Here is a 56073-nt window from a genome sequence, read left to right on the forward strand (position 1 = left end):
CGGTGCTGTTCGGAGCGGTGCTGGGGCTGCAGAGCGTGCTGGCCCAGAACGCTGACACGCTGGCGATGAAAACGGGCAAGTTCCTCATAAGCAGCAGCATCCCGGTAGTGGGAAGCGTGGCCTCCGACGCCATGGGCAGCGTGCTCAGCGGGCTCCGAGTACTCAAAGGCTCGCTGGGGTTTGCGGCCATTGCGGTGCTGGCCATCGACTTTTTGCCCGTTCTGGTCTACAGCGCCTTTTGCTATGGAGCGTATCAGCTGGGCGGCGCCGCGTTCAAGGCCTTCGGGCTGAACAGGGCAGGGCGCGTGCTGGAAGGCATGGGCCATGCGGTGGGCATCTGCGTTTCGTTTCTGGTGTTTTTCTTTATGTTGGTGGTGCTGTCCACCGCATTGATGATCACCATGGGGGGAGGGGGATAAGCCGTGAAACTCTGGGCGCTGAACGTCTGCGTGGCCTGTATCCTCGCCGGGGCGCTGGACTTGTTTTTGCCCCGGCAGGGCAGTTTCAAAAGCATAAAAACCGTGCTGGCGCTGTATATTTTAGTGTCGGTGGTCAGCCCGGCCGCCGGGGCGGACTGGGCGGGACTTGCCGACCTGTCCTTTGAAAGCACGGTACAGCCCGCGGACTATTCCGATTATGTCTCGGGTTACGCCTGCCAGAGCCTTGCCCGGCAGATTGAAGAACGTCTGGCCGCCGAGGGCATCGAAGCGGAAGTGGACATTGAGCCGGGAGGGGAAAATGCGCTCCCCGCGGCAACGATATGCACCGACCGGCCCGACGAGGCGCTGGAACTTGCAAAGGAACTTCTGGGAGAAACGGCGTGCAGTTGGCAGACCGCGCCGCCGAACATGTGAGGAAAGAAAATGAACTTGGAACGAATCGGAGCACTGCTGCCCAAACGCCTTTCCGGCCGCGGGAGCCTGGTGTTCTTTGCGGGCGTACTGGGGGTGTTCCTGCTCATCGCGGGCGGGCTGCCCTTTAGCAATGAAACAAAATCGCAGGAGGCGTCCGCCGCCGCCCAGACTGCCCAGCAGCGCAGCGAAGCTTATGTCCGCCAGCTGGAGACGACCCTCACCGAACTCATCGGCTCCATCGAGGGAGCGGGAAGGACCAAAGTGGCGGTCACGCTGGATGCCAGTGCCGAGACCGTCTACGCCCTGGACGAGACCGACGGCGGCGAGAACGGTCAGCGACAGTTCGAGCACATTCTGGTGGATACCCACAAGGGGCAGGACGCGCTGGTGGAGATGACCTGGGAACCTGTTATCCGCGGCATCGCCGTTGTGTGCGAGGGCGCGGACGACGTGACGGTGAACACCCAGATCACACAGGCGGTCTCGGTGCTCACCGGGGTGTCCACAAACCGGATCAGCATATCAAAAATGAGTTAAGTTGGAGGTATCGTGATGCGAAGCAAAAAACTGAACCAGAAGATGACCCTGCTCACCCTTGTGGTCGCCCTGGGCGTGGCGGTCTACCTGAATTGGGAGTACGCCAAGAGCACCGATCTTGCGCTGGACGCCGCCGAGGCGAACGCTCCGGTGACCACCGGTGTGGTGACCGACGCGCTGGCCGTGGACGGAGAGGTGGAGACCGGCAACAAGAATTACGGCGAGGCTCAGCTGGTCAGCGTGGGGGAGCCCACCGGCGAAGAATTCTTTGAGCAGGCTCGTCTCACCCGCACCAAGTCCCGGGACGAGGCGCTGGATACCTTGCAGAAAAGCCTGAAGAGCGCAAAGCTTTCCGACGAGGAAAAGGAGAAGCTTACCGCCGAGCTCACAGCCACCATCGACCATATCACCGCCGAGAGCGACATTGAGAACCTCGTGAAAGCCAAAGGCTTTGTGGACTGTGTTGCCTTCATCGACGGCGACGCGGTGGATGTGACGGTGATGACCACCAGCGACGGCCTCACCAAGGAAGAGGTGGCCCAGATCCGTGACATCGTGCTGAGCAAGTGCCAGGTGACCGCCCAGAACATCACTATCGTGGAGGTAAAATAACAGTTGTAGAATGGGCCGGAAGATGGTATAATAACATGGAAAGTTCCCATGCCTTCGCATGGACGCAAAATTGCAAGTTTTGGGAGGACCGGGTATGGACGTTTCGAATACCTGCGTTGTGAATGGCAGCCTGCAGATTTCCACCGAAGTGATCGCGAAGATCGCCCGCATGGCCGCGCTGGAGATCGAGGGCGTCAAGGAAGTCAGCCCCGCCACCGCCGGTGTGAAGGGCCTGCTCTCCAAATCCAAAAGCGTGGCTGTGAGCCTGAATGACGATGTGGCCGAGCTCACTCTGCAGGTCGTTGTGTTCTACGGCGCCAAGATCCCCGCGGTGTGCGAGAAGGTGCAGAAGAACGTGAAGGCCGCTGTGCAGAACATGACCAGCATCACCGTTTCCCGCGTGAACGTGATCGTGGCCGGCGTTCAGGTCCGGCCCGAGGCCACCGAAGAATAATCCGACCCACCAACGATAAGCCAGGGGCCCTCCCGCGCCATGCAGGGGGGCCGCTCGCTGTGAAAGGAACAACGATGGAGAAATTATCCCGCCGCGCCGCGCGCGAAAACGCCTTTTTGGCTGCCTTTGCCGCCACTTTTGACGATATGCCCCTGGCCGATGTGATCGAGCGTGCCAACGAGGCCGGAGACTACCCTCTGGACGACTTCGCCCAGGCGCTTCTCGCTGCTTACTACGAGCATTCTGCCGAGATCAACGACCTCATCCGCGCCAATCTGAAAGGCTGGACCCTGGAGCGCATCCCCCGGGTCAACCTCACTGTGCTGCGCCTGGCCATCGCCGAAGCGGCCTACGGCCCGGAAAAACTGCCCGGCGTTGCCATCAACGAGGCGGTGGAACTGACCAAGAAATATGCCGATGAAACCGATTATCAGTTCGTCAATGGGCTGCTGGGCAATGTGGTGCGCCAGCTTGGCCTTGAGAGCGGCGAACCTGCCCAGGTGTGAGCCATGCTGACGCTTGGGTTTGATACGAGCAACTATGCAACCTCTTTGGCGGTGTACGACACCTGCTCCAAAGAGGTTGTTTGTGATAAAAAGAAGTTTTTGCCGGTGCGTCCCGGCCAGCTGGGCCTGCGCCAGAGCGACGCGCTGTTCCACCACACGGCGGCGCTTCCGGGCCTGCTGGAGGAGCTTGCCGCCGACGTGGACCTGACGAAAGTGGAGGCGGTGGGCGTCTCCGCCCGGCCCCGCCCGGTGGAAGGCTCCTATATGCCCTGCTTCCTTGCGGGCATCTCCGCCGCAACGGCGTTCAGCAAGGCGAGGGGGATCCCCCTCGTCCAGACTACACACCAGCAGGGCCACATCGCGGCGGCGCTGTACGCCAGCAAAGACGAGAGCCTGTTTGACCGGCAGGCTCTGGTCTTTCATGTCTCCGGCGGCACCACCGACCTGCTGCTCTGCCACGGTGCGGACCGGGTGGAGTGCATCGGCACCAGCACCGACCTCTATGCGGGCCAGGCCGTGGACCGGGTGGGCGTTCGGTTGGGCTTCAGGTTTCCCGCGGGGGTGCAGGTGAGCGAGCTTGCCGCCCAATGCACCGAGCGCATCCGCCCCAAGGCCAGCGTGAAAGGCACGCAATGCAGCCTGTCCGGTCTGGAGAACCAGTGCAATCAGCTGCTGGCCGCCGGGAAAAGCGAGGCTTATGTCTGCCGGTATTGCCTTTTGTGCATCGCCGAGACGGCCTATAAAATGGTCAAGGCGGCCCTTGAAATGCATCCTGGGCTGCCGGTGGTGTTCGCCGGCGGCGTGATGAGCAGTGACATCATTCAGAAGGAGCTCTCCGCGCGTCTGCCGGGCGCTCACTTCGTGCCCGGCCGTTTTTCCAGCGACAACGCCATCGGCGTCGCGGTACTGACGGCGCGGGAGGTGGCTCATGACTGACGTGATCGGCGTCGGCGCGCTGAATCGCTATGTGAAGTCGGTACTGGACAGTGACGGTTTTCTCTCAGACCTGGCTCTGCGGGGCGAGGTCAGCGGCTTTGTGAACCATGTAAAAAGCGGCCACTGGTATTTTACCCTCAAGGACGAAAAGGCCAGCGTCAAAGCGGTGATGTTCCGTCAGGAAGCGCGCCGGCTGGGGTTTGTGCCCCAGGACGGCATGCGGGTGATCGTGCGCTGCCGGGTCAGCCTTTACGAAGCCACCGGCTCTTTTCAGGTCTATGTGCAGGACCTTTTTCCCGACGGATTGGGCGCGGCACAACTGGCGTTTGACCAGCTGAAAGCCCGGCTGGAGCAGGAAGGTCTGTTCGGCCCCGAGCACAAAAAGCCGCTGCCTGCTTATCCGCGCTGCATCGGCGTGGTCACCAGTGCTACCGGCGCTGCGCTGCAGGACATCCGCAACGTGCTCGGCCGCCGCTGGCCGCTGGCCACACTGTTGCTGGCGGGAGTGAACGTGCAGGGGCTGGGCGCGGCCGAAGAGATCAGCAGCGCTATTACAACGCTGGACCGGAGCGGCCTTGCCGACGTCATCATTGTCGCCCGGGGCGGCGGTTCCCGGGAGGACCTCTGGGTGTTCAACGACGAGGGTATCGCCCGGGTGGCCTATGCCTGCAAAACGCCGCTCATCAGCGCAGTGGGGCACGAGATCGACGTGTCCATTCTGGATTATGTGGCAGACCTGCGCGCTCCCACGCCCAGTGCGGCGGCGGAGCTGGCCGTCCCCGACCGGGAGGCCGAACGGAAAAAAATATGCACAACTTTGTCAAATATTCATGAATATATGCATTCCAGGCTGAATTTGTGCTATAATGAGCTTGCTGCGGCCCGGAATGTCGCCGGGCAGCTCAACAGCGAAACGCTCTGCCGCCCCCAAAGGGACAAGCTGCTGGAACTGTGCGCAGAGCTTCGCAAAACGCAGAGCCGGCTGCTGACGGAAAAGAGAAGGGAACTGGTCTCGGCCTGCGCGCTGGCGCATTCTCTGAGCCCCTATGCGGTGCTGGGCAGGGGATACGCCATCCTGCGCGATGAAGCAGGAGCGTGTGTGCCCGTTGCGGCGCTGCGACCGGATCAGATCATCCGCCTGCAAGGGCAGGGCGCGAGCGCGCTCTGCCGGGTGGAACAGGTCATCCCGACCCAGGAGGATACCAATGAAAAATCCCAAAAGCTTTGAGGAGGGCATGGCCCGCCTGCAGGACCTGCTGGACCGCTTGTCCAGCCCGGACACTCCGCTGGAGGAAGCCATCTCCCTTTACACCGAGACCGCCGCGCTGGCGGAGTACTGCACCAACGCGCTGGACAAGGCTCAGCTGAAGATGCAGACCATCGACGAGCGCATCGCGCAGCTTGCAAAACCGCAGGAGGGGAGCGACGAAGTATGAATTACCGGCAGCGCTACGAAGCGTATCTGGAGCTGTTCAACGCGCAGCTCACAGCCTGCTGTGACGAATATCTTCCCCTGGGCAGCCAGGTGAACGAGGCTGCCCGATACAGCCTTCTGGCCGGCGGCAAGCGGGTGCGGGCGGTGCTGTGCATGGCGACCTGCGAACTGTTGGGCGGCCAGGCGCAGCAGGCGGCGCAGCTGGCCTGTGCGGTGGAGATGCTCCATTGCTACTCGCTCATTCACGACGACTTGCCCTGTATGGATAACGACGATTTCCGCCGGGGCAAGCCTTCCTGCCACAAAGCCTATGGCGAAGCCACGGCGCTGCTGGCGGGCGATCTTCTGCTCACCGAGGCTTTCGAGGTCATCGCAAACGCTCCTGTGGACGATCGTGCCCGGGTCGACGCCTGTGCGGCGCTGGCTCACGGCGCGGGCAGCGCGGGAATGGTGCTGGGTCAGGAGCTGGATCTGAAATATGAGAACCAGCCGGTGGAGGAAGAGACCCTGCGCCTTGTGCACCGCAATAAAACCGGTGCGCTCATCAATGCGGCGATGCAGATGGGCGCGTCCGCTGCCGGCGGCAATGCGGAGGACTGCCAGCGTCTGGAGCAGTTTGCCTACGATCTGGGGCTGGTGTTCCAGATCGTGGACGATGTGCTGGACGTGACCAGCACCAGCGAAGAGCTGGGCAAACCCATCGGCAGCGACGCCGAAAACAACAAGACCACCTTTGCCACGCTCTATGGCCCGCAGGGGGCCATGGAACTGGCGAAAAAGATCAATGCGGAGGCCTGCGGCCGGCTGAGCCGGGCGTACGGTGAACGATCGGAGTTTTTGACAGCGCTGGCCGAGAACCTGCTTTGCCGGCGCAGCTGAAAGGGAGTATCGCTTTTGGAACTGTTCAAACAAGTCTACGGGTTCAACTATCTTCTGTCGATCTCGCTGACCGGCTGGCTGGTGGCACAGGTCCTCAAGACCTTGCTCAACGGCCTTCTGCTGGGCAAATTTTCTCTGGAACGCATGTGGGGCTCGGGCGGTATGCCCAGCTCTCACTCCGCTACAGTCTGCTCTCTTGTGGTTGCGGCTGCCCGGCTCTACGGCCCCGATTCCGCCATCTTTGGCCTCGCGTTCATCATGGCCATCATCGTTATGTACGATGCCATGGGGGTGCGGCGGGAGACCGGCGAACAGGCGAAGATCCTGAACCGTATGCTCACCGACTGGATGGAGGCGGAAAGCGCCAACAGCCCCTTCCTGGGCGACAAAAAGCTCAAGGAAATGGTGGGCCACACTCCCTTCGAGGTGCTGGGCGGCGCCATCGTCGGCGTGGCCGTGGGCTGGATCATCCCGATCATCTGAAGAAAGGGCGGGTGACATGGGTTACCCTTTGTTGCAGCAGGTGAACGACCCGCAGCAGCTCAAAGCGCTGCCGGCCGACCGCCTGGAGCCGTTGTGCGAAGAAATACGGCAGTTTCTGATTGAAAATGTGTCCAAGACGGGCGGGCACCTGTCCTCCAATCTGGGCACCATCGAGCTTACCGTGGCCCTGCACCGGGCGTTCAGTACCCCGCAGGACAAGTTTGTCTTTGACGTTGGGCATCAGTGCTATACCCATAAGATCCTTACCGGGCGGCGCGAGCAGTTCGGCGGGCTTCGTCAGCTGGGCGGCATTTCCGGTTTTCCCAACCCCGGCGAGAGCGTCCACGACGCCTTTGTGGCCGGCCATGGCAACACCGCCATCTCGGTGGCCATCGGCATGGCCCAGGCGAAAAAAATCAAGGGCGAGCCGGGCAAGGTGATCGCTCTGGTGGGTGACGGTGCGTTCACCGGCGGCATGGTGTATGAGGGAATGAACAACATCGACACCCTCAACAACCTGATCGTCATTCTGAACGACAACAAGATGTCCATTTCCAAAAACGTGGGCTCGCTGGCGCGCTACCTTACCCAGCTGCGCACCAACCCCGAGTATTCCAAGGCGAAGGCCAGCCTGGAGAACGTTTTGGGCGCCATTCCGGGCGTGGGCGCGCCGGTGGTGCGTGCGCTGCAGGCGGGCAAAGCGCTGCTTCGCCGCGGCATCTACCACTCCACTATGTTCGAGGAAATGGGATTCCAGTACCTCGGCCCGGTGGACGGACACGATGTGCAGCGGCTGACCGAGCTGTTCACCAATCTGCACACTCAGTATGCCCCGGTGTTTGTTCATGCCATCACTGTAAAGGGAAAGGGCTTTAAGCCTGCAGAAGAGAATCCGGGCGAGTTCCACGGTGTTTCTTCCTTTGATCCGGCCCACATCACCGACCCGGATGTCTCGCCGGACGCTTCTTTTTCCACTCAGTTCGGCAACGACCTGGTGGAGCTGGCAAAAACGCGGCAGAACATCTGCACCATCACTGCGGCAATGAAATACGGCACCGGGCTTCAGTTCTTCTATCGCCGCTTCCCGGAACGCTTTTTCGATGTGGGCATGGCGGAACAGCACGCTGTGACCTTTGCGGCGGGCCTTGCCAGTCAGGGCATGCTGCCGGTGGTGGCCATCTATTCCACCTTCCTGCAGCGCGCTTACGACCAGCTGATCCACGACGTGAAGCTGATGAACAACAACGTGGTGCTGGCCATTGACCGCGCGGGCCTCGTGCCTGGCGACGGCGAGACCCATCAGGGCATCTACGACACCGCCTTTCTGAGCCAGATCGGCATTCCGCTTTTTGCGCCCTGCAACTATGCGGAGCTGGACCACTGGCTGACCTATGTGGTGGACAAGCTCAGCGGTCCGCGGGCCATTCGCTATCCCAGAGGCGGGCAAAGCTCCACGCTGGAGGCGCTTTGCTGCACCGGAGAACCCTTCGATTGCTGCCTGGCGCAGCGGGAGGCCACCGTTGCGCTGGTGAGCTACGGCAGCATGACCGAAGAAACGCTGGCCGCCGCGAAAGCCCTGGAAGAGAAGGGCATCCGGGCGGATGTGTACAAGCTGGTACAGCTCTACCCGCTGCCCCAGGGGTTGCGGGAGGCATTGCTGAACTATCCCGTGGTTTTGTTCGCGGAGGACAGTATTGCCGCCGGCGGCATTGGCGAACACCTTGCCCGCCAGCTGGCAGCGATCAATTATCAGGGCCGTTTCATCCATAAGGGGATCACGGCCCGCCAAAAACTGCCCCACGCCACTGTGCCGCAGATCCGGAAAGTCCTGGGTCTGGACGGCGCCAGCCTGGCGGAGGCCGTCTGTGAGGAATAACGCTTTGAAAATTCGTTTGGATCAATACCTGTGCCAGAACGGGCTTGTCTCCAGCCGGGAGCGGGCCAAAGCGCTCATCATGTCCGGCATCGTGTTCGTGGACCAGCAGAAAGCGGACAAGGCCGGCCAGATGATCGCGGAGGACGCGCAGGTGGAAGTGCGGGGTCACGACATCGGTTATGTGAGCCGGGGCGGCCTTAAGCTGGAAAAGGCAATGAAGGCGTTTCCGCTCACCCCCGAAGGAAAAGTCTGCATGGACATCGGTGCCTCCACCGGCGGTTTTACCGACTGCATGCTGCAGAACGGCGCGGTGAAGGTCTACGCGGTGGACGTGGGTTACGGCCAGATGGCCTGGAAACTGCGCACCGACGCGCGCGTGGTGAACATGGAGCGCACCAACATCCGCAACGTCACGCCGGAGATGCTGGAGGAGCCGGTGGAATTTTTCAGCGTAGACGTTTCGTTTATATCGCTCAAACACATTTTTCCCGTGGCGCAGGCAGTCACCACGCCGGACGCCGCCGGCGTGTGCCTGGTGAAGCCCCAGTTTGAGGCGGGCCGGGAAAAAGTAGGCAAAAAAGGCGTTGTGCGGGAGGCCGAGACCCATCGGGAGGTCATCCTGCAGGCCGCGGAATATGCGGTTCAGAACGGGTTTACCGTGGGCGGACTTGAGTATTCGCCCATCAAGGGCCCGGAGGGCAACATTGAGTTTTTGATGTTCGTGAAAAAAAGCGAAGAACCCGCGCCGCTGGACCCGGCGCTGGCCGACGCGGTGGTGGCCGCTGCCCACGCCGCGCTGTGACCGAACCAAAGGGGAGTGCCGTCCATGAGGATCTGCCTGACAGGCTACAATGCAAAACCGGAGACAGCCCGTGTCCTTGACCGGGCGGCGGAAATTCTGCGCTGTCAAGGTGCGGAGACATTTATCGTTCCGCAGAGCGGTTTTGATGCGCCTCATGGTGCGGCAAACGCCCTTGACGCACAGACGCTGGACGGAGCGGACGCGGTGGTGACTGTGGGCGGCGACGGGACCATGCTCCACGCAGCCAAGGAATGTGCCCGCCTGGGGCTTCCGGTCCTGGGCGTCAATTTGGGGCGCACCGGCTTTCTGGCCACCTGTGAGCTGGACGAGATGGAGACAAAACTGAGCAGGCTGGCGAAAGGGGATTTTTCGGTGGAGCACCGGGCCCTTCTGCAGGCGGAATGCACCGGGGCGAAGGCTCCGCTCATCGCTCTGAACGACCTGGTCATCTACAGCGGAGAGCGGCGGCAGACTGTCGAACTGGACGTGCTTTGTGACGGGATGCCGGTGAGCAACTGCCGGGGCGACGGAGTGATTCTTGCCACTCCCACCGGCTCCACCGCCTATTCTCTCTCCGCGGGAGGCCCCATTCTGGACGCGCGTATCCGCGGGCTGGTGGTCACCAGCATCTGTGCCCACAGTCTGCAGCGTCCGGCCATCGTTTTTGCGGCGGACCGGCGCATCACGGTGCGGCCGGGCCCCGACCAGCGCGGACCCATCCTCATCAGCTCCGACGGGGAGCAGGAGATACCGTTGCCTGCGGACGGCGAGCTGAGGGCAGGCCTCTCGGAAAAGAGCGTAAAGTTGATAACCTTTAATGGCACGGATCAGTTCGATGCCATTGACAAAAAACTTCGTGGCAGGTGATTCAAATGAAAAATGACCGACATGCAAAAATTCTGGAACTGATCGAGCAGTACCCCATCGACCGGCAGGAGGATCTGCTGGCGCATCTGAACGAGGCCGGGTTCTCTGTGACCCAGGCCACCGTTTCCCGGGACATCCGGCAGCTGCACCTCATCAAGGCGTCTGTGGGCGACGGCAAATACCGCTATGTTTCCAGCGTTTCCGCCAAGGGCCCCCGTCACTCCCAGGGCCGGTTCGAAACGATTTTCCGCGAGTCTGTTCTGAAGGCGGACTGGGCCGGCCACACCCTTCTGGTGATGTGCTATCCCGGCATGGCCAGCGCTGCCTGCGAGCTGTTTGACTCCATGCAGTGGGATTTTGACGTTGTCGGCACGATCTCCGGCGACGATACCTTCATGGCTCTGATGCGCACCGAGCAGGACGCCGAGGCCATCTGCCACGAACTGCAGCAATACATCACCCGTCACTGACCGGCCCGGCCGCAAAGACGAAAAAGGGGGCCGAAGGGCTTTGCTGAAAAATCTGAAAATCGAGAATGTGGCGGTCATCGAAAAGGCCGAAGCAGAGTTCTCGCCCGGCCTGAACGTTCTCACCGGCGAGACCGGTGCGGGCAAAAGCATTCTGATCGACTCCATCAACGCCATCCTGGGCAACCGCACCAGCCGCGAACTGGTGCGCACCGGCGCGCCCAAGGCCTGTATCTGGGCCACTTTCACCGACCTGCCCGAGGCTGTGCGCGGCCAACTGGAGCAGGCCGGTTACGAAGCAGGGGACGAACTGCTGCTCTACCGTGAAATCAGCGCCGAGGGCAAAAGCAACTTCCGGGTCAACGGTATGCCCGCCACGGCGGCCATGCTGCGGGATCTGTCCGCGGGCCTCATCAATATCCATGGCCAGCACGATAACCAGAACCTGACCAATCCCGCCCGCCATCTGACGTTGCTGGATCTCTACGCCCAGAACGAAAAGCAGTACAATGAGTACCGCCAGGTGTATCGTCAGCTCATCGCGGTCAAGCGCCAGGCGGATGCTTTGCAGATGGACGAAGCGGAAAAGCAGCGGCGCATGGAGCTGTTGCGCTTCCAGGTGGACGAGATCGAATCCGCCGCGCTGCAGCCGGAAGAAGAGGAGCAGCTGACGGCCCGCCGGCAGGTGCTCAGCCACGCCCAGACCATTCTGGAGCAGGTGAGCGCCGCTCATAGCGCTCTTGCCGGCGGCGACGACTTTGGCGGCGCGGCCGACCTGTTGGGCGATGCCGCCGGCCGGCTGGAAAGCGCGGCGCAGCTGGATGAATCGCTGCAAAGCGCCTGCGAGCGGCTGAACGACCTTTACTATACCGCTCGGGAGCTGGCCACTGACCTGGCCGACCGGTTGGATAGTTACGGCATGGATCCCGCGGAACTGGACCGGGTGGAGACCCGGCTGGATGAGATCTATCGTCTGAAGCAGAAATACGGCGGCTCGGTGGAGAAGGTGCTGGAGCACGGGCAGGCTGCAAGGGAAGAACTGGAGAGCATCGAGCAGTCGGACGAGACGCTGGCCAAACTGAACGCCGAAAAACAGGCGCTTTATCGCCAGGCCAAGGAAAAGGCCGAAGCACTCACCCAAACGCGCCTGAACGCCTTCAGTGACCTGGAAAAGAAACTGGTGGAAGCCTGCACCTTCCTGAACATGCCGGGCGTACGCTTTGCGCTGCAGCACACCCGCGGGCCGCTGGCCGGGGCAGGGCAGGACACACTGGAATTCTATATCTCGCCCAACCCCGGTGAGGCTCCGAAGCCCTTGGCCAAAATCGCCAGCGGCGGCGAGCTGAGCCGCATCATGCTGGCGCTCAAGAGCGCGCTGGCGGAAAAAGACGCCATCCACACCGTCATCTATGACGAGATCGACACCGGCGTGTCCGGTTCGGCGGCGGGGCGCATCGGCCAGATGCTCAAACAGACCTCCACCGGCCGGCAGGTCATCTGCATCACCCACACCGCCCAGATCGCGGCCCTTGCCGACCGCCATTTGCTCATCCGGAAAAACGTGGAGGATGACCGCACCTATACCAAGCTCTATCCGCTGGACGGCGAAGGCCGGGTGGCGGAACTGGCCCGCATCATCTCCGGCGACCAGATCACCCCCATCGCCTTGGCCAATGCCCGGGAAATGCTGGGCCTGGACCCTTGACAAAGGGATAGGGTGCGGGTATACTGTACAGTATCAAATGCGAAGAAGGGAACCAGTACCCCTTGAAAGCGCGGCACAGAGAAGCCCTGGTTTGGTGAAAAGGGCAGCGTGCGCAAGGGCGAATACATCCCGGAGCAGCAGGCTGAACAGCGCGTTTTGCGCCCGGTAGGCCGCGCCGTGCTGCGCACGTTACAGCGCAAGGGTGTCTGTGTGCACCCGCCGAGGCTGTCTTCCGCGAGGAGGGCGGCGAACAGAGGTGGTACCGCGAAGTTTCGCCCTCTGCCAATTCATTTTGGCAGGGGGCTTTTTCTATGCCCTTTGCCCGCAAAACAAGGAGGAGACTGGAAAATGACGATTTACGACGAGCTGGTCGCCCGCGGGCTGATCGCCCAGGTGACCGATGAGGAAGAGATCAAAGACCTCATCAACAACGGCAAAGCCACCTTCTACATCGGCTTTGACCCCACGGCCGACTCTCTGCATGTGGGCCACTTCATGGCTCTGATGCTCATGCGCCGGCTGCAGAAGGCGGGCAACCGCCCCATCGCTCTGATCGGCGGCGGCACCGGCATGGTGGGCGACCCCAGCGGCCGCACCGATATGCGCTCCATGATGACTGTGGAGACCATCCAGCACAACTGCGAGTGCTTTAAAAAGCAGATGAGCAAGTTCATTGATTTCTCCGAGGGCAAGGCCCTGATGGTGAACAATGCCGATTGGCTGATGAAGCTGAACTACATCGAGCTGCTGCGGGAAGTGGGCGCTTGCTTCTCGGTGAACAACATGCTCCGTGCCGAGTGCTACAAGCAGCGGATGGAGAAGGGCTTGTCCTTCCTGGAGTTCAACTACATGATCATGCAGTCCTACGACTTCTACCACATGTTCCAGACCATCGGCTGCAACCTGCAGTGCGGCGGCGACGATCAGTGGTCCAACATGCTGGGCGGCACGGAACTCATCCGCCGCAAACTGGGCAAGGACGCCTACGCCATGACCATCACCCTGCTGCTCACCAGCGAGGGCAAGAAGATGGGCAAGACCCAGAAGGGCGCCGTCTGGCTCGACCCCGAAAAGACTTCCCCCTATGAGTTCTACCAGTACTGGCGCAACGTGGACGACGCCGATGTGCTGAAGTGCCTGCGGATGCTCACCGACCTGCCCCTGGAGCAGATCGACGAGATGGATCACTGGCAGGGCGGCGAGCTGAACAAGGCCAAGGAGATCCTGGCCTTTGAGCTCACCAAGTTGGTCCACAGCGAGGAGGAGGCCCTCAAGGCGCAGGAGACTGCCCGCGGCCTGTTCAGCGGTTCTGCGGATGCGGCGAACATGCCCTCCACCACCCTCACCGCCGACCAGCTCACCGACGGCAAGATCGGTATTCTGGACATGATGCTGGCCGCGAAGCTGGTGCCCAGCAAGCGTGAGGCCCGCCAGCTCATCCAGCAGGGCGGCGTTCTGCTGGACGGCGAAAAGGTTACCGACCCCACCCTGACCGTGAGTGCCGAGGCTCTGACCGCTGGCGTGGTCATCAAGAAGGGCAAGAAGGTCTACCACAAGGTGCAGCTGTAAAACGCACATAAAAAAGGAGCACTGCCGAAGCGGCAGTGCTCCTTTTTTGTAACGCTCAAAGGCTGAAGGCTTCGCGCAGCGCATTCAGCGCGGTGTCCTCATCCTCGGCAGCCACCAGCAGGGAAATGTCCACAGAGCTGGTGGTGATGAGATGGATGGGCACCTTGACCTCCGCCATCACTTCCATCACCCGGGAGGCAACGCCGCAGAGATTCGGCATCTCCTGCCCGAACAGGGTCAGCTTGGTGTAGCCGCCGCTGATGAGCGGGGCGGGGCCGCTTTTGCCCGCCGTGACCTGGGGCAGGGTGCGCATCACGATGGACCAGTTGTCGTAGCTGGTGGTGAAGCTCATGGAAGCGGAATCGCCCTGGGGCAGGCCCTGGCAAATCATGTCCATGTTCACGCCGGCCGCCGCAAAGGGAGCCAGATACCCTGCGGGTCCACCTTCGCTCTGACGGACCGCAGGGAAGGCGACCACCATAATGTTCTATTCGCTGGAAAGCTCAGAGATACCGTGCATTTTTGCTTCTCCTCCGTTATCACAAATCGAGGAATGTATTGTCGATGTTGTCCCGCAGCACCGACTCTATGTAGTTGCGGTTGAAATTCGGGAAATTCTCCCGCACGCCGTGGCTTTGGGCCAGTTCGTCAGTGTAATCCTTATAAAGATACATGCGGACCTGGGAGTAATTGGCCCCGTAATGGTTCACGGTGGGGTGGAGCATCGGGTTCTTCAAGACCGTTTCGCTGCTCCCGTCCGGCTGGGTGGTTTTTTCCAGTGTGAAACTCAGCACCACGCCGATCATCGTGTCTGCCGTGGACTGGGCGTTCAGAAAATTGCCCAGGGAATAGGCCGCAAACACCTGGCGGCCGTCCGCGGCGGTGAGCCACTGGGCGTCCTGCACCACATGGGGATGGGTACCGACGACCACGCCAGCGCCCCAGTCCGTCATCTGCTGGGCCAGCGCCCGCTGGGCGTCGGTCACCTTATGGCTGCCCTCAACGCCCCAGTGTACGCCAACCACCACGAAATCCGCCTGCTGGCGGGCCAGCTCGATTTGACGCTGTATCACGTCGGTCTGGCTGGTATAGATGAGGTTCGCTTCTGCGCCGGAGGGCGTGGGGATTCCGTTGGTGAATTCGGTATAGGAAAGATAAGCGATGCGGATGCCGTTCGTTTCGCGGATCACGATGTTCTCGTAATCCTCTTCGCCGGCATACAGCCCGCAGGTGACGGCATCCTCGGGCAGGCTTGCCCAGAAGCGCCTTGTAGCGGCAATGCCCTCGGCGCCTTTGTCATAAGTGTGGTTGTTGGCAAGGCTGAATACCCGGAACCCCACGTCATAAAGCTCCCGGCCCATGTCTCCGGGCGTGGAGAAGCAGGGATAGCTGCTGGGCTCCAGTTCGTCGTTGACCAGCGTCTCCTGGTTGATCCAGTTCACGTCAAAGCCGGCATAAAAATCCCGCACGGCATCGTAGCAGAAAGAAAAATCATATCCTTCTTCTCCGGCAGCCTGCGCCCTGCGCGCTGCCTGATTGTAGATTCCGTTGTGGATCAGATTGTCGCCCGTGGCGGAAAAGCGCACCGTCGAAACGGCGGGCGTGGGCTGAGGCGTCGGCGTGGGAGCGGGGGAAGGGGAGGGGGTAGGGATCGCTTGCTGTGCCGCCTGCTGGACCGAGGAGAAAGCGCTGCTTGCAAGCGGCACGATCATCAACAGCGCCAGTACGGCAAGCGCAAGAACGAGCAGTCGTTTTTTCATCGCGTCTCCTTACAATAGCTCTTTCATCAGGTCCTTCATAGTGTAAAGCCCAGGGCCTTTATTGGCGAGAAATACCGCAGCGTTCACCGCGCCATTGGCAAACACGCGCCTGGAACCGGCGCTGTGACCCAGGGTGATGACCTCGTCCGGGCCGCAGAACAGAATTTCGTGCTCGCCCACGATGCTGCCGCCCCGCACCGAGTGCAGGCCGATCTCCCGGGGGGAACGCTTCTGACGCACATTGTGGCGGTCGTACACATACTCATAGGGCTGGTCGGCCACCTTGTTGATCTCATCGGCCAGCAGCAGCGCGGTGCCGCTGGGGGCGTCCAGCTTGTTGTGGTGGTGCTTTTCGATGATCTCGATGTCGTAGTCCATCCCCAGAGCCGCGGCGGCCTGCTGCGCCAGCTGGGCCAGCAGGTTGATGCCCATGGACATATTCGCGCTCTTGAACACCGCGCAGCGGGCACTGGCTTCGTTCAGAAGCCTTTCCGCCTCCTCATCCAGACCTGTGGTGCAGATGACGCTGGGAAGAGCATTCTTCGCGCAAAAGCGCAGCGCGTTTTTGGTAGCGGAAGGGCAGGAAAAATCAATGAGCACATCGGCTTCCACGTTCAGCTCTTCCAGACTTGCCGCCACAGGAATAGCGCCGCTTTGGGGCGTGACGTCCACGCCGCCCACCACGCGGCAGTCCTCGCGCTGGTCGATCAGTTCGCACAGGACCTTGCCCATGCGGCCGTTGATGCCCTGAATGATAATGCGGGTCATGGTTTTATCTCCTGTTCTTTTTACAAAAGGCCCGACGCGGCGATCGCGCGGGCCTTTTGCGATTCCTTTTTTAGAGCAGTCCGGCGTTCTGCAGCTCCCGGCGCACCTGCTCTGCGTGGTCGTCGCTCAGCGGCACCAGCGGCAGACGGCAGGGACCGGCCGGCAGACCCATCATACCCAGTGCTGCCTTCACGGGGATGGGGTTCACCTCACAGAACATCGCCTTGCACAGGCCCATCAGCTGCAGCTGCAGGTCACGGCTCTCTTCCACTTTACCCTCGAACCACAGCTGGCACATGCGGTGCATCGGTTCGGGAGCCACGTTGGAGACCACAGAGATAACGCCTTTGCCGCCCAGCGCCAGAATGGGCACCACCTGGTCGTCGTTGCCGGAATAGAGGGGCAGCTCATCGCCGCATAGTGCGGCGGTCATGGCGATCTGGCTGATGTTGCCGCTGGCCTCCTTGATGCCGCAGATCAGCGGATTCTTGGCCAGTTCCTTCGCGGTGGCGGACTCGATGTTCACACCGGTGCGGGAGGGAACGTTGTAAAGGATGGCCGGCAGGCCGGCGGCGTCCACAATAGTGTTGAAGCTGGCCACGAGGCCCCGCTGGGTGGTCTTGTTATAATAAGGAGTCACCAGCAGCAGCGCATCCGCGCCCCGGGCCTTGGCCTCCTTGGACATCTCCACCGCGTGCTCCGTGTAGTTGGAGCCGGTGCCCGCAATGACGGGAACGCGTCCTGCGGCAGTCTCCACCGCCACGCGGATGCATTCAAGGTGCTCGTCGTCCTTCAGAGTGGCAGACTCGCCGGTGGTGCCGCAGATCACGATGGCGTCGGTACCGCCTTTGATCTGGAACTCGACCAGGTCGGCCAGGCCTTTATAGTCCACGCTGCCGTCCGGCAGCATGGGGGTGATGATGGCCACAGCGGCCCCGGTGAAGATCGGCGTTTTCATTGCGCTCAGCTCCTTTGTCAGTCAAAATAGCCCTTGGCGGCCAGAAGCTCCGCCAGCAGAACGCCGCCGCCCGCAGCGCCCCGCAGGGTGTTGTGGGAGAGGCAGACGAACTTGTAGTCATACTGGGTGTCCGGACGCAGACGGCCGATGGAGACCGCCATACCGTTTTCCAGGTTGCGGTCCAGCTTGGTCTGCGGACGGTCATTCTCTTCGAAATAGTGCAGGAAGTGCTTGGGAGCGCTGGGCAGCGCCAGACGCTGCGCCTCGCCCTCAAAGTTTGCCCAGCGGTCCAGGATCTCTTCCTTGCTGGGCTTTTTTTCAAAGCTCATGAACACGGCGGCCATGTGTCCGTCGGTCACAGGAATGCGCAGGCACTGGGCGGTGATGGAAGGGGAGGTGGTGGGCACAATGACACCGTCCTCTACTTTGCCCCACAGCTTCAGAGGTTCCTGCTCACTCTTTTCCTCTTCGCCGCCGATGTAGGGGATGCAGTTGTCCACCATTTCCGGCCAGGTGGCGAAGGTCTTGCCGGCGCCGGAGATGGCCTGGTAGGTGCACACCAGCACCTTGGAAAGGCCGAATTCATCCTTCAGCGGATGCAGCGCGGGCACATAGCTCTGCAGCGAGCAGTTGGACTTGACCGCCACAAAGCCCTTTTTGGTGCCCAGACGCGCGCGCTGGGCGGCGATGACGTCCAGATGCTCGGGGTTGATCTCGGGCACCACCATGGGCACGTCAGGGGTGAAACGATGAGCGCCGTTGTTGGAGACCACCGGGCACTCCGCCTTGGCGTAGCTCTCTTCCAGCGCGCGGATCTCCTCTTTTTTCATATCCACGGCACAGAACACAAAGTCCACCTTGGAGGCAACTTCCTCCACGTGGGAAGCGTCCAGCACCACCATGTTTTTGACCTGTTCCGGCATGGGATCGGGCATGGCCCAGCGGCTGCCCACGGCTTCCTCGTAGGTCTTGCCTGCCGAACGGGGGGAGGCCGCAACAACGGCCAGATGGAACCAGGGATGCTGCGCCAGCAGAGACACGAAACGCTGGCCGACCATGCCTGTGGCGCCCACGACGCCCACTTGATACTGTTTCATTGTACACTCGTTCCTTTCCGCAAAGCCCTCTTTCGTTCGCCGGTGTGGGCGTATAAAAAAAACCGGCTTGAAAACCGGCAATGTATGCAATATAATAAATTAGATTGCATAGCGTGCACAGCGCACCAACACCTTAAAACATGTCTTTACTATAGCATTGCCGTGAAGCAATGTCAATTATCAAGAAAGGCAATCCCCATGCTGAAAAAAGATTTTTGGTTTGATCTTCCCCAGGAACTGATCGCCCAGGAGCCGGCCGATCCGCGGGATTCTGCCCGCCTGCTGTGTGCCCAGCGAGGCAGCGATGAACTTCGGCACAAGATTTTTTCCGATCTGCCTGACCTATTAAATGCGGGCGACCTTCTGGTTGTGAACGATTCCAAGGTTTTGCCCGCCCGTTTGGTGGGTGAAAAAGCCGGAACCGGCGCCGTGAGCGAAATTCTACTGCTGCGGCAGGTAAAGGGTGACGTCTGGGAGTGCCTGGCAAAGCCCGGCAAGCGGCTGAAGGCCGGCACAGAGGTGATCTTTGGTGACGGCAGCTTGCGGGCGGTCATCCGGGAGACGATGGATGACGGCAACAAGCTGGTGGAGTTTTTCTACGACACCCAGACCCTCTACGAAAAGCTGGACGAGTTCGGCAAAATGCCTTTGCCGCCCTACATTACCCGCCAGCTGGAGGATCAGAGCCAGTATCAGACCGTCTACGCCAAGGAGCTGGGCAGCGCCGCCGCCCCCACCGCCGGCCTGCATTTCACGCCGGAGCTGATGGATCGCCTGCGCGCAATGGGCGTGGATTTTGCCGAGGTGACGCTCCATGTGGGCCTTGGCACCTTCCGTCCGGTGAAGGAAGAAGACATCGCAGACCATCAGATGCACTCCGAGTGGTATTCCGTCAGCGAGGAGACCGCCCGCAAGATCAACGAGACCAAGGCCCGGGGCGGCCGGGTGATCTGCGTAGGCACCACCAGCTGCCGCACACTGGAGTCTGTGGCGGCTAAATACGGCGAGATCCGCGCCTGCAGCGGCGACACCGACATTTTCCTGTATCCCGGCTGCGAGATCCGCTGCATGGACGGCCTCATCACCAACTTCCACCTGCCGGAGAGCACGCTCATCATGCTGGTCAGCGCTTTTTACGGCTATGAGCGTACCATGGCTGCCTACAAAGAGGCTGTGGCGCAGAAATACCGCTTTTTCAGCTTCGGGGACGCGATGCTTATTCTGTAAACGAAAGGGACTTTACACATGCCTTATCGCTTGATCAAAACTGAACACGCCGCCCGACGGGGCGAGTTTGAAACGGTGCACGGCACGGTGCAGACGCCCGCGTTCATGAACGTGGCCACCGCCGCCGCCATCAAGGGTGGTCTGTCTGCCTTTGACTTGAAAGACATCGGCTGCCAGGTGATGTTGTGCAACACCTATCACCTGCACCTGCGTCCGGGGGACAAGCTGGTGGCTGAACTGGGCGGCCTGCATAAGTTCACCCGCTGGGACGGCCCCATCCTCACCGACAGCGGCGGATTCCAGGTGTTCAGCCTGGCCAAGCTGCGCAACATCACCGAGGAGGGCGTGACCTTCCACTCCCATCTGGACGGCCACAAGATTTTCATGGGCCCGGAAGAAAGCATGCAGATCCAGGCTAATCTCGGTTCCACCATCGCCATGGCATTCGATGAGTGCGTGGAGAATCCCGCCCAGTACGACTATGCAAAGGCCAGCTGTGAGCGCACCGTGCGCTGGCTGGCCCGGTGCCAGAAGGAGATGGCCCGGCTGAAGGCCGAGGGCCTCGCCACCAACCCGCACCAGCTGCTCTTCGGCATCAACCAGGGCTGCACCTTCGATGACCTGCGTGTGGAGCACATGAAAACCATCGCGGACATGGATCTGGACGGCTATGCCATCGGCGGTCTGGCTGTGGGCGAGCCGGCGGAGGAGATGTACCGAATCATCACCGCTTTGGAGCCCTTCGCGCCGAAGGACAAAATTCGTTATTTGATGGGCGTGGGCACGCCCGGCAACATCATCGAGGCCGTATGGCGCGGTGTGGACCTGTTCGACTGCGTTATGCCCAGCCGCAACGCCCGCCACGGCCATCTGAACACTTGGGGCGGCATCATCAACATCAAGAACCTCAAGTACGAGAAGGACGAGCGCCCCATCGACCCGGAGTGCGATTGCCCGGTGTGCCGCAATTTCAGCCGCGCGTATCTGCGGCACCTGTTCAAGGCCGACGAGATGCTGGGGATGCGCCTTGCCGTGATGCACAACCTCTATTTCTACAATCATCTCATGGAGCGCATCCGCGCCGAACTGGACGCCGGAACCTTTGAATCCTTCCATGACCGCTATGTGAAGCTGCTGGACACCCGCATTTGAGCAGGGTTTTGCTTGCAAAATACGCTTTTATCCGCTATAATGGATTCAATATCCCGGATTTCGAGAGGAGATAAACAAAACGATGAACATTCAGTTTCTGAGCAGCATGGACCCCAACACCATGAGCAACATCAGCATGATCGCGATGCTGGTGATCATGTTTGCGGTGATGTACTTTTTGCTGTATCGTCCCCAGAAGAAGCAGCAGAAGAAGGACGCCGAGATGCGCAACTCTCTGGAGATCGGCGATGAGGTGACCACCATCGGCGGCATCGTCGGCCGCGTGATCGCCCTCAAAGAGGACACCTTCGTGCTGGAGACCGGCAGCGACCGCACCAAGATCCGCTTCCGCCGCGCCGCCGTGCAGGCCGTGACTAAGCTGGACATGGAGACTCCTGCCCAGAAGTAAGACCGGACTAAATCGACGCCTCCCTGCATACTATTAGTGTGCAGGGAGGTGCTTTTTTATGCCAAAACAGCCGAAGTCGAACCGAAAGCCCGGCCAAAGCGCCGGCGCAGGTCCGCTGAAGAAAATTCTGATCGCGGGCGTTGCCGGCGTTGCGGTGACGTTCCTTGTGCTGCTTTTGTGCAGCTGGCTCTATACGAAAACACAGCTGCCGCTCTGGGCGGCCGTTCCCATGGCGACCTGCGCTGTGTGCATCGGCTGTTTTGTCTGCGGCTTGGCATTGGCACGCAGTTTCAAGAAGAACGGCTTGTTCTGCGGCCTTTGCACAGGCGTTGCGTTCTATCTGCTGTATCTCGCCGCCGCGCTGCTGAACGGTCAGCTGGACTTCACGGCCATGGCCGGCATCAAGCTGGTGTGCTATATTCTTTCGGGATGTTTCGGGGGGTACCTGGGCATTCTGCTGTGCGAACGAAAAAGGACCCGCCGCCCGGCTTGACAAAAAGGCTCCGCAGCAATGCGGAGCCTTTTTCATAGATGAGATTTAAGACGCATATAGTGTGGTATCATTGCAAAAAGAGGTACAAGCTATGTGGACGTATCGACCGACCGACAGTGCACCGTACGAAAAAGAACCTCGGACCACTATGCCTAAGGCAACTGCATCCAGCCTCCGGCAGTCGGAACCTGATTTCCGGCGTCAGAGCGAAGGTCCCCGTCTGCAGCCCGCAAGAACGGAACGATCTCAAACCGATACTGGCGCAGGGCTGCCTCAGAAAGAAGCAGCGCAGCAGCCTGTTTGGGATATGCCCGGCAAGCAGAGCGACGCATCGCGCCTGCGTGCCGCGTATCGTCCCAAATCCCGCCGGACATTTCACAGCGCCTGTGTGATGGGGGCTCTTTATCTCGCAGGTCTTACGGCCGGTTCTCTGTGTACGCAAGCGCTGCGCGAGCCCTTGCTGACCTATGCCCGCTATTTTGCGTCCATCGATTTGGGCTTGCGCACCACAGGCAATGGGGCCATGGTATTCAGTGTAGGGTTTCTGTCGCTGTTCTGCCAGCTGACCCTGCTGTTCATTGCCGGGTTCTGCGTCCTCGGCGTGGGGCTCATCCCGATCACAATGTTGCTGAAAGGTGCAGGGGCCGGTATTTTTACCGCCCTTTTATATCAGCAGCTGGGGCCTGCCAAGGGGCTTTTGCTGCAGGGGCTGGTTTTCTGGCTGCCGGAGACGCTGGGAACCCTCCTTGTAATTGCGTTAAGCGTGTCGGCCTTACAGGTCTCCTGCGGGCTGCTGCGATGCTGCCTTGGGCAGGGGGGAGCGGGACTTGGCGCAGCCTCCCGCCGGCTCCTACGCCGCTATCTGACCATCAACCTTGTCTCTATGTTGGTGTGCGGGCTGTCAGTCGTTTTGACCTTGGTCTTCGGCGGCCTCTTCTGATGTCGCTTCGGGCCTTTCTGGCTCGATATATGAGATTTTGGACAGGGGAGTGGACTTTGCTGCTTTTCGCAGTTTGTCAGTGTTGATGTGGGTGTAGATTTCGGTTGTGGATACATGGGCGTGCCCCAGGATTTCCTTGAGTTCCAGCATGTCCACGTTGCCATGACGGTACATCAGCGTAGCCGCAGTGTGACGGAGCTTGTGGGGTGAATATCCTTTGCCGGAGAGCCCCGCAGCCTGCAGGCAGCGTTCCACGATCTGCTGCACACGCCGCGCACTCAGCCGTTTACCGGTCCTGCGGGATACGAAAAGCGCCTGTGGATCCTGCAGGTTGCCAAGGGCGGCTCGGGCGGTGCGATAGTGCTTCAATGCATCCAGACAGGCCGCGTTGAGATAGACCAGCCGTTCTTTATTTCCTTTGCCCACGATGCGGATGGTGTCTTCCTGGAAATCCTTCAAATCAATGGCCACAAGTTCGCTCAAACGCATGCCGCAGTTCAAAAACATGGTAAGAATACAGTAGTCTCTCTCGTAAAAATCACTTTGTATATTTTTTAACAAATCGATGCTTTCTTCCAAAGAGAGATATTTGGGCAGAGCCTTTTTGAGGCTGGGAATGGAGATGTCCTTGGCAGGATCTTCCGACAGACGATTGGATTTGACGGTCATGAAGCGATAGAAGCTTTTGATGCTGGTGAGCTTTCGGGCCCGGGCCGCCGGTTCGTTTTCGCGCTCGTTCTTTAAAAAGTACAGATACTCATAGATCTCCGCCTGCGTCACACTGGCGATCGTGGCCGTATCCATGCCGCGAATGTCGATGTCATCAAACGCAGAGTCCGCAGGAACAGCGCCGCGTTCACGCAAAAGAAATTTGAAGAACAGGCGGAGGTCGATGTAATAAGCGTTGACTGTGCGAGGCGAACGATTCAAAATCGCGCCGAGGTAGTTCAGAAAATCCCGGACGTCCCGCGGAATGTCATCATAAGGCGCATGGCGCTCGGGATGCATGGTATCGATGTAGGTGCTCATAAGATATATTATGGCGGATGCTGGCCTTCTGCACTCCCCTCTATTTCGCTAAATTTTTATTTAGCGAAATAGCATCCGTTGAAAAGAGTATACCTTCCCCGATGAGATTTGTCAAGACGATGGCCGCGAACGGGCGCTTCAGTGCTCACGCGGAATCATTGGCTGTTCGAACAGATCCCTCGCGTATGAAAAGCACCGGCACGCAGAACCCCCGCGCACCGGTGCTATTAAAATTATTTGATGGCCTGAATGGCATCCCGCAGATAACTCACGCCCACCAGTTCGATGTCTGCGAAATCGTTTGGATCCAGCTGCTTCAGGCTGTGACGCGGAACGATAGCACGCGTGAATCCGATGCGCTGCGCTTCGCGCAGACGAAGCTCCAGAAAGGTCACATTGCGCACTTCCCCGCCGAGGCCCACTTCCCCGATGGCGACCGTCTTGTCGTCGATGGGTTTATCCATCATGGAGGAAACCATCGCCAGGCACACCGCAAGATCGCAGGCTGTTTCGTCCAGCTCCAAGCCGCCTACGATGTTCAGATAGACGTCCAGGCTGCCGAAAAAAAAGCCTGCCCGTTTTTCCAGCACGGCCACCAGCAGGTTGGCGCGATTGAAGTCGAAGCCGCTGGCGGTGCGCCGCGGCACGTTGAAGCTGCTCTTTGTCACCAGAGCCTGCACCTCGCTCAGGATGGGCCGTGTGCCCTCCATGGTGCAAGCCACACAGTTGCCGCTGGTGCCCAGAGGGCGGCCTTCCAGCAGCACTTGGGAGGGATTTTCAATCTCGGTCAGACCGCGACCGGTCATGTCGAACATGCCGATCTCGTTGGTGGAGCCGTAACGGTTTTTGACCGCGCGCAGCACCCGGTAAGGCAAGGTCTTGTCTCCTTCAAAATAGAGCACTGTATCCACGATGTGCTCCATGACCTTGGGGCCTGCAATGGCGCCGTCCTTGTTTACGTGGCCCACGATGAACGTAGGGATCTCGCAGTTTTTAGCCACTGTCAGAAGCCGCGCAGAGCACTCCTTGACCTGAGAAACGCTGCCGGCAGAGCTGGACACGTCGTTGCAGTGCATGGTCTGGATGGAGTCGATGACCACCAAGTCCGGCTTTGTCTGCTCGATGAGGCCGCAGATGTCATCAATGTCGGTCTCGGCGGCGAGATGAATGTTCTGCTGGGGTACCTGAAGCCGATCTGCCCGCAGTTTGATCTGGCGCACCGATTCCTCGCCGGTGATATAAAGCACCTGACAGCGGTCGCTGATGGCGCCGCACAGCTGCAGAAGCAAGGTGGATTTGCCCGCGCCGGGCTCGCCGCCCAGCAGCACCACACTGCCCAGCACCACACCGCCGCCCAGCACCCGGTCCAGCTCGGAGATGCCGGTGACGATGCGGCTTTTTTCTTCCGTGGTGCTCACTTCCGAAAGACGGCGCGCGGTGATGCTGGTCACACCGGCGGGACGGGCGGCTGTGCCGCGGGGCGCGGTTTTGGGCTCCGGGACCACCACGTCCTCCACCATCGTGTTCCAAGCCCCGCAGCTGGAGCAGCGGCCCATCCAGCGGGGGCTGCTCTCGCCGCAGTTGGAGCAGACAAAAATCGTTTTCAGCTTGTTATCCTTCAAAATACAGACCGCCTTTGCCCTCAGTATCCGAACACGCCCTCAAGCGACTCATCGTTGTCGATCCAGTCCTGAACACGGACCATACGGTATTCATTCCTTGTATCCCGGATATACACCTTTTCGATGCCCGCATTGATGACCATGCGCTTGCACATGGAGCAGCTGCTGGCATTTTTGACATAGTCACCGGTGGCCATATCGATCCCCACCAGATACAGCGAACTGCCCAGCATCTTGTCGCGGGAGGCGCTGATGATGGCGTTTGCCTCCGCGTGGACACTGCGGCACAGTTCATAGCGCTCACCCCGGGGAATCTTCAGCTTTTCGCGGATGCAGACCTTCATGTCATCGCAGTTTTTGCGGCCGCGGGGCGCGCCCACATAGCCCGTGGAGATCACCTCGTCGTTTTTTACGATCACCGCGCCGTAATGCCGGCGCATGCAGGTGCCGCGCTGAGAAACGCTTTCTGCCAGGTCCAGATAATAGTTTACTTTGTCCCGACGTTCCATTGGTTATGCTGCTCCCCTTTCTGATGTCGAGGTTATCAGAATTTCAGTATAGCACAGTCGACCCGCTGCGGGCAACAAAAAACACCGCAAACTGTTACGTTTGCGGTGTGGTTGGAGGTGCCGACCGGATTTGAACCGGTGAATGAAGGTTTTGCAGACCTTTGCCTTACCACTTGGCCACGGCACCAGATAAGAACCGAGGAGAAGTCGGTTCTGTTTTTGGAGCGGCTTACGAGGCTCGAACTCGCTACCTCCACCGTGGCAAGGTGGCGCTCTACCAGATGAGCTAAAGCCGCAGAAAATGGTGCCTCCGATCGGAATCGAACCAATGACACGGGGATTTTCAGTCCCCTGCTCTACCAACTGAGCTACAGAGGCAAAAAATGGCGACCCGGATGAGGCTCGAACTCACGACCTCTAGCGTGACAGGCTAGCGTTCTAACCGACTGAACTACCGGGCCACAATGGTGGAAGTTAACGGGCTCGAACCGCTGACCCTCTGCTTGTAAGGCAGATGCTCTCCCAGCTGAGCTAAACTTCCAAAAAAATGGAGCGGCTTACGAGGCTCGAACTCGCTACCTCCACCTTGGCAAGGTGGCGCTCTACCAGATGAGCTAAAGCCGCAAATCCATTGGTTTGCACCGCCAATCTCTTTTGGCGACGGTGTTTATTTTACCGCATCTTTCCTGCTTTGTCAAGACTATTTCTCAACTTTATTTTAGTTTCTCCAAAGATGTGCAAACCATATGGTTTTATCAGGATTTTACAGGGATTTCAGAAGCTTTGCAATGTCTACATTATAGGTCTTGACGCAGAACTGGCAGTTCACTTCCACACTTTTTTCTTCCTGCGCAAGGCTCTCCAGCTCCTGGCGGCCCATGCTCAGCAGCGCGCGCTCCACCCGCTGGCGGCTGCAGTCACATTTATAAGCCACATCGTATTCGTCCAGCACCTGCGGGTCGAACCCCTGCAGGACCAGATCCATGATCTCTTTGGGGCCCATCCCCTGCTGCAGAAGTTTTGTGACGCTGGGAGCCTTTGAGACGTTCTGCTCCAGCATGGAGATCTCCTGCTCGGTAGCACCGGGCAGAAGCTGGATCATATAGCCGCCCGCACACTGGATGGACAGATCAGGGTTGACCAGAACGCCCAGCGCGCACACGGTAGGGGTCTGCTCGCTGGTGGCGTAATAGGCGGTGATGTCCTCGGCCACTTCCCCGCTCACCAGCGGGATCTGCCCTACATAGGGCTCTTTGAGGCCCAGATCGCGCACGACGCTCAGAGTGCCGTCCTTGCCCACAGCGCGGCCCACGTCCAGTTTGCCGTCGCCGCGCAGAGGCAGCTCCATCACCGGGTTCTGCACGTATCCCTTGACGCAGCCCGCGCCGTCGGCTACAGCCAGTACGGTGCCGGCAGGTCCGCCGCCGTTGAGCCGGAGGGTCAGGGAATCTTTCTCACTTTTCAAAGTGATGCCCATCATGGAGGCAGCGGTGAGAAGCCGCCCAAGCGCGGCGCTGGTCACAGCGCTGGTCTTGTGGATGCGCTCGGCCTCGGCCACGATGTTGGTGGAATCCACGCCGTAGAACACCACGCCGCCGTTGTCGGAAATACCGCGAATCATGTTAGCCATTGTGTGTCTTCTCCAGTTGTGTGTATTGTTTGATCGCCGTAAAAATGTAACGCTGACTGTCCGGCTGCAGCGGCCCAAAGGTCTCGCCGTCCCGCAGTTCCGCCAGCGCAAAACCGTTTTCTTCCAGCACTTGTTTTACATAGTCCGCCTCATAGGTGTACTCCGCAAACTGTTCCCGGAACACTTCGCCTGTGTCGAGATACTCGATTTGGATGGAAATGTCCACCCTGTCCCCTTCCGGCGAACAGGCGTTGCGCCAGCGGCAGACGGCGTCCGGGCCTTCCAGCACGAACTCGTTGTCCGCCAGCACCTGCCGGTGCTTATAGGGGGTGTTAAGGTCGAAAATGAACACGCCGCCCTCTTCCATGAAAAAGGCAGCCCGGGCCACGGCCTGCTCAAAGCGGGGCGCAGGGCCGATGTGATTGTAGGTGTCAAAGGTGGACACGGCGCCGCGGATGGTGCCGAACAGGTCGAGGCTGAGGATATCCTGGCGCAGCAGGAGCAGACGCTGGGAGATGCCCAATTCGTCCGCCTTTTCCCGCAGCACGGCCAACATCTCTTCCGACTGATCCACCCCGATCATGTCATAGCCCGCCTGGGTGAGCATCAGCGTCAAATCGCCGGTGCCGCATCCAAGGTCAGCCACGATGCCGTCAGTGATACCGTGGGCCTGCAGCTGCTCCGTAACATAAGTATACAGTGCATCGTAGTCCGCTTCGCCGTTCAGCTCGTCATAAAAATAGGCAAATTCATTGTAAGCCATATCGACTTTACACCTCTTCGGAGAGCAGACTTTCGAAAATCGAGCGCAGCTCATCCACGCCGAAGCCTGTCTCGCTGCTGGTAAGCACGATCTGCCGGCAGCCGAACTCCTCGGTCAGGAAGGCGAACTCTTCCCTCTTTTTGGCGATCTCGCTTTTTTTCAGTTTGTCCGCTTTGGTGAGCGCGGCCACGAAGGGAATCTTTCGGTAACGCAGGTACTCCAGCATCTGCATATCGTCGGCGGAAGGCGCATGGCGACTGTCCAGCAGCTGGACCAGCAGCACGCAGTTGCGCGCCGCGTCAAAATAGCTGTTGATCAGCTGATCCCAGCGCTGCCGGTCCGCAGCGGAGACCTTTGCGTAGCCGTAGCCCGGCAGGTCAACAAAATAGGCGCCGTCCACCGTATAAAAGTTGATGGTAGCCGTTTTGCCCGGCGTGGCGCTGACGCGCGCGAGATTTTTGCGGTTGCAGAGTTTATTGATAAGGCTGGACTTGCCCACGTTGGACCGGCCGGAAAAAACGAACTCCGGCCGGTCGCTTTCGGGAAGCTGGCTGGAAAGACCATAGGAAGCCTGAAAGTCAGCTTTCTGGTAGTTCATAACGGGCCTCCTTTATCACTGGCGCAGGGTGGACGGATGGGGCTGCTGCTCGACCCGCACTACCGGTTCGGCAGCACCGGACATAGGAGCCTGCTTTGCCTTTTGGAGCCGGCGGGCCTGCCGGGGCGTGAGCAGCGCGTGGCTCAGCACCTGCTCCAGGCGGCTCACCGGTACAAAGCGGACGGCCTTTTTGACCTCTTCGTCCACGTCGTAAAGGTCGCTCTGGTTTGCCTGGGGGATGAGCACCGTTTTGATGCCCTGCCGGTAGGCAGCCATGCTCTTTTCTTTCAGCCCGCCGATGGGCAGCACGTCGCCGTGGAGGGTGATCTCGCCGGTCATGGCCACATCCGCCCGCACGGGAACGCCGGACAGGCAGGAAATGAGAGCCGTGGTGAGGGTGACGCCCGCAGAGGGGCCGTCCTTCGGCACAGCGCCCTCGGGGGCGTGGATGTGAAGGTCAGCGGTCTTGAGCTGTTCGGAGTCGATGCCGTATTCGGCGGCGTGGACCCGCGCAAAGGTGACGGCAAGATGGGCGCTTTCCTTCATCACGTCGCCCAGGGAGCCGGTCAGCTCGATCTTGCCGGAACCGCCCGGGATGACCTGCACTTCGATGGGCAGGATCGCGCCGCCCACGCTGGTCCAGGCAAGGCCGTTGGCGATGCCGATGGCGTTGGTGCGGTTGTAGAAGTCCGGCTTGACGCGGCGGGGGCCCATCAAAGGCTCCAGATTGGCGGCAGTGACGGTCACCTTCTCCGTTTCGCCGGCGGCCACCTTGCGGGCGCACTTGCGCAGCACCTCGGTGATGGCACGTTCCAGACCGCGCACGCCTGCCTCCTGGGTGTAGCCGTCGATGAGGCCATAGATAGCCCCTGGCGTCAGATTCACCCGCCCCGTCAGGCCGTTTTTCTTCAGTTGCTTGGGCAGCAGGTGCCGTTTGGCAATGTTGAACTTTTCCTCGCGGGTGTAGCTGGGCAGCTCGATGACGTCCATACGGTCCAGAAGGGGCGCCGGGATGGAGGAAAGGTCATTGGCCGTGGTAATGAAGAACGCCTGGCTGAGATCGAAGGGGATGTCAAGATAGTGATCCTTGAAGGTCTTGTTCTGTTCCGGATCCAGGGTTTCCAGCAGCGCGGCAGCCGGGTCGCCCCGGAAGTCGGCCGCCAGTTTGTCGATCTCGTCCAGAAGAATGAGCGGATTCATGCTTTTTGCGGTGGAGACGGCGCTGATGATCTTGCCCGGCATCGCGCCCACATAGGTGCGACGGTGACCGCGGATTTCCGCCTCGTCCCGCACGCCGCCAAGGCTCATGCGGGCGTATTTGCGACCCATGCACTCGGCGATGGAGCGGGCGATGCTGGTCTTGCCCACGCCCGGAGGGCCTGCAAGGCAGAGGATCTGGCCCTTGGAATCGGGGTTGAGCATGCGCACCGCCAGCAGTTCCAGAATGCGGTCCTTGACCTTTTTCAGGCCGTAGTGCTCCCGGTCCAGATGCTTTTCCGCCCGGGCAAGGTCCAGATCGTCGGGGGTGTAAACGCCCCAAGGCAGGCCGAGGCAGGTGTCCAGATAGGTGCGGATGACCGCCGCCTCCTGGCTGTTGCCCTGCATTTTGCCCAGGCGCTCCGCCTCTTTTTCCAGCTTTTCGGTGGCTTCCTCCGAAAGGCTGAGGGCCCGGATCTGCTGGAGATACCGTTCGGCCTCATAGCGGACGTCGTCATCGCCGTCCAGCTCGGTGGCGATGGCGCGCATCTGCTCCCGCAGATAGTAGTCCCGCTGGTTTTTCTCCATCTGGTCGTTGACCTTGTCTTGGATCTCTTTTTCCAGCTCCAGGACCTGGTTTTCCCGGTAGAGAAGATCCAGCGTGGTCTGGAGCCGCCCCATCAGGGTGCTCTGCTCCAGGACGGTCTGCTTATCCTGGTATTTGAACAGCAGGTTGGCCGGAATATATTCGCTCAGAAACACAGCGTCGCTGCCGGAAAGAATGGTATACACCACGTCCTTGGGCATGCGGGGATTCAGCTGCAGGTAGGTCTCAAAAGCCTGTTTCAGGCTGCGGATCAGCGCTTCGGCGGCCACGCTGCCCGCTTTCTGCAGGCCGCGGACCGGCGCTTCCTTCACCGTGACGGTGAGCATCTTTTCGCCGCTTTCCAGTGCCAGCAGACGGGCGCGGTACTGCCCTTCCACCAGGACCTTCACCAGGTCATCGGAGACGCGCATCACCTGCTTGACCTGTGCCACAACACCATAGCGGTACAGATCGGAGGTGGTAGGCTCCTCCACATCCATCTCCCGCTGGGTGATCAGAAAGATGGGGATGGCATTGGCCATCGCCCACTCGATGGCGGCGATGCTCTTCTCCCTGCCCACTTCAAAATGAATGACGCTGCCCGGGAACACCACAAGCCCGCGCAGGGCAATGGCCGGCAGATGCAGCACATTGTGGTCCACCTTGATCGTTACACGTTCAGACATTGGCATTCCCTCCCAAAAACGGTACGGGCAAAATGCTCGTACCGTTTCGATTTCAGAACAATTCTTCTGTAAAGCTGTTTGCCGTTACGGCATTTACACCACGGGAACCGTGTTCTTATACCGCTTGCGGACTGCGCCGTACTCCAGCACGGGCTCGCCGCCGGCCACGGCCTCGGGGGTGATGGTGACTTTGACAATGGTGGGGTCACTGGGGACCTTGTACATGATGGGGATAAGGATCTCTTCCATCACGCTGCGCAGGCCGCGGGCACCGCTCTTGCGCTCGATGGTCTTTTTGGCCACGGCGCGCAGGGCCTCGTCGGTGAACTCCAGGTCCACGTTGTCCATCTGCATCAAAGCCTGGTACTGCTTGATGACGCTGTTCTTGGGCTCCTTGAGCACCCGGACCAGAGCGTTCTCGTCCAGCGGGTCCAGCACGGTGACCACCGGCAGACGGCCGATGAGCTCAGGGATGAGGCCGAACTTCACCAGATCGTGGGGCTCGACCTTGCGCAGCAGATTCTGCTTTTCCTGTACGGAGGTGTCACGAAGCTTGCTGCCAAAGCCGATGGAGGAGGCGTCGGTGCGGCGCTGGATGTGTTTTTCCAGGCCGTCGAAGGCGCCGCCGCAGATGAACAGGATGTTCTTGGTGTCGATCTGGATGAATTCCTGCTGGGGATGCTTGCGCCCGCCCTGAGGCGGAACGTTGCTCACGGTGCCTTCCAGGATCTTCAGCAGCGCCTGCTGCACGCCCTCGCCGCCCACGTCGCGGGTGATGGAGGGGTTTTCGCTCTTGCGGGTGATCTTGTCGATCTCATCGATGTAGATGATGCCGATCTCCGCCCGCTTCACGTCAAAGTCGGCAGCCTGAATGAGCTTGAGCAGGATGTTCTCCACGTCCTCGCCCACGTAGCCGGCCTCGGTGAGGGTGGTGGCGTCGGCAATGGCGAAGGGAACGCCCAGCATCTTGGCCAGAGTCTGGGCCAGCAGGGTCTTGCCCACGCCGGAGGGGCCCAGCAGCAGCACGTTGCTCTTCTGAAGCTCCACGTCGTTCTTGCTCTCGCCGCTCAGGATGCGCTTATAGTGGTTGTAGACAGACACGGCAAGCACGCGCTTGGCCTCGTCCTGGCCGATGACGTAACGGTCCAGCCCCTCCTTGATCTCGGCGGGGGTGAGCACGTTTACCGGGTCCAGCGTGGGAGCGGCATGCCGCACGTTGTTGCGGCGGGCCGCCGCCTTGGGGGCGTCGGGCTTGCCGTCCTCGTCCAGCAGCGAGGAGCACAGCGTGATGCACTCGCTGCAGATGTTGACGCCGGGGCCGATGATCATGCGCTCCACTTCGTCCTGGCTTTTGCCGCAGAAGCTGCAGCGCAGATTCTTATCTTTGTCTTTTCCGTTCGAATTGTTTGCCATAGTTACCCCTAAACGATGCGCCGGCACGCGAAACGCGCCTCGCGCGGATTGATTACCGTTTGGTGATGACCGCGTCGATCAGGCCGTAATTGACGGCCTCCTGGGCGGACATGAAGTTGTCGCGCTCGGTGTCGGCCATGATCTTTTCGATGGGCTGGCCGGTGTACTCGCTGAGCATGCGATTCATGCGCTCGCGGGTGCGCACCAGATGATCGGCGTGGATCTTGATGTCGGTGGTCTGACCCTGCAGGCCGCTGAGCAGCGGCTGATGGATCATGATCTCGGCGTTGGGCAGAGCCAGACGCTTGCCCTTGGCGCCGCTGGCCAGCAGGAATGCGCCCATGGAGGCGGCCATGCCCATGCAGATGGTGGACACGTCGCACTTGATATACTGCATGGTGTCGTGGATGGCCATGCCGGCGGTGATGGAACCGCCCGGGCTGTTGATGTAGAGGCTGATGTCCTTCTCGCTGTCCTGGCCTTCCAGATACAGCAGCTGGGCCACCACCAGGCTGGCGGTGGCGTCGTTGACCTCATCGCTGAGCATGATGATGCGGTCGTTCAAAAGGCGGGAAAAGATGTCGTAAGAGCGCTCGCCCCGGGCGGTCTGCTCCACAACGTAAGGAACCAAACTCATTTGGCTGTACCTCCCAGTGAAAAAATGTAAGCAGTCTTGCAAAATTGACCGATACGGGCCGCAGAGCGCGTATCGGTCAATGCAGGACGGCTTATGTAAGGTGAAGCGCCGTTCGGGCGATCAGCCCTCCTTGGCGACCTTTTCCTCGGTGATCTCCGCGTGGTCGCGGATGAAGTCGATGGCCTTGTTCACCGCCAGATCCTTCTTGACCTCGTCGGCGTTGACCAGCTCCTTGACCTTGGCCAGCTCCATCTTGTAGCTGTCGGCGATGCGCTGCAGCTCGTTTTCCAGATCCTCGTCGGAGGCAACGATCTGCTCGGCAGCGGCAACGGCCTCCAGAGCCAGGCGGATCTTGACCTGCTTCTCGGCCTGCTCCTTGAAGGAAGCGCGGAAGGACTCCAGGGTCTGGCCCATGTACTGCAGGTACATATCCAGCTTCAGGCCCTGCTGCGCCAGGCGGTACTCGAAGTCACGCACGGCCTCGTCCATACGGGCTTCGTACATGGCGTCGGGGATGTCGCCCTCGATGGTGGCGATGACCTGGTCCACCAGATCGTTCTCCACGGCCAGAGCAGCCTGCTTCTCGTTCTGCTCTTCCATGCCCTTGCGGATGCTGGCCTTCAGCTCATCCAGGGTGTCGTACTCGCTCACGTCCTTGGCGAACTCGTCGTCCAGAGCGGGCAGCTCCTTGGTCTTGACCTCGTGCAGCTTGATCTTGAAGACGGCGGGCTTGCCGGCCAGCTCCTTGGCCTGGTACTCCTCGGGGAAGGTGACGTTCACGTCGAACTCCTCGCCGGCCTCGTGGCCGATCAGCTGATCCTCGAAGCCGGGGATGAAGCTGCCGCTGCCCAGGACCAGGCTGTAGTGCTCGGCCTTGCCGCCCTCAAAGGCGACGCCGTCCACAAAGCCCTCAAAGTCCATATCCACGGTGTCGCCGTTTTCGGCCTTGCCCTCGCGGGTGATGATGCGGCCGTTGCGGTTCTGCATGCGGACCAGCTCGGCTTCCACGTCGGCGTCGTCCACAGTATTGACCTTCTTGGTGGCCTTTAAACCGGTGTAGTTGCCCACCTTGATCTCGGGCTTCACAGCCACGACGACCTTCAGCACCACGCCGTCTTCCAGGCTCTCGGAGACCACGTCCACCTCGGGACGGCCCACGGGCTGGATGCCGGACTCCACCACCGCGGCCTCGTAGGCCTCAGGGAACAGGTCGTTGATGGCGTCATAGTGGAAGATGTCGGCGCCGTACATCTTTTCGATCACCGCGCGGGGCGCATGGCCCTTGCGGAAACCGGGAACAGTGTACTTTTTGCCTTCGCGCTTGTAGGCCTTGTCGATGGCAGCCTTGAAGGACTCGGCGTCCACAGAGAACTGCAGCTCGTGCATGCTTTTTTCAAGCTTTTCGCTTTTTACAAGATTCATTGATATAGCCTCCGTACAAAGAGATTCATTTTATTATATCATGCGTATGGCCAGAAATCCATACTTTTCCTAAATTTTATGGGGGCAAAAGTGCAGCGCATCGGCCGAAATCAGGCGGTATTCCAGCCCGTCCACCTCCCCCTGCACTGCCGCGCGCACCGAAGCGCCGTGCAGGTGGCCGTAGAAGCAGCGTTTGACCCCAAACTCCCGCATCACTTCGATGACCTGCGGAGAGCAGGCGCCGGGATAGACCGGCGGATAGTGCAGGAAAGCGATTTTTTCCTCACCACTGTCCCCCGCTGCCTGCAGGCTGGCCCGCAGGCGGCCCAGCTCCCGGTTCATTACCTTTTCATCGTGGGGCTCGTCCGGCTCAAAAAGCCAGCTGCGGGTGCCGCACAGGGCAAGTCCCTCCACATGATAGGCGTTGTTGTGCAGCAGATGCAGGCTGTGGAAGCCCTGGGCCTCAAAATAGGTCTCCATTTTGCGGGCGGTGGTCCACCAGTAGTCATGGTTGCCTTTCAAAAGCAGTTTTTGCCCCGGCAGCTCCTCGAGAAAGGCAAAGTCCGGAGCGGCTTCTTCCAGTTTCATGCCCCAGCTGGTATCCCCTGCCAGCACCACCGTGTCATCGGGAGCGACCAGGCGCAGCCAGTTTTCCCGGATGCGCTGTACATAGCCCTGCCAGCCGGGAAACTTGTCCATCGGCTTGTCGGACCCCAGCGAGAGGTGCAGGTCGCCTATTACAAAAATTGCCATGCCTACCTCCTGATAATCGCCGGCGCACCGGGCACAATAAGACCAGAAAAGGGGGAAAGAAAAATGAACGCGAACGAACCTGTCATCAACGGTATCTGCTGCGACGTGAAGAACTGCGTCTACAACAACGGTTCCAGCTGTTGCACCGCCGGCACCATTCACGTCAACAACTGCTACGACGACATCGGCAGAACCAAGTGCGAGACCTTCACCGAGGTATAATCCGGCGAAGCGCTCTCAAAAACGGCCCGCGAATCGGTTTCGCGGGTCGTTTTTTGTTTACTCGCCCAGTACCGCGTTCCGCAGAGACTCGGGACGGATGGTCTTGTCGAACCGCTCGGGCAGGCTGCGCAGGATCGCCAGCGCCTGGGGCGCGGGCTGGCCGGCGTACTGCGCCAGCGCGGCCATGGCCTCGAACTCGTCCTCCGGCAGCGGCTGACCCAGCGCGGCCAGCGCATCCTTCGGGAACTTGAAGGGGCTGGCGGTGGAGAGCACCACCATGGGCGCCTCGCCCTTGTTGCGCACCGCGGCGCTGAAAGCGACAGCGGTGTGGGGATCACAGAGATAGCCCTCTTTCTCAAAGAGCGAACGGATCTGCGCGGCGGCGGCGTCGTCGTCGGCGCAGGCGGCGCCGAAGTCGGCGCAAATGCGCTCCATCACCTCCGGCTCCACTTTATAAGACCCGGTCTCGAACAGCTGCTTCATCCAGCCTTTGACCTTCTCGGGGCCCGCCATGTGATAGAGCAGCCGCTCCAGGTTGGAGGACACCAAAATGTCCATGGAGGGCGAGGTGGTGCGGTAGAAGGGACGGCGGGCATTGTAGACGCCGGTGGCAAAGAACTCGGTGAGCACGTCGTTTTTGTTGGACGCACAGATCAGTTTGCCCACGGGCAGACCCATCTGCTTTGCGTACCAGCCGGCGAGAATGTCGCCGAAGTTGCCGGTGGGCACGCAGAAATCCGCCTTCTCCCCCACCTTGAGCGCGCCGGAACGCACCAGCTGGCTGTAGGCGTGGAAGTAGTAGACGATCTGCGGCACGAGCCGGCCCCAGTTGATGGAGTTGGCGCTGGAAAGTTGCACGCCCCGCTCGGCCAGCTGCTTTGCCACGTCCGCGTCGCCAAAGACCCGCTTCACGCCGGTCTGGGCGTCGTCAAAATTGCCCTGTACCGCATAGACGGCCACATTCTCACCCTGCTGAGTGGTCATCTGCAGGCGCTGGACTTCGCTGGTGCCGTGGCTGGGATAAAACACAGTGATGGTGACGCCCGGCACGTCGCAATAGCCTGCAAGGGCTGCTTTGCCGGTGTCGCCGGAAGTGGCCACCAGGATGGCGGTGGTGGTGGTGTCGCCCAGCATGCGCTTGGCCTCCACCAGAAGGCGGGGCATCAGCTGAAGGGCGAAGTCCTTGAAGGCGCAGGTGGGGCCGTGCCACAGTTCCAGGCTGTACACCCCGTCCCCGGCTTTGCGCAGAGGCGCGGTGCCCTCGCCGAAGGCTTCGCCGTAGACCTGACGCACGGTTTCGCGCAGGAAAGCGGGATCATAGTCGGTGAGGAATTTTTCCAGAATGAAAGCCGCCAGCGCAGGATAGTCCGGCTGGCCCAGTGCTTCCTTCAGATCCACCGAAGGGAACTGTTCCGGCACGAACAGGCCGCCGTCGCCGGCAAGGCCGAGGCAGATGGCCCGGGCCGCGCTGACAGGCTGGCCCTCGCCGCGAGTGGTTTTAAACTGCATCATGATTCCCCCTCTATCTTTCCTGCGCCTTCAAAGTTCAAAGGCGCTGCGGATACAGTGTACCAGCAGCCCGCCGCCCGTTGCGGGCGTGACCTCTACCACATCGAAGCGGACGGGATGCTCCGACAGGCCGGACTGCTGCAAAAAGCGCTGGGCTGCAAGGATGACGCGCCGCTGTTTGGCCGGGCCCACCGCTCCGGCTGCGGGGCCGCGGCTGGTCTCGCTGCGGGATTTTACCTCCGCGATGACCACCGTCTCTCCGTCCAGCAGCACAAGGTCCAGCTCTCCCATGCGGGTACGGTAGTTATGGGCCAGAAGCCGGCAGCCCCGGTCAAGATAATACCGGGCCGCGGCGGCCTCGCCTTTTTGGCCAAACGCCTTCGCGTCCATGCTCAATACCCCAGTTTTTTCAAAAAGCTGCGCCGGTAGAAAGGCTGGATTCCATAGCGTTCCAGCAGTTCGTAGTGCAGCTTGGTGGGATAACCTTTGTGCCTTGCCAGCTGGTATTCGGGGTACTGCCGGTCCAGTTCCAGCATAAAGCGGTCCCGGCTGACCTTGGCGAGGATAGACGCGGACGCCACGCTGGCGCACACGCCGTCTCCCTTCACCTGCGCCAGAGCGGGTACTTCCAGCTGCGGCGGGACGCGGTTGCCGTCCACCACGGCGAAAGCGGGCGCGGGATCAAGGCCTGCCACCGCCCGCTCCATGCCGGCCATGGTGGCCCAAAGGATGTTTTTCTCGTCGATCTCCTCAGGGCTCACAAACACGATCTGGTACGCCAGCGCCTTTTCCTTGATCTCGTCAAAGAGGGCTTCGCGCTTCTTTTCGCTGAGCTTTTTGGAGTCGTTCACGCCGGTCACCGGGTTCTCGGGGTCCAGGATGACCGCCGCGCAGCACACCGGCCCGCACAAAGGGCCGCGGCCCGCTTCGTCCACGCCGCAGAAAAGCCCGTGTTGTGCGCGGACGGCGGCGTCGTATTCATACAGAGGGCTGTTCGTTTCCATCCTGCTGTTCCTCCCGGTGGGGCGGCGTTTCAAGGGTGATGCGGCCCCATTTGCTGGCGCGGAATTCGTCCACCAGCATGATGGCAGCGCGCTCGGTGTTCACTTCGCCGCCGCTTACCAGCATGCCCCGGGCACGCCCGATGGCTTCCACCAGTTCCCAGGGGCCCAGTTCGGTCACTAACTCTTCGGACAGCTTGTAACGCTGGGCCAGACGGTCGGGATAGACCGTCTGCATCTGGGCCACAAGGCCCATGGCCAGCTCTTCGATGTCCAGAATGTCGTCCTTGATGGAGCCGATGAACGCGAGATTCGTGGCAGTTTCCAGGCTGTCAAATTTCTTCCAGAGCACGCCGGGCATATCCAGCAGGTCATAGTTGCCCACCGTGACCCACTGCTTGCCACGGGTAACGCCGGGCTTGTCGGCAGCTTTGGCACGGGTAGTACCCGCAAAGTTATTGATAAAGGTGGACTTGCCCACGTTGGGGATGCCCACCACCATCACACGGATGCGGGCGCCGGACATGCCTTTGCCGGCGCGCTTTTCCAGCAGTTCACGCAGTTCGGCCTCGATGGCGCTACGCACCTGCCCGGCGCTGCCCTTCTGCTTTGCGCTGATGGCAATGCAGCCGGCGCCTGCCGCGCGGAAATAAGCCTGCCACGCCTTGGTGAGCGCCGGGTCGGCCAGGTCCGCTTTGTTCATTACATACAGGCGGGGCTTGGACGCGGTAAGGCGCTGCAGTTCGGGGTTCAGGCTGCTCAGAGGAATGCGGGCGTCCAGCAGCTGGAGCACCACATCCACGTTTTTCAGATTCGCTTCGATGAGCCGCAGGGTCTTGGCCATATGGCCGGGGAACCACTGGATGTTGCGGCGATTCACAAATTCATTGCTCATTGGATCAATCCTATTTTATTGAACGGATAGATGCGCAGGACCACCTTGCCCAGGATGTCCCGTTCGTCGATGAAGCCCACGCTGCTGCTGCGGCTGTCGGTGGAGTGCTGGCGGTTGTCGCCCATCAGAAACAGCGTTCCCTCGGGCACGGTAAGGGGGAACTGCACGTCCCCGGTGGAGAGTGTGCCCTCCGGCACATAGGGCTCGTCCAAAGCCTCGCCGTTCACATACACAAGGCCCTGCTCCAGGTTGATGTCCACAGTGTCGCCGCCCTTGGCAATGACACGCTTGACCAGCGGCTTGCCGTAATTGATGTAGCTGTCCACCACCACGACGTCGCCCCGCTGCGGAGTATAGAAGGTGCTCTGCACCAGCAGACGGTCACCGTCCACCAGAGTGTTGTTCATGGAACTGCCGCTGACTACTACGATGCGGGCGCAGAAGGCGAACACGAGGACCAGAACCGCCAGCGCGAACACCAGCGCGTCGTACCAGTCCAGAATATCCACATTGCGCCGGAAACGGGTTTCCTCCAAGATGTGTTCCCTCCCCCGTGATAATGAATAAATTTGATGGGTTTTATTGTAGCATATAACAAAAAAAGGGGCAATATCCATTGCCCCTTTTTTTGTGTCTTTCGATCAGCGGATCTGCTCTTTGACCTTGGCGGCCTTACCGGTGCGGCTGCGCAGGTAGAACAGCTTGGCCCGACGCACCTTACCGTGACGGACGATCTCGACCTTCTCGACGAAGGGAGAGTTGACGGGGAACACGCGCTCCACGCCAACGCCGTAGGAAGTGCGGCGAACGGTGAAGGTCTCGGCCACGCCGCCGTGCTTCTTGGCGATCACAGTGCCCTCGAAGGCCTGGATACGCTCGCGCTCGCCTTCCTTGATGCGAACGGAGACCCGAACGGTGTCACCGATCTCGAACTGGGGCCGGTTCTCTTTGACCATGCCCTGGGTGATGATCTGCATTGCGTCCATTGATGAATCCTCCATTTTTTTTGACGTTCATACCCGATAATCGGCAGAGGACCGCCCGTTTAATGATATACATTAACCCCGCTGATGGTGCCAGCGGACACTAACGCCTAAATATGATAGCACAGCATTTGGCCGTTTGCAAGCTTTTTCAGGCAAAATCTTCAGAATTTTTTGTAATGAGCCGGGTGCGCAGCACATGGGCCCGGGTGGAGTCCACTCCGCACTGCTCCTGAAGGAAGCCCAGCCACAGGCTGGGGTTGAGGTTCAGCCCCTCCCCCGCCGGCAGCTGCATTTCAAAGCGCACCTCGTCCCCTTCCCGGGCATAGTCCAGCCGGGGGCAGTGCTCCTTGAGGCCGATCTCCTTCTGGCCGCGCTTGGACTTCTTCAGCACCGGGGCGGCAGACAGAGCGTTGTAGCGATCCAGGCCCTGCGCGAACTCAGCGGGCAGGCGCACGGTGTAGACCGCGCCGGCGATCTGCTCGGCCTTGCATTTGGGAAGGGTGACGGCGGTAATGGTCACGCCCAGAGGCATCACTGGCTCCAAAGCCGCTTTCCATGCCGCCAGGTCCGGCTGCTCCGCTTCCGTCTTGACGTCCACGCTCTCTACCAGGCTCTCCTGCCCCAAAGGCAGCGGGCAGGCAAAGGTCATGTAGATGTGAGGGTTGAAGCCCAGAGTGTACCAGACAGGCAGGCCGCTGCGCTTGAGCGAGCGCTGCATCACCCGCTGCAGGTCCAGAAGAGAAATGTAGGAGGCCTCGCCGGTCTTAGTGAACCAGATCCTTACTGTAGTCAAAACAGGCACCTCCCACAAATTTATTCGCTCCGCAGGCGCTGCACTTGCGGTTACAGGGCGGAGTGGTCTGGGCGGCCATCGCCTTCTGATACTCCCGCACCAGGAAGTCGTGGCTCACGCCGTAGTCCATGTGGCTCCAGGGGGTGACTTCGTCCAGCCCGATGAAGCGGTTGGCATAAAACGCGGTGTCCAGCCCGCACTCGGCAAAGGCCTCCATCCACCGGTCATAGTGGAAGCACTCGTCCCAGCCGTCAAAGAAGCAGCCTTTGCGGTAGGCGGTCTCCAGCACCCGGCCCAGGCGGCGGTCGCCCTTGGCGAACACTGCCTCCAAAAAGCTGATGGAGCTGTCGTGGTAGTTCACGTGGATCTTCTTGCTGTGCACGCTGTGCAGCAGATGCTGCTGCTTTTCCCGCAGCTGCTCCTCGGTGTCCTGGGGAACGAACTGGAAAGGAGTGTGGGGCTTGGGCACAAAGCAGGCCACGCTGATGGTCACCTGCACACCTTTGCCCTTGGGCTTGTCCGGGTTGGCGTAATAGAGGTCCACGATCTTCTGGGCGGTATCGGCGATGCCCTCGATGTCCTCCATGGTCTCGGTGGGCAGGCCCATCATGAAGTAGAGCTTCACCGAAGTGTAGCCCGCTTTAAAGGCCAGCGAGCAGGTGCGCTCGATCTCCGGCCAGGTGACGTTCTTGTTGATGACGTCCCGCAGGCGCTGGGTGCCCGCCTCCGGCGCGAAGGTCAGGCCGGTCTTGCGCACCCGGTTGGTCTTCTCCACCAGGCTTTCGCTGAAGTTGTCGATGCGTAGCGAGGGCAGCGAAAGGCTCACATGCTCGTCCTTGGTCCAGGTGAGCAGGTCGTCCAGCAGCGGTTCCAGCTGGCTGTGGTCGGAGGTGGACAGGCTGGTGAGGCTGATCTCCTCGTAGCCGGTGTTGTCACACAGCTGGCGGGCGGCCTCGTTGAGCTTGTCCGCGCTGCGCTGGCGCATGGGCCGGTACAAAAAGCCCGCCTGGCAGAAGCGGCAGCCGCGCACGCAGCCACGCAGCACCTCGATCTGGGCACGGTCGTGCACCGCGCCCACCATGGGCACCACAAAGTGGGTGGGCGGGGTCTGACTGTCCATATCCCGGATGACCGCCTTGGTGATGACGGCGGGAGCCGCGGGGTCGTTGGGGGTGACAGCCTTCACCCGGCCGTCCTCGTGATAGGTCACATCATAGAAAGAAGGCACATAGCAGCCGGGCACGGCGGCGATGCGGCGCAGGACTTCCTTCTTGGGCAGGCCCAGACGCTTGGCTTCCTCCACAATGCGGCAGACGTGAGGCAGCTGCTCCTCCCCTTCGCCCAGCATCATCATGTCGATGAAATCCGCCAAGGGCTCGGCGTTGCACACGCAGGGACCGCCGGCCACGATCAGCGGCCACTCCTCGCCCCGGTCCTCGGCCCGCAGAGGGATGCCCGCCATGTCCAGCATGGCGAGGATGTTGCTGTAAGACAGTTCATACTGCAGCGTGAAGCCCACGATGTCGAAGGCGGTGAGGGGGTCTTTGCTCTCCAGCGCGTAGAGAGGCAGGCCCACCCGCTCCATCTCCGCCTTCATATCCACCCAGGGCATGAAGGCGCGCTCGCACCACCAGTTGGGCTGCTGGTTCAAAAGCTCATAGAGGATCTTCATGCCCAGGAAGGACATGCCCACCTCGTAGGTATCGGGGAAGCAGAAGGCAAAACGCAGGTCCACATCTGCCTTGTCCTTCATGATGCAGCCCGGCTCGCCGCCGGTGTAGCGGCCCGGCTTCTGCACATGGGCCAGAGCTTCTTTCAATTTCGGGTCAAACAAAACCGTTTCCTCCATCGCGTGCGCCGCAAAAAAGAGGCGCACAGGTTTGATTCCTGTTTATTGTACCCGATTCGACCCGCAAATGCAATCACGGAAGGAGACATTGCAGCATCCTTCGCCCATCCAGATCTCCCAGAGGCAGCAGACTGAATAATCCGGTGGCGAGATTGGCCGCCGCAAAGAAATAGCCCCAGTAGCTGGCGGACAGCTGCATCCGGCCCAGAACAGCGGCGCAAAGCACGAGGTTGGTCAGCGGCCCGGCCAGAGCCAGCAGAAAAGTCTCGCCGCGTGTAAGAAGCGCGGCGGAAGCATCCAGACCGATGCCGCGCAGCGAAAAGCGCAGGACCGGCAGGCTTTTGGTGAGGGCAAGCCATGCCGCCACGTGGCCGCACTCATGCAGCAGCGCCGCCAGCAGCCCCACCCGCACAAGGCCGGTGTGATCCCGGTAGAGCACGAACCACAGCGCCGCCAGAAACAGCACCGGACGACGAACGCGCAGGTGCCTCATGAAAGCCCCAGCGCCTGGGCGGGATCGTAACGCACATCGTTGTGCAGCAGCTCAAAGTGCAGGTGCGGCCCTGTGACCATGCCGGTCTGCCCCACTGTGCCGAGAACGGCGTTTTCATCCACCGTCTCCCCCTGCCGCACGAACACATACTGCATGTGGCAGTAGCGGGTGGTCACGCCGTCGCTGTGGAGGATGACCACGTTGTTGCCATAGGAGGCGCTGTATTCACTTTTCTGCACCACGCCGCCGGCAGCGGGGCGGACGGGCGTGCCTTCGGCCGCGGCCAGGTCCACGCCGGTGTGGAAGTCGCTTTTTCCGGTGACCGGGTGTTTGCGCCAGCCGTAGTCCGACGTGATATAAAAGCTTTCCAGCGGCAGTTTGAGCGCAAAGGGCGGCTGATAGGACTTGGTGGAGTTCCCCTCCGGCACAAAGGGCCAGAACGCCGTCAGCTGTCCGCCCGCGCCGGTGAGTTCGGGGAGGCCGCCCTGTTCTTCCGTATCCCCCTTCAGTTCTGCCATGACTTCCATCACCTCTCCCTGCAGCCGATTTACCACCTCGGAGGTGAATTTGAGCAGCTGCTCCTGCCCGTTCAGCTCTACCCCGCTCTCCAACGCCTTGTAAAAGGCCTCGCTGCACCGGCGGTACAACTCCGGCGCGGCATAGTCCAGAATCAGAACGGCCGCCGTGGCCAGCAGGCAGAGAAAGACCTGCACCCGGAGGATGTAGTTGGGCCGCTGCTTTTCCCGGGGCGTGACGGGCGGAGTGAGCGCAACTTTCATTTCTTCCGTTCCCGGAAGGATGGGCGGATATTGCGTTTCCTGGGTCTTTTCCCACATGGTCCTGCTCCTTTTTCTTCGGCATGATATAGTCTATTCTTATGCATTGCCCGAAGAAAAAATAGCAAAAGACCGGCAGGGCCGCTCGATGCGGCTCTGCCGGTCTTTTGTGCTGACTCACAGCATGGAGGTCAATGTGTTTTGGATGCCGTCTGCGATCGCCGTGGCGATGGCATTTTTATAGCTGTCGTTCTGCAGCTTGCTCAACTCGTCGGGATTGGTCAAAAATCCGCATTCCACCAGCACGGCCGGGAACTCCATGTGGGTGGTGACCCGGTAGGCGCCGTATTTGTCGCCCCGGTTGGTGGTGCCCAGCGCCCCGGCCACTCCGCCGGACAGATTCGCCGCCAGCTGGCGGGAATAGGGATTGAAGTAGTATACCTCGGTGCCCTTTGCGCTGGAAACGCCGGCGTTATGGTGGATGCTCACGAACAGGTGCGGACTGAAACTCTGGGACTGGTTCACCCGGCTGTCCAGCGAGACGTAACCGGACGTGTCGGTCACCTGCACCGTCGCGCCCCGGCTGCGCAGGATGTCTGCCACACGGTTGGCGATGTCGGCGTTCAGGGTCTTTTCGGTGTACATGCCGCTGATGGAGGTGCCGCCGTCGTAACCGCCGTGGCCGGGGTCAATGTAGATCTTCGCGCCGGAGAGTCCATTGGGAATCTGGTTGAAGCGGAACACCAGATTGTCGCCGTCGTAGTAGGCACGGTAGCCCAGGAAGGAACCGGCCTTGCGCAGATCAAAGCGGATCACAGTATCGTTGCCCTGCTGGGAAAGGCTCACGCCGCTGAGCAGGTTGTTGGACGCAAGGCCGGGGGCGGCGGTATCGGCACGGGTATCCTTGAGCGTCACCACCATACTGGTTGCGCCGGCAAAGCTGTTCACGCCGCCGGAGGAGGAATACCCCACTCCGTCAAAGGACACGGTGTAAGCGGTCTTGCGGCCGGAGCGGGCAAAACTGACATAGACATACTGTCCGTCCGCCCAGCTGTTCGCGCCGCTCAGCGAGGACAGCTGCCATTCTGCCTCGCCCAGGCTGCTCACGGAAGATGCGCTCACCCGGACGCCGCTGCCCAGAATGTAATACTCACCGCTGCCGTAGGTGTCATCGTAGTAGGTGAGCTTATCGCTGACGATGTAGTCCACTGTGCCTTTGGGCAGCGGGAAGCAGCTGCCGTTGGGGTCGTTGTTCAGAACACCTGCGGGATAGGTGCGGGCCTGGCTTGCGGTGACCTCCACCAGGTGGCCCTTCTCCCCTTCCACGCCGGGCGCCTGCTGGGGCAGCGCCGCCACATACACCCGGGCGCCAGAGGCGGATTGGGTGATGCCGGACCAGGTGCCGCTGACGGTGATGTTGCCCACGTCTTGCTGGCTCTCGGTGGCCGCCGGCACGGTGAGGGTGCCTTTGTAGGGCACATAGCTGGAGGTGTTGCCGTCAGCCGTGTCTCCCGTGAGCTCCTGCTCGGTAAGGGTGACGCTGGCGCCGCCCAGGCTGGCGGTGATGGTGGAGCCGGAGTAGGCCATAACGGTGACACCCACTTGGGTGGAACCCTCCACTGTCATACTGCCGGAGGGCGAGACCTCCTTGATGATGACCACCTCGCGGGTGATTTTATATACAACGGATTTTTCCTTGTGCTCAAAGGTGAAGGTGTTGAGCCCCGGCTCCAGATTCATCTCCACGCTGAACACACCTTCGCTGTTGCGCTCCAGTTCCTTGCCGTTGAGGGTCAGCGGGAAGTTGGGGTCGGAGGCGCCGTAGAAGTTTACCTGCGGCTCCTGGGTGGTGTAGGTGCGTTTTTCCGGCGTGCTCACGGTCAGGTCAGTAAGGATGTCCTGCTCTTCGATCTGGTCGGCGTAGTAGCGCAGCAGTACGTCGGTGGAGCCGCCCACGTTCGCGTCCAGTGCAGAAAGCGAGCCGTAGGCCGCGCCGACACAGCCGTCCACGGCCCGGGTCTCGATGATCTGGCGCATCACCTGATCCGGAGCTTTCCAGCCGGGTTCGTCGCCGCCCAGCCGGTCGTTGCAGATCCAGGCGGAAACTCCCGCTCCGTACTGCGACGCTGTCTGTGCCCACCAGGTGAGCACCGTCTTGAAATTCTGGGCCTCATCGGTGAGGGAGCCGGTGCAGCGCACCATCACCTGGTCCACATCCGCCCAGGCAAAGATGGCGTTCAGATCCACATAGGCGTCGGTGGCCATCTCAAAGTCTGCCTCCGTTGCGCTGCCCGCAGGGTCGGTGGTCTGGTTCGCCCACACCGGGTCGGTCACAAGGCCGAACACCGCGTCTGATTTTGCGCTTTTGACCGCTGCGGAGGCATTTACCACGAGGGAGCTGACGCATTCCCGCACCCAGTTGTCATAGCCCATGGAAGCGCCTTCGCTGCGGTAGATGCTCATGCTTTCGGCGGTCTTCTGATTATAATAGCCGGTGAGATAGACGCCGTTCGGCTGATACGTTCCGGTCAGTTCCCCCAATACTTTGGAGGAGCTCTGGATGGCGGCGGCGCTCAGGTTGCCGTGGGCGCCGTATTGACCCTGCCCATCCACGCCGCAAGAAGCGTCGAAAAGGACGTAAAAGGAAAGCCCTTGTGCCCGTGCCGCTTCTGCCGCATAGCCCAACAGGTCATAGCTGCTGGCCATCGGCCAAGTCTCGCCGGCAAACAGCGCTCCATCAGAAGTATTGGCCGGGAAAAATACGGCGTTCATTCCATATTCCGCGATCTTCGACATCGCAGCATCCAGCTGCGCTTTGCTGTCGCTCTCCCCTGCGGCCGGGTCAAAATCCTGCCCGGCCTGAAGAACGACCGCCTTCATCTCTGCGGGAGAAGCCGTTGTTCCGGAGGCTTCCTCTGCAAACACCGCGCCGCTGAGCAGCACTGCGCAGAGCGAGCCGGCCGCCAGCAGCCTCAGTATGCGTTTCAAATCCCCGCCTCCTCTCTATAATACAAAACAATACTTGTTTCTTGTCATATCCCCATACTATACGTTTTTTGGGACAAAATCAAGCAAAAGCCGCCAGTTTCCCAGTATTTAATGATGTAACGCAAAACGGCTTTACACGCTTGTTTTTGCGATATTTTGCTCAGAAAAAAGTCGAGTACCTGTAAAGGCACTCGACTTTATACCGGTTTATGTCAGCTGCGATGCAGCCATTTGCGAAGGCGGCTGAAGAAGCCCTCGGAAACCGCAGTCTCTTCCCCTTTCTCCGGTGCGGCGGGCGAAGCGGACGCAAAACCATCCTTGAAATAATTGTACAGCTCCATCTGGCTGTCTACCAGCGGCTGGCCTTCGGCAGGTTTGACCTTGGCGTAGCTGCCGTCGGGGCGCATTTCCCGGGCATTCACATTATCTGCCAGCTGAAGCTGCAGAATATCCCAGAGCTGTTTTGCAATGGCGGGATCATCCACACGGATGCCCACCTCAACACGGCGCTCGGTGTTGCGGGTGAGGAAGTCGCCCGAGGCCATGTAAATGCGCAGATTCTCGCCTTCACCAAAAGCGTAAATGCGGGAGTGCTCCAAATAGCGGCCCACGATGCTGCGGATGCGAAGATTCTCAGTCTGGCCGGGAAGCCCCGCCTGCACACAACAGATGCCGCGCACGATCATGTCGGTGGGGACGCCGGCCTGGGAGGCCTCCACCAGCTTTTCGATGATATTCTTGTCACTGATGGAGTTGTTTTTCAGAATGATGCGGGCAGGCTGACCCAACCGCGCCTTTTCGATCTCGGCGTCCATTTCTTTCAGCAGCACGCTCTTGAAATGGAGCGGCGCCACGATGAGATGTTCGGTGTCATCGGTAAGCCGTTCCACCGCCAGATTGTTAAAGATAGCAGCGGCCTCCTCGCCTACCTCCTGGTTGGTGGTGACAAAGGAGAGGTCGGTGTATTGCTCGCTGGTCTTTTCGTTGTAGTTGCCGGTACCGATCTGAGTGGTGTAGAAGTAACGGCCCTGGCTGCGCCGGGTGATGAGGGTCAGCTTGGAATGGACTTTGTAATCGTCCAGGCCATAGATGACGGTGCACCCTGCTTCTTCCAGCTTTTTGGACCAGTCGATGTTATTCTGCTCGTCAAAACGGGCGCGCAGCTCCACGATAGTGACTACTTCCTTGCCGTTCTCTGCGGCGGCCACCAGCGCCTGCACGATCTGGGAGTTGTTGGCCATGCGGTACAGGGTCATCTTGATGCTGACCACATCCGGGTCATAAGCCGCGGCCATTAGCATCTTAATGAAGGGGCGCATGCTCTGATAGGGATAAGCAATGAGCACATCCCGGTGCTTGGCTTCCTCCCCCAGCTTGAAGTTCGACGGAGCCTGCATGGGTTTCGCCACCGGGTAGAACAGGTCGGTGCGTCCGTCTGCCTGCAGACGGGCGGCCAGTTTGAAATAGCAGGAGAGATCCAGAGGGCTTTCCTGATAGAAGCACTGCTTTTCCGGAAGCATCAGCTTTTCGCAGAGGTATTTACTGATCTCCTGGGGAGGCTCGTTCCAGAACTGGAGCCGCACAGCCGCCAGCTTGCGACGCTTTTTCAGCAGTTCGCTCATCACCTGACGATAGTCGATGTCCTGGTCAAACATGCCCTCCTGCACGTCAATGTCGGCGTTGCGGGTCACCCGGAACAGGCATTTTTTCTGCAGCATCCCTTTCGGAAAGACCAGGTCGGCAAAGCGGAAGATCAGTTCTTCTGCAAGACCGTAGAGCAGCTGGTCATTCTTCTTCAGATACAGCATCCGTTCGAACTGGCTGCTGATGGGAATGAGGCCGTAGGAGACGGCGGCGTCACCCTTGCCTTTCAGAGTAGCGCAGAGATAGATCTCCTGGTTGCGCAGGAACGGGAAGGGATGGCGGTGGTCGATGATCTGCGGCGAGAGCACAGGCAGCATCTCGTTCAGAAAATACTTTTTCCAGAAGCGCTCGTCCTCTTTGGCAAGGTTCTGGAAATCCATGCGCACATAGCCCTGCTCCGCCAGATGCTGACGCAGCTTCACCACGATCTTGTCGCACTGCTGCTGCAGGTCTGCGGTTTTGGGCATGATGGCCGCCAGCTGCTGCGCGGCGGTGAGTTTTGTCTTATTGTCGGTGATCTCGTTTTTCAGCAGTGTGCGGTCATAGAGCGAACCCACACGCACCATGAAAAACTCATCCAGATTGCTGCCGTAGATGGCAGTGAATTTCATCCGCTCCGCCAGCGGGACCGTTTTTTCCTTGCCCAGGGCCAGCACCCGCCGGTCAAAATCCAGCCAGCTGAGCTCACGATTGATAAACACGTTCTGACGTTGGGGCTCCATCGTCAGTTCCCCCTCCTTGAAAATCATTCTTCGATATAAAGATATTCGCGCCATGCTTTGACGTCATCCGTGCTGACGCCTTCCACCAGCAGGACTTGATCCACAATAATGAATCCGCCGAACTCCTCCCGGTATTCCAGAATTGCCTGCGCCATCCCCTCGCCGATGCCGGGAATGCTCTGCAATTCCGCAGCGGTGGCCGTGTTCAGATTAACCCGAAGCACCTCTTCCGCCGAGACCGGATCGGGCGAGACCGGCGCGTACTCCGGCTGCCAGAACGGTGCATAGCAAAAATAGCCTCCCAAAAGGATCGCCAGCGCGGCAGCACAGCATGCGGCGGTCAGCAGAACCTTTTTCATCCAGCAGCTCCCCCATTTCGGAGTTTACAGAGTCATTATAGCATATCTTCCCGGCACGAAAAACCGAAATCTTTGTAAAAAAGCCCGTTGGCGCACCGATAAGGGCGTCAATGGGCCTTCGTTATGTATATTTTCGGATCAGGCTGTAGAGGTACTCCCCCACTCCGCCGTTGCGGCAGGTCGATACCACTTCGTCCGCCACCAGTTTCACTTCGGTGGGGGCGTTGCCCACGGCCACTGCATGGCCGGCGGCGCGCATCAGGTCGATGTCGTTGTAATAGTCACCGATGACCACGGTGTTTTCCATCGGGATATTCTGCATCGCGCACAGACGGCGCAGCGCCTGCGCTTTGCTCACGCCGGCAGGCATGATCTCGTAATACATCAGATTGGTGTGCAGGAAATACATCTCTTCCATGGGAATAGACGCGCAGAAAGACTGCAACGAAGCCAGCGTGACCGGATCTGCCGCAAAAACCACCTTTGCCCAGTTGTCGGGTACCTGGTCCAGGGGGCAGAGCACGCTGTGCATCTTCTCTTCCTGCACATGAGCCTGAGTGTAACGGTTGGCCTGAACGATATACAGGCGGCCGTCCTCCACCATGATCTCCACGCCGATGTCCGCGAACTGGCTCATAACGGTCTCGATGACCTGCGTTGCACCCTCCCGGGGCAGAAAATGCTTTTCCAGCGGAGCGTCTGCCTGCATGTCATAGAGGACACTGCCGCCGCAGGTGATGGCCGGGCAGGACAGGGGCAGATCACCCAGCGCGGCGCGCACCGACTCCACAGGGCGGCCGGTGGCCACGGTGAAGCGGCCGCCCAGCTCACAGAACAGCTGGATGGTGACACGGTTGCAGGAAGGCACACCCTCATTCGCAGTGAGAAGGGTGTTATCCAGATCGCTGACGACCAGAAGGTCCGCAAGAGATTCGATCATGATTCCGGCTCCTTTCGGAGAGTGCGCAGAAACTCTGTGAAATAGGCGGGCAGCGGGCTTTCAAAGCGCATTGTCTCCCCCGTAACGGGATGCACGAAGCCCAGCACCCGCGCATGAAGACACTGCCCGTTCAGGCGCTTGATGCAGTCCCGCGGGCCATATACGCTGTCGCCCGCCAACGGATGGCCGATGCTGGCCATATGCACCCGGATCTGATGGGTTCGGCCGGTCTTTAAGCGGCAGGCAATATGTGTAAAGCCATTATACTGTTCAAGCACCCGGTAGCCTGTGTAGGCATATTTCCCGTCGGGGACCACCGCCATCTTTTTCCGGTCGGTGCGATGGCGGCCGATGGGGGCTTCCACAAAGCCTTCCGGCTCCTTGAAGCGCCCATACACCACCGCTTCATAGACCCGGTCCACACTGTGAACGGCCATCTGAGCGCACAGGCCCTCGTGGGCAGCGTCGGTTTTGGCCACCACCAGCAGGCCGCTGGTGTCCTTGTCGATGCGGTGCACGATGCCAGGGCGCACTACGCCTCCGATGGAAGAAAGGCGCCCCGCACAGTGGTAGAGCAGCGCGTTGACCAGCGTTCCGTCCGGGCTGCCGGGCGCGGGATGCACCACCATGCCCTTGGGCTTGTTCACCACAAGCAGATACTCGTCCTCGTAGACGATCTCCAGCGGGATGTTCTGGGGCTGGGCCTCCAGCGGTTTTGCATCGGGCAGGTCCACTGTCAGATGCTCCCCTGCCCGCAGCTTGCGGTTCTTGGCCACCGGCTGACCGCTGCACTGCACGAGCCCCTGCTCAAACAGACGCTGCAATGCGCTGCGGGTCAGTTCGATCTCTTCCAGGTCGGCAAGGAACCGGTCGGCACGCTGACCGACACACTCCGCGGGCACAAAAACATCAAACCGTTCCATCGTCCTGCTCCAAAGGGGATGCTTCCGCCGGAGCCTGCTGCCGCTGTTTGCGGGCGGACAGCTCTTCCAGCAGAAGGCTCAGCAGCAGAAGGCCGATACCGGTGCAGACCAGAATGTCAGCAAAGTTGAACACTGCGAAATCCATGAACAGCAGATTGATGTAGTCCACCACTTCGCCATTCATCACGCGGTCCACCAGATTGCCGATGCCGCCGCCCAGCACAAACAGCCAGCCGATGTATTCCAGCTTTTTCGCGGGCTTTTTGAAGAGCAGATACCAGGCCACGACCAGAAGCGCCGCGCCGGTGAACAGAATCAGAAAGGTCTGCTTGCCCTGGAGGATGCTGAAAGCGGCGCCGTCGTTGAGATAGTAGCGCAGTTCCACCACGCCGGGGATCAGGGGCATGCTGCCCACAGGTGCAAGATTCACGGTGGCCCAGAACTTGATGCCCTGGTCAATGACCACCAGCAGCGCGGCGGCCGCAAGGGTGATGAGTGCAGAAATCAAGGAATACCTCCCACTTCCGGCTCTGCCTTGGGGCGGCCGGGTCTGTGATAGTTCAAAAGCGGCGCGGGCGCACCGTTGCCGATGCGACTCAGCGCGCCGCTTTTGAGATACTGTTTTATTCTGCGAGCACCGCAGCGCACCGGCCGCACAGGCAGGGATGCTGCGCATCGGAGCCCACGTCAGCGGTGTACTTCCAGCAGCGCTGGCACTTCTCGCCCTCGGCGTGCTGCACGGCAACTCCCAGGCCTTCCACCTCGCCGTGAACGCCGCCTTCGCCTTCCACGACCTCCAGCTGGGACACGATCATCAGATCTTCCCACTGCTCCACGGGGATGGTGGCGATGAACGCGGCCATCTCGGGCGCGCAGTACAGGGTGACTTTGGCTTCCAGAGAAGAGCCGATGACCTTTTCGGCACGGGCCTGCTCCAGGACCTTCTTCACATCATCGCGCACGGCGATGATGTGAGCCCACTTGGCGCGGAACTCTTCGCTCTGGGCCCAGACGCCGGCAGCAGCCATGTCCTCAAAAGCCACATACTTCTGCTTGCCGTCAAAGTCCGGCACAAAGCTCCAGATTTCCTGGCTGGTGAAGGTCAGGATGGGGGCGATGATCTTGGTGAGGTCCACCAGGATGCGGAACATGGCAGTCTGCGCCGCGCGGCGGGCGGGAGCGTCCGCCTTGCTGCAGTACAGCCGGTCCTTAGCCACATCCAGGTAGAAGTTGGACATATCCACCACGCAGAAGTTATAGACCGCGTGATAGACCTTGTGGAAGTCGAAGCTGTCGTATCCGTCACGGGCGGCCTTGTTCAGCTGATCCAGACGATCCAGCGCCCACAGATCCAGCTCGGTGAGCTGATCGTCCGCCACCATGTCGGTGCGGGGATCAAAGCCGTTCAGGTTGCCCAGGATGAAGCGGGCGGTGTTGCGGATCTTGCGGTAGGCCTCGCTCAGCTGCTTGACGATCTCCTTGCTGATGCGCACGTCCACGGTGTAATCGCTGGAGGCGACCCACAGACGGACGATGTCAGCGCCGAAGTCCTTGATGATCTCGCTGGGCTCCACGCCGTTGCCGGCGGACTTGTGCATCTGCTTGCCTTCGCCGTCCACGACCCAGCCGTGGCACAGCACGTTCTTGTAAGGCGCAACGCCGCGGGTGGCAACGCTGGTGAGCAGGCTGGACTGGAACCAGCCGCGGAACTGGTCGCCGCCCTCCATGTACAGATCGGCGGGCCAATGCAGCTCCGGGCGCTCCTCCAGCACCGCCACATGGGTGGAACCGGAGTCGAACCAGACGTCCATGATGTCCTTGTCCTTCTCGAACTCGGTGCAGCCGCACTCGCAGGTGTAGCCGGCAGGCAGGATCTCGCTGGCCTCATACTTGTACCAGGCGTCGCTGCCCTCGCGGCGGAACAGATCACTCACCGCCTTGATGGTCTCGTCGGTGATGTGATATTTGCCGCACTTCTTGCAGTAGAACGCGGGAATGGGAACGCCCCAGGTGCGCTGGCGGCTGATGCACCAGTCGCTGCGGTCGCGCACCATGCCCATCATGCGGTCATGGCCCCAGCCGGGGAACCACTGCACCTGGTCGATGGCCTTGTAGACGTCCTCTTTGAAGGCGTCGATGGAGCAGAACCACTGCTTGGTGGCGCGGAAGATGATGGGGCTGTGGCAGCGCCAGCAGTGAGGATACTGGTGGCTCATGTGCTGCACGCCCAGCAGGTGGCCGCTCTCCTGAATGTGCTTCAGGATGACCTTGTTGGCGTCCCAGACTTTGAGGCCGCTGAAGGGACCGGCCTCGGCGGTAAGGAAACCGCCGTCGTCCACGGGCACGATCACCGGCACCTGAGGATAGTGCTTGGTGCAGACGTCAAAGTCCTCGACGCCGTGGCCGGGAGCGGTGTGAACGCAGCCGGTGCCGCTTTCCAGAGTGACGTGGTCGCCGTTGATGACCAGGCTCTTGCGGTCCAGGAAGGGATGCTGGACCTGCATCAGTTCCAGCTCGCTGCCCTTGACGGGCTCGCCCACGATCTCGTAGCTGTCGATCTTGCAGGCCTGCATGGTGCTCTCCACCAGGGCCTCGGCCATCACCAGGTAGTCCTCCCCCACCTTGACGAAGACATAGTCATAGTCGGGGTTCAGGCAGATGGCCACGTTGGCGGGCAGGGTCCAGGTGGTGGTGGTCCAGATGACGAACCAGGCTTTGTCCATGGGGATGCCGCGCTTTTCCAGAATGCCGTTCGGGTCGTCGGTGACGTTGAAACGGACGTAGATGGAATCGCACTCGTCCTCGCCGTACTCGATCTCCGCCTCGGCCAGAGCGGTTCGGTCTTCGGGGCACCAGTACACGGCCTTCAGGCCCTTGTAGATGTAGCCCTTCTTGGCCATCTCGCCGAAGATTTCGATCTGGCGGGCCTCAAACTCGGGCTTCAGGGTCAGGTAGGGATTTTTGAAATCACCGATAACGCCCAGGCGCTGGAACTGCTCGCCCATGATGTCGATGTGCTCGGTGGCGAACTCGTGGCAGACCTTGCGCAGCTCCAGCTTGGAGATCTCGCCCTTGCCCACCAGCTGCTTCATCGCTTTCAGCTCGATGGGCAGGCCGTGGGTGTCGTAGCCGGGCACATAGGGGGCCTGGAAGCCGGTCATGTTCTTATAGCGGACGATGATGTCCTTGATGATCTTGTTCAGCGCGGTGCCCATGTGGATGTTGCCGTTGGCGTAGGGAGGGCCGTCATGAAGGACATAGCGGGGCTTGCCCTCGTTGTGCTTCATCAGCTCCTCATAGAGATGATCGGCGTTCCACTCCTTGAGCATCTCCGGCTCTTTCTTGGGCAGGCCTGCCCGCATGTCAAACAGAGTTTTGGGCAGGTTGATCGTGCTGTTGTAATCCTGTGGCACTGGTAACTACACTCCTATTCCTCAAATGTGCACATTTTGAAAAAGCGCGCGCATTTGTCAATCGCTGAATTTGATGCCCTCAAAGCCCTCGAACAAGGACGAAGCGGGCGGGGTCTCGGGCTGAGGGGCAGCCGCGCGGGAAGCGCCGGGCACAAAGGTGCGGGTGGGCTCTTCCTCTTCCTCGGTCTGCGCGGGCTCTTCTGCGGCAGGCGCACCGTACAGGGCGCTGAGATCCGGGAAACGGCTGATGGGGTCGTCCGGCTCCTCGGGCGCGTCAAAGCCCTGCTCAAAAGGATCGGCCTCCGCGGGGGCCTCCGGCTCCTCCACCGGGGCGGCCTGTTCGGGTTCTGCCTGCTCCACAGGAGCGGGGATCTCCTCTTCTTCCGCCTCTTCCGGCTCGTCGCCGGGCAAAGTGCTCAGAGACTCGATGTGCTGTTTGTAAAGGCTCAGCACGCTGTTCTTGAACTGCGCCACTTCCGCCTTGACCCGCTCCAGCTCCAGCTGCTCGTCGTTCACCTGCTCCAGGGCGGCACGGGTGATATCCTCTGCCTTGATGCCCGCCTCGCGCAGGATGGACTCTGCCTTCTGCTTGGCTTCCTTGATGACGTTCTCGCCCATGCGCTGGGCGTTGAGCAGAGCAGTCTTGAGGTTATCCTCATCCTTGCGGTACTCCTCCACCTTCTGGGCCAGGACGTACAGCTTTTTCTCGGTGCTCTCCTTCTCCGCCTGCAGCTGCTCCATCTGCTGGGCCAGCTGCTGCAGCAGGGCGTCCACGTCCTCGGGACGGTAGCCACGCATGACCTTGTCGAAGGTTACGGTGCGGATCTCCTGGGGTGAAATCATTCAGATCATTCCTTTCGCCGAAAGTGGCGGCACAGTGCCGTCAGTATTGGTAATATTGGATAAACAACCGATCCTTGCGGCTTTTG

General features: G+C 60.3%; 58 protein-coding genes and 6 tRNA genes (2 of these 64 running past the window's edge). 23 read left to right on the plus strand and 41 right to left on the minus strand.

Annotation, left to right across the window (positions count from 1 at the left end):
* The 17 genes from ACMNAY_RS07645 to tyrS form a co-directional block, all read left to right on the plus strand.
* Positions 1 to 419, plus strand: partial view of a stage III sporulation protein AE gene (locus ACMNAY_RS07645; protein ID WP_418718988.1) — the end only. It extends 637 nt beyond the left edge of the window; 419 of the gene's 1056 nt are visible here — the last part of the coding sequence; its start codon lies beyond the left edge, outside the window; its stop codon occupies positions 417 to 419.
* Positions 420 to 422: 3 nt separating this feature from the next.
* Positions 423 to 854, plus strand: a complete 432-nt coding sequence (locus ACMNAY_RS07650) for a hypothetical protein (protein WP_394966248.1) — start codon at positions 423 to 425, stop codon at positions 852 to 854.
* 15 nt (positions 855 to 869) lie between these two features.
* Positions 870 to 1391, plus strand: coding sequence for a stage III sporulation protein AG (locus ACMNAY_RS07655; protein WP_418718989.1), 522 nt, complete (start codon positions 870 to 872; stop codon positions 1389 to 1391).
* A gap of 15 nt (positions 1392 to 1406) precedes the next feature.
* Positions 1407 to 2003, plus strand: a complete 597-nt coding sequence (locus tag ACMNAY_RS07660) for a SpoIIIAH-like family protein (RefSeq protein WP_394975631.1) — start codon at positions 1407 to 1409, stop codon at positions 2001 to 2003.
* A gap of 94 nt (positions 2004 to 2097) precedes the next feature.
* On the plus strand, positions 2098 to 2457 hold the full coding sequence (locus ACMNAY_RS07665) for an Asp23/Gls24 family envelope stress response protein (RefSeq protein WP_394966242.1): 360 nt from the start codon (positions 2098 to 2100) through the stop codon (positions 2455 to 2457).
* Positions 2458 to 2531: 74 nt separating this feature from the next.
* Positions 2532 to 2963 (plus strand): transcription antitermination factor NusB, encoded by a 432-nt coding sequence (nusB, locus tag ACMNAY_RS07670; protein WP_394966240.1) that lies wholly within the window; start codon positions 2532 to 2534, stop codon positions 2961 to 2963.
* Positions 2964 to 2966: 3 nt separating this feature from the next.
* Positions 2967 to 3899: a glycoprotease gene (locus tag ACMNAY_RS07675; protein ID WP_418718990.1), complete on the plus strand. Its 933-nt coding sequence runs from the start codon at positions 2967 to 2969 to the stop codon at positions 3897 to 3899.
* Positions 3892 to 5127, plus strand: a complete 1236-nt coding sequence (xseA, locus tag ACMNAY_RS07680) for an exodeoxyribonuclease VII large subunit (RefSeq protein ID WP_418718991.1) — start codon at positions 3892 to 3894, stop codon at positions 5125 to 5127. Before ACMNAY_RS07675 ends, xseA begins: the two co-directional genes overlap by 8 nt.
* Positions 5105 to 5335 carry an exodeoxyribonuclease VII small subunit gene (xseB, locus tag ACMNAY_RS07685; RefSeq protein WP_394975637.1) on the plus strand — a complete coding sequence of 77 codons (231 nt, stop codon included), beginning with the start codon at positions 5105 to 5107 and terminating at the stop codon, positions 5333 to 5335. The genes xseA and xseB overlap by 23 nt, the downstream gene beginning before the upstream one ends.
* On the plus strand, positions 5332 to 6213 hold the full coding sequence (locus ACMNAY_RS07690) for a polyprenyl synthetase family protein (RefSeq protein WP_394975639.1): 882 nt from the start codon (positions 5332 to 5334) through the stop codon (positions 6211 to 6213). Before xseB ends, ACMNAY_RS07690 begins: the two co-directional genes overlap by 4 nt.
* A gap of 15 nt (positions 6214 to 6228) precedes the next feature.
* Complete coding sequence (locus ACMNAY_RS07695) at positions 6229 to 6696, plus strand: divergent PAP2 family protein (protein WP_394966230.1); 468 nt, start codon at positions 6229 to 6231, stop codon at positions 6694 to 6696.
* A gap of 16 nt (positions 6697 to 6712) precedes the next feature.
* Positions 6713 to 8572, plus strand: coding sequence for a 1-deoxy-D-xylulose-5-phosphate synthase (gene dxs, locus ACMNAY_RS07700; protein ID WP_418718992.1), 1860 nt, complete (start codon positions 6713 to 6715; stop codon positions 8570 to 8572).
* Positions 8573 to 8576: 4 nt separating this feature from the next.
* On the plus strand, positions 8577 to 9374 hold the full coding sequence (locus tag ACMNAY_RS07705) for a TlyA family RNA methyltransferase (protein ID WP_418718993.1): 798 nt from the start codon (positions 8577 to 8579) through the stop codon (positions 9372 to 9374).
* 24 nt (positions 9375 to 9398) lie between these two features.
* Entirely contained in the window at positions 9399 to 10241 is an 843-nt protein-coding gene (locus ACMNAY_RS07710) for an NAD(+)/NADH kinase (RefSeq protein ID WP_418718994.1), read from the plus strand.
* A gap of 5 nt (positions 10242 to 10246) precedes the next feature.
* Complete coding sequence (locus ACMNAY_RS07715; protein WP_394966223.1) at positions 10247 to 10711, plus strand: arginine repressor; 465 nt, start codon at positions 10247 to 10249, stop codon at positions 10709 to 10711.
* Between the two features lie 40 nt (positions 10712 to 10751).
* On the plus strand, positions 10752 to 12413 hold the full coding sequence (gene recN, locus ACMNAY_RS07720) for a DNA repair protein RecN (RefSeq protein ID WP_418718995.1): 1662 nt from the start codon (positions 10752 to 10754) through the stop codon (positions 12411 to 12413).
* Between the two features lie 348 nt (positions 12414 to 12761).
* Positions 12762 to 13982, plus strand: coding sequence for a tyrosine--tRNA ligase (gene tyrS, locus ACMNAY_RS07725; RefSeq protein ID WP_418718996.1), 1221 nt, complete (start codon positions 12762 to 12764; stop codon positions 13980 to 13982).
* A gap of 55 nt (positions 13983 to 14037) precedes the next feature.
* Here the strand turns inward: tyrS and ACMNAY_RS07730 are convergent, their stop codons facing one another.
* The 5 genes from ACMNAY_RS07730 to asd all read right to left on the minus strand — a co-directional run bounded on the left by ACMNAY_RS07730 (position 14038) and on the right by asd (position 18565).
* On the minus strand, positions 14038 to 14463 hold the full coding sequence (locus ACMNAY_RS07730; RefSeq protein ID WP_418718997.1) for an ACT domain-containing protein: 426 nt from the start codon (positions 14461 to 14463) through the stop codon (positions 14038 to 14040).
* Positions 14464 to 14521: 58 nt separating this feature from the next.
* Positions 14522 to 15742 (minus strand): CapA family protein, encoded by a 1221-nt coding sequence (locus tag ACMNAY_RS07735; protein WP_418718998.1) that lies wholly within the window; start codon positions 15740 to 15742, stop codon positions 14522 to 14524.
* 9 nt (positions 15743 to 15751) lie between these two features.
* Entirely contained in the window at positions 15752 to 16510 is a 759-nt protein-coding gene (dapB, locus tag ACMNAY_RS07740) for a 4-hydroxy-tetrahydrodipicolinate reductase (RefSeq protein WP_418718999.1), read from the minus strand.
* A gap of 70 nt (positions 16511 to 16580) precedes the next feature.
* On the minus strand, positions 16581 to 17468 hold the full coding sequence (gene dapA / locus ACMNAY_RS07745; protein WP_418719000.1) for a 4-hydroxy-tetrahydrodipicolinate synthase: 888 nt from the start codon (positions 17466 to 17468) through the stop codon (positions 16581 to 16583).
* 17 nt (positions 17469 to 17485) lie between these two features.
* The gene (asd, locus tag ACMNAY_RS07750; protein ID WP_418719001.1) at positions 17486 to 18565 is read right to left on the minus strand and encodes an aspartate-semialdehyde dehydrogenase; all 1080 of its coding nucleotides are present in this window, start codon (positions 18563 to 18565) and stop codon (positions 17486 to 17488) included.
* Between the two features lie 198 nt (positions 18566 to 18763).
* Here asd and queA point away from each other — a divergent pair, with 198 nt between their 5' ends.
* The 5 genes from queA (at position 18764) to ACMNAY_RS07775 (ending at position 22786) form a co-directional block, all read left to right on the plus strand.
* Positions 18764 to 19792, plus strand: a complete 1029-nt coding sequence (gene queA / locus ACMNAY_RS07755) for a tRNA preQ1(34) S-adenosylmethionine ribosyltransferase-isomerase QueA (RefSeq protein ID WP_418719002.1) — start codon at positions 18764 to 18766, stop codon at positions 19790 to 19792.
* An 18-nt stretch (positions 19793 to 19810) separates the two neighbouring features.
* On the plus strand, positions 19811 to 20944 hold the full coding sequence (gene tgt / locus ACMNAY_RS07760) for a tRNA guanosine(34) transglycosylase Tgt (protein ID WP_418719003.1): 1134 nt from the start codon (positions 19811 to 19813) through the stop codon (positions 20942 to 20944).
* A gap of 82 nt (positions 20945 to 21026) precedes the next feature.
* On the plus strand, positions 21027 to 21353 hold the full coding sequence (yajC, locus tag ACMNAY_RS07765; protein WP_394966205.1) for a preprotein translocase subunit YajC: 327 nt from the start codon (positions 21027 to 21029) through the stop codon (positions 21351 to 21353).
* A 58-nt stretch (positions 21354 to 21411) separates the two neighbouring features.
* Positions 21412 to 21846: a TIGR04086 family membrane protein gene (locus ACMNAY_RS07770; protein ID WP_394975496.1), complete on the plus strand. Its 435-nt coding sequence runs from the start codon at positions 21412 to 21414 to the stop codon at positions 21844 to 21846.
* A 307-nt stretch (positions 21847 to 22153) separates the two neighbouring features.
* The gene (locus tag ACMNAY_RS07775) at positions 22154 to 22786 is read left to right on the plus strand and encodes a hypothetical protein (protein ID WP_418719004.1); all 633 of its coding nucleotides are present in this window, start codon (positions 22154 to 22156) and stop codon (positions 22784 to 22786) included.
* Here the strand turns inward: ACMNAY_RS07775 and ACMNAY_RS07780 are convergent.
* From ACMNAY_RS07780 to ACMNAY_RS07860, 17 genes are all read right to left on the minus strand, one after another.
* Positions 22748 to 23815: a tyrosine recombinase XerC gene (locus ACMNAY_RS07780; protein ID WP_418719005.1), complete on the minus strand. Its 1068-nt coding sequence runs from the start codon at positions 23813 to 23815 to the stop codon at positions 22748 to 22750. The two genes, ACMNAY_RS07775 and ACMNAY_RS07780, sit on opposite strands and share 39 nt — an antisense overlap.
* Before the next feature lie 233 nt (positions 23816 to 24048).
* On the minus strand, positions 24049 to 25437 hold the full coding sequence (radA, locus tag ACMNAY_RS07785; RefSeq protein WP_418719006.1) for a DNA repair protein RadA: 1389 nt from the start codon (positions 25435 to 25437) through the stop codon (positions 24049 to 24051).
* Positions 25438 to 25457: 20 nt separating this feature from the next.
* Entirely contained in the window at positions 25458 to 25946 is a 489-nt protein-coding gene (locus tag ACMNAY_RS07790; RefSeq protein WP_394975053.1) for a deoxycytidylate deaminase, read from the minus strand.
* Positions 25947 to 26058: 112 nt separating this feature from the next.
* Positions 26059 to 26133: transfer RNA gene (locus ACMNAY_RS07795), tRNA-Cys, on the minus strand.
* Positions 26134 to 26166: 33 nt separating this feature from the next.
* A tRNA-Gly gene (locus ACMNAY_RS07800) sits at positions 26167 to 26242 on the minus strand.
* Positions 26243 to 26248: 6 nt separating this feature from the next.
* A tRNA-Phe gene (locus ACMNAY_RS07805) sits at positions 26249 to 26324 on the minus strand.
* 6 nt (positions 26325 to 26330) lie between these two features.
* A tRNA-Asp gene (locus ACMNAY_RS07810) sits at positions 26331 to 26407 on the minus strand.
* Positions 26408 to 26411: 4 nt separating this feature from the next.
* Positions 26412 to 26487, minus strand: a tRNA-Val gene (locus ACMNAY_RS07815).
* A gap of 7 nt (positions 26488 to 26494) precedes the next feature.
* A tRNA-Gly gene (locus tag ACMNAY_RS07820) sits at positions 26495 to 26570 on the minus strand.
* A gap of 139 nt (positions 26571 to 26709) precedes the next feature.
* Complete coding sequence (hslO, locus tag ACMNAY_RS07825) at positions 26710 to 27576, minus strand: Hsp33 family molecular chaperone HslO (RefSeq protein ID WP_418719007.1); 867 nt, start codon at positions 27574 to 27576, stop codon at positions 26710 to 26712.
* Positions 27569 to 28339 (minus strand): class I SAM-dependent DNA methyltransferase, encoded by a 771-nt coding sequence (locus ACMNAY_RS07830; protein ID WP_394966760.1) that lies wholly within the window; start codon positions 28337 to 28339, stop codon positions 27569 to 27571. The genes hslO and ACMNAY_RS07830 overlap by 8 nt, the downstream gene beginning before the upstream one ends.
* 7 nt (positions 28340 to 28346) lie before the next feature.
* Complete coding sequence (gene yihA / locus ACMNAY_RS07835) at positions 28347 to 28937, minus strand: ribosome biogenesis GTP-binding protein YihA/YsxC (protein ID WP_394975051.1); 591 nt, start codon at positions 28935 to 28937, stop codon at positions 28347 to 28349.
* Positions 28938 to 28952: 15 nt separating this feature from the next.
* On the minus strand, positions 28953 to 31406 hold the full coding sequence (gene lon / locus ACMNAY_RS07840; protein WP_418719008.1) for an endopeptidase La: 2454 nt from the start codon (positions 31404 to 31406) through the stop codon (positions 28953 to 28955).
* Positions 31407 to 31499: 93 nt separating this feature from the next.
* Positions 31500 to 32819: an ATP-dependent Clp protease ATP-binding subunit ClpX gene (clpX, locus tag ACMNAY_RS07845; protein WP_418719009.1), complete on the minus strand. Its 1320-nt coding sequence runs from the start codon at positions 32817 to 32819 to the stop codon at positions 31500 to 31502.
* Positions 32820 to 32871: 52 nt separating this feature from the next.
* Positions 32872 to 33456: an ATP-dependent Clp endopeptidase proteolytic subunit ClpP gene (gene clpP, locus ACMNAY_RS07850; RefSeq protein ID WP_394966752.1), complete on the minus strand. Its 585-nt coding sequence runs from the start codon at positions 33454 to 33456 to the stop codon at positions 32872 to 32874.
* 120 nt (positions 33457 to 33576) lie between these two features.
* On the minus strand, positions 33577 to 34878 hold the full coding sequence (gene tig, locus ACMNAY_RS07855; RefSeq protein ID WP_418719010.1) for a trigger factor: 1302 nt from the start codon (positions 34876 to 34878) through the stop codon (positions 33577 to 33579).
* A gap of 69 nt (positions 34879 to 34947) precedes the next feature.
* Entirely contained in the window at positions 34948 to 35631 is a 684-nt protein-coding gene (locus ACMNAY_RS07860; RefSeq protein ID WP_394966748.1) for a metallophosphoesterase, read from the minus strand.
* A gap of 63 nt (positions 35632 to 35694) precedes the next feature.
* On the opposite strand from ACMNAY_RS07860, the gene ACMNAY_RS07865 reads away from it, so the two are divergent.
* Positions 35695 to 35853, plus strand: coding sequence for a DUF1540 domain-containing protein (locus ACMNAY_RS07865; RefSeq protein ID WP_394966747.1), 159 nt, complete (start codon positions 35695 to 35697; stop codon positions 35851 to 35853).
* Positions 35854 to 35910: 57 nt separating this feature from the next.
* On the opposite strand, the gene thrC is transcribed toward ACMNAY_RS07865, so the two are convergent.
* The 19 genes from thrC to ACMNAY_RS07960 form a co-directional block, all read right to left on the minus strand.
* On the minus strand, positions 35911 to 37362 hold the full coding sequence (gene thrC, locus ACMNAY_RS07870; RefSeq protein ID WP_418719047.1) for a threonine synthase: 1452 nt from the start codon (positions 37360 to 37362) through the stop codon (positions 35911 to 35913).
* A 30-nt stretch (positions 37363 to 37392) separates the two neighbouring features.
* Positions 37393 to 37752 (minus strand): YraN family protein, encoded by a 360-nt coding sequence (locus ACMNAY_RS07875; RefSeq protein WP_394975043.1) that lies wholly within the window; start codon positions 37750 to 37752, stop codon positions 37393 to 37395.
* A 2-nt stretch (positions 37753 to 37754) separates the two neighbouring features.
* Positions 37755 to 38366 (minus strand): ribonuclease HII, encoded by a 612-nt coding sequence (rnhB, locus tag ACMNAY_RS07880; protein ID WP_418719011.1) that lies wholly within the window; start codon positions 38364 to 38366, stop codon positions 37755 to 37757.
* The gene (ylqF, locus tag ACMNAY_RS07885) at positions 38341 to 39258 is read right to left on the minus strand and encodes a ribosome biogenesis GTPase YlqF (protein WP_394966741.1); all 918 of its coding nucleotides are present in this window, start codon (positions 39256 to 39258) and stop codon (positions 38341 to 38343) included. The genes rnhB and ylqF overlap by 26 nt, the downstream gene beginning before the upstream one ends.
* Positions 39255 to 39794, minus strand: coding sequence for a signal peptidase I (lepB, locus tag ACMNAY_RS07890; protein ID WP_394966739.1), 540 nt, complete (start codon positions 39792 to 39794; stop codon positions 39255 to 39257). Before lepB ends, ylqF begins: the two co-directional genes overlap by 4 nt.
* Before the next feature lie 105 nt (positions 39795 to 39899).
* On the minus strand, positions 39900 to 40244 hold the full coding sequence (gene rplS, locus ACMNAY_RS07895) for a 50S ribosomal protein L19 (RefSeq protein ID WP_394966737.1): 345 nt from the start codon (positions 40242 to 40244) through the stop codon (positions 39900 to 39902).
* 148 nt (positions 40245 to 40392) lie between these two features.
* Positions 40393 to 41037: a TIGR03936 family radical SAM-associated protein gene (locus ACMNAY_RS07900; protein WP_418719012.1), complete on the minus strand. Its 645-nt coding sequence runs from the start codon at positions 41035 to 41037 to the stop codon at positions 40393 to 40395.
* Entirely contained in the window at positions 41009 to 42886 is a 1878-nt protein-coding gene (locus ACMNAY_RS07905) for a TIGR03960 family B12-binding radical SAM protein (RefSeq protein WP_418719013.1), read from the minus strand. Before ACMNAY_RS07905 ends, ACMNAY_RS07900 begins: the two co-directional genes overlap by 29 nt.
* 73 nt (positions 42887 to 42959) lie before the next feature.
* Positions 42960 to 43379, minus strand: a complete 420-nt coding sequence (locus tag ACMNAY_RS07910; RefSeq protein WP_418719014.1) for a peptidase — start codon at positions 43377 to 43379, stop codon at positions 42960 to 42962.
* The gene (locus ACMNAY_RS07915; protein WP_418719015.1) at positions 43376 to 44158 is read right to left on the minus strand and encodes a M23 family metallopeptidase; all 783 of its coding nucleotides are present in this window, start codon (positions 44156 to 44158) and stop codon (positions 43376 to 43378) included. Before ACMNAY_RS07915 ends, ACMNAY_RS07910 begins: the two co-directional genes overlap by 4 nt.
* Before the next feature lie 174 nt (positions 44159 to 44332).
* Positions 44333 to 47143: an N-acetylmuramoyl-L-alanine amidase gene (locus ACMNAY_RS07920; protein WP_418719016.1), complete on the minus strand. Its 2811-nt coding sequence runs from the start codon at positions 47141 to 47143 to the stop codon at positions 44333 to 44335.
* A 212-nt stretch (positions 47144 to 47355) separates the two neighbouring features.
* On the minus strand, positions 47356 to 49509 hold the full coding sequence (gene ppk1 / locus ACMNAY_RS07925; protein ID WP_418719017.1) for a polyphosphate kinase 1: 2154 nt from the start codon (positions 49507 to 49509) through the stop codon (positions 47356 to 47358).
* Positions 49510 to 49532: 23 nt separating this feature from the next.
* Positions 49533 to 49868, minus strand: a complete 336-nt coding sequence (locus ACMNAY_RS07930) for a ComEA family DNA-binding protein (protein WP_394966728.1) — start codon at positions 49866 to 49868, stop codon at positions 49533 to 49535.
* Positions 49869 to 49989: 121 nt separating this feature from the next.
* The gene (locus ACMNAY_RS07935) at positions 49990 to 50808 is read right to left on the minus strand and encodes an HAD family hydrolase (protein WP_418719018.1); all 819 of its coding nucleotides are present in this window, start codon (positions 50806 to 50808) and stop codon (positions 49990 to 49992) included.
* A complete protein-coding gene (locus tag ACMNAY_RS07940) occupies positions 50805 to 51731 on the minus strand; it encodes an RluA family pseudouridine synthase (protein WP_418719019.1) in 927 nt (308 codons plus the stop codon). The genes ACMNAY_RS07935 and ACMNAY_RS07940 overlap by 4 nt, the downstream gene beginning before the upstream one ends.
* A complete protein-coding gene (gene lspA, locus ACMNAY_RS07945) occupies positions 51718 to 52239 on the minus strand; it encodes a signal peptidase II (protein WP_394966723.1) in 522 nt (173 codons plus the stop codon). The genes ACMNAY_RS07940 and lspA overlap by 14 nt, the downstream gene beginning before the upstream one ends.
* Positions 52240 to 52354: 115 nt before the next feature.
* A complete protein-coding gene (gene ileS, locus ACMNAY_RS07950) occupies positions 52355 to 55144 on the minus strand; it encodes an isoleucine--tRNA ligase (protein ID WP_418719020.1) in 2790 nt (929 codons plus the stop codon).
* Between the two features lie 57 nt (positions 55145 to 55201).
* Entirely contained in the window at positions 55202 to 55987 is a 786-nt protein-coding gene (locus tag ACMNAY_RS07955) for a DivIVA domain-containing protein (RefSeq protein ID WP_394966719.1), read from the minus strand.
* A 40-nt stretch (positions 55988 to 56027) separates the two neighbouring features.
* Positions 56028 to 56073, minus strand: partial view of a YlmH/Sll1252 family protein gene (locus ACMNAY_RS07960; protein WP_418719021.1) — the 3' end only. 683 nt of this gene lie beyond the right edge of the window; 46 of the gene's 729 nt are visible here — the last part of the coding sequence; its start codon lies beyond the right edge, outside the window; the stop codon is at positions 56028 to 56030.

The organism is Candidatus Allofournierella merdipullorum, from assembly GCF_048426865.1.
Lineage (GTDB): Bacteria > Bacillota > Clostridia > Oscillospirales > Ruminococcaceae > Allofournierella_A > Allofournierella_A merdipullorum.

Coding starts and splice junctions, on each gene's coding strand:
- ACMNAY_RS07660 (WP_394975631.1), top strand. CDS start 1,407: ATGCGAAGCAAAAAACTGAACCAGAAGATGACCCTGCTCACCCTTGTG.
- ACMNAY_RS07665 (WP_394966242.1), top strand. CDS start 2,098: ATGGACGTTTCGAATACCTGCGTTGTGAATGGCAGCCTGCAGATTTCC.
- nusB (WP_394966240.1), top strand. CDS start 2,532: ATGGAGAAATTATCCCGCCGCGCCGCGCGCGAAAACGCCTTTTTGGCT.
- ACMNAY_RS07675 (WP_418718990.1), top strand. CDS start 2,967: ATGCTGACGCTTGGGTTTGATACGAGCAACTATGCAACCTCTTTGGCG.
- xseA (WP_418718991.1), top strand. CDS start 3,892: ATGACTGACGTGATCGGCGTCGGCGCGCTGAATCGCTATGTGAAGTCG.
- xseB (WP_394975637.1), top strand. CDS start 5,105: ATGAAAAATCCCAAAAGCTTTGAGGAGGGCATGGCCCGCCTGCAGGAC.
- ACMNAY_RS07690 (WP_394975639.1), top strand. CDS start 5,332: ATGAATTACCGGCAGCGCTACGAAGCGTATCTGGAGCTGTTCAACGCG.
- dxs (WP_418718992.1), top strand. CDS start 6,713: ATGGGTTACCCTTTGTTGCAGCAGGTGAACGACCCGCAGCAGCTCAAA.
- ACMNAY_RS07710 (WP_418718994.1), top strand. CDS start 9,399: ATGAGGATCTGCCTGACAGGCTACAATGCAAAACCGGAGACAGCCCGT.
- ACMNAY_RS07715 (WP_394966223.1), top strand. CDS start 10,247: ATGAAAAATGACCGACATGCAAAAATTCTGGAACTGATCGAGCAGTAC.
- tyrS (WP_418718996.1), top strand. CDS start 12,762: ATGACGATTTACGACGAGCTGGTCGCCCGCGGGCTGATCGCCCAGGTG.
- ACMNAY_RS07730 (WP_418718997.1), bottom strand. CDS start 14,463: ATGGTGGTCGCCTTCCCTGCGGTCCGTCAGAGCGAAGGTGGACCCGCA.
- ACMNAY_RS07735 (WP_418718998.1), bottom strand. CDS start 15,742: ATGAAAAAACGACTGCTCGTTCTTGCGCTTGCCGTACTGGCGCTGTTG.
- dapB (WP_418718999.1), bottom strand. CDS start 16,510: ATGACCCGCATTATCATTCAGGGCATCAACGGCCGCATGGGCAAGGTC.
- dapA (WP_418719000.1), bottom strand. CDS start 17,468: ATGAAAACGCCGATCTTCACCGGGGCCGCTGTGGCCATCATCACCCCC.
- asd (WP_418719001.1), bottom strand. CDS start 18,565: ATGAAACAGTATCAAGTGGGCGTCGTGGGCGCCACAGGCATGGTCGGC.
- queA (WP_418719002.1), top strand. CDS start 18,764: ATGCTGAAAAAAGATTTTTGGTTTGATCTTCCCCAGGAACTGATCGCC.
- tgt (WP_418719003.1), top strand. CDS start 19,811: ATGCCTTATCGCTTGATCAAAACTGAACACGCCGCCCGACGGGGCGAG.
- yajC (WP_394966205.1), top strand. CDS start 21,027: ATGAACATTCAGTTTCTGAGCAGCATGGACCCCAACACCATGAGCAAC.
- ACMNAY_RS07770 (WP_394975496.1), top strand. CDS start 21,412: ATGCCAAAACAGCCGAAGTCGAACCGAAAGCCCGGCCAAAGCGCCGGC.
- ACMNAY_RS07775 (WP_418719004.1), top strand. CDS start 22,154: ATGCCCGGCAAGCAGAGCGACGCATCGCGCCTGCGTGCCGCGTATCGT.
- ACMNAY_RS07780 (WP_418719005.1), bottom strand. CDS start 23,815: ATGAGCACCTACATCGATACCATGCATCCCGAGCGCCATGCGCCTTAT.
- ACMNAY_RS07790 (WP_394975053.1), bottom strand. CDS start 25,946: ATGGAACGTCGGGACAAAGTAAACTATTATCTGGACCTGGCAGAAAGC.
- hslO (WP_418719007.1), bottom strand. CDS start 27,576: ATGGCTAACATGATTCGCGGTATTTCCGACAACGGCGGCGTGGTGTTC.
- ACMNAY_RS07830 (WP_394966760.1), bottom strand. CDS start 28,339: ATGGCTTACAATGAATTTGCCTATTTTTATGACGAGCTGAACGGCGAA.
- yihA (WP_394975051.1), bottom strand. CDS start 28,937: ATGAACTACCAGAAAGCTGACTTTCAGGCTTCCTATGGTCTTTCCAGC.
- lon (WP_418719008.1), bottom strand. CDS start 31,406: ATGTCTGAACGTGTAACGATCAAGGTGGACCACAATGTGCTGCATCTG.
- clpX (WP_418719009.1), bottom strand. CDS start 32,819: ATGGCAAACAATTCGAACGGAAAAGACAAAGATAAGAATCTGCGCTGC.
- clpP (WP_394966752.1), bottom strand. CDS start 33,456: ATGAGTTTGGTTCCTTACGTTGTGGAGCAGACCGCCCGGGGCGAGCGC.
- tig (WP_418719010.1), bottom strand. CDS start 34,878: ATGAATCTTGTAAAAAGCGAAAAGCTTGAAAAAAGCATGCACGAGCTG.
- ACMNAY_RS07860 (WP_394966748.1), bottom strand. CDS start 35,631: ATGGCAATTTTTGTAATAGGCGACCTGCACCTCTCGCTGGGGTCCGAC.
- ACMNAY_RS07865 (WP_394966747.1), top strand. CDS start 35,695: ATGAACGCGAACGAACCTGTCATCAACGGTATCTGCTGCGACGTGAAG.
- thrC (WP_418719047.1), bottom strand. CDS start 37,362: ATGCAGTTTAAAACCACTCGCGGCGAGGGCCAGCCTGTCAGCGCGGCC.
- ACMNAY_RS07875 (WP_394975043.1), bottom strand. CDS start 37,752: ATGGACGCGAAGGCGTTTGGCCAAAAAGGCGAGGCCGCCGCGGCCCGG.
- rnhB (WP_418719011.1), bottom strand. CDS start 38,366: ATGGAAACGAACAGCCCTCTGTATGAATACGACGCCGCCGTCCGCGCA.
- ylqF (WP_394966741.1), bottom strand. CDS start 39,258: ATGAGCAATGAATTTGTGAATCGCCGCAACATCCAGTGGTTCCCCGGC.
- rplS (WP_394966737.1), bottom strand. CDS start 40,244: ATGGACGCAATGCAGATCATCACCCAGGGCATGGTCAAAGAGAACCGG.
- ACMNAY_RS07905 (WP_418719013.1), bottom strand. CDS start 42,886: ATGGAGGAAACGGTTTTGTTTGACCCGAAATTGAAAGAAGCTCTGGCC.
- ACMNAY_RS07910 (WP_418719014.1), bottom strand. CDS start 43,379: ATGAGGCACCTGCGCGTTCGTCGTCCGGTGCTGTTTCTGGCGGCGCTG.
- ACMNAY_RS07915 (WP_418719015.1), bottom strand. CDS start 44,158: ATGAAAGTTGCGCTCACTCCGCCCGTCACGCCCCGGGAAAAGCAGCGG.
- ppk1 (WP_418719017.1), bottom strand. CDS start 49,509: ATGGAGCCCCAACGTCAGAACGTGTTTATCAATCGTGAGCTCAGCTGG.
- ACMNAY_RS07930 (WP_394966728.1), bottom strand. CDS start 49,868: ATGAAAAAGGTTCTGCTGACCGCCGCATGCTGTGCTGCCGCGCTGGCG.
- ACMNAY_RS07935 (WP_418719018.1), bottom strand. CDS start 50,808: ATGATCGAATCTCTTGCGGACCTTCTGGTCGTCAGCGATCTGGATAAC.
- ACMNAY_RS07940 (WP_418719019.1), bottom strand. CDS start 51,731: ATGGAACGGTTTGATGTTTTTGTGCCCGCGGAGTGTGTCGGTCAGCGT.
- ACMNAY_RS07955 (WP_394966719.1), bottom strand. CDS start 55,987: ATGATTTCACCCCAGGAGATCCGCACCGTAACCTTCGACAAGGTCATG.